The following is a 57,671-nucleotide window of genomic DNA, read 5'->3' on the forward strand; positions in this document are numbered from 1 at the left end:
CTTGCGTTAATACAGTGGGATCAAGCAGGCGCTCTAGGGTGGCGCGATCCAGGTCAGTCTCCTCTTCCGCGACATCGATAATCGGCCGTCCTCCTTGATATGCCTTTTTAGCAATCGCGGCGGCCGCGTTGTAGCCAATCACACTGTTCAGCGCGGTCACCAAAATCGGGTTACGCGCCAGCGGCACCTGCAGGTTATCTTCACGCACTTTGAAAGTTGCGATAGCACGCTCAGCCAACAGCTTGGCGGTATTACTCATCAGAGTAATTGACGTGAGCAGATTAGACGCCACCAGCGGCAGCATAACGTTAAGCTGGAAATTGCCGCTCTGCCCCGCCACTGTGATCGCCGTATCTAACCCCATCACCTGCGCCGCCGCCTGTGCTGCCGACTCGGGAATCACCGGGTTGACTTTGCCCGGCATAATAGAGCTACCCGGCTGCAGCGCTTCAAGCTCGATTTCGCCCAGCCCGGCCAGTGGCCCCGAGTTCATCCAGCGTAGGTCGTTGGCGATCTTCATCACCACGCAGGCAAAACCTTTCAACTGGCCGGATAACTCCACCGCAGCATCCTGCGACGCCAAGCTGGCAAAAAAACTGTCATTTGGCGCAAAGGAGAGCCCTGTTTGCTGGCTCAGGTCCTTCGCCATCAACTCAGCAAACCCCTTTGGCGCATTGATCCCCGTGCCCACCGCAGTTCCCCCTTGGGCGAGGCGACATAACCGCGTCATGGCACTATCGAATCGTTCAATCGCTTGCCCCACCTGGCTCGACCACGCTCCTAGCTCTTGGTCCATGCGCAGCGGCATGGCATCCATGAGGTGAGTACGTCCGGTTTTGACGACATGGCTGAGTTCATTGGCACGGCGGTCAATGGTTGCCTTGAGTTCGGTTAATGCCGGGCGTAGCAATTCATTCACAGCGATAGCGGCTGAGAGATGAATCGCGGTCGGGATCACATCGTTACTGGATTGCCCCATGTTGACGTGGTCATTGGGCGTGACCTCCACCCCTTCACGGCTAGCTAGCGTCGCCAGCACCTCATTCACGTTCATATTGGTGGAGGTGCCCGAGCCAGTCTGGAAAACGTCAATGGGGAAATGGTCGTCATGCTGGCCATCAATCACCGCTTGTGCGGCTTTTTCGATAGCCTGCGCGCGCTCGGCATCCAATAGACCTAGCTGGTGATTGCTACGAGCAGCCGCTAGCTTAATGCGTGCCACGGCATGCACAAATGCCACCGGCATGGGCGTGCCTGAGACGGGAAAATTATTAATGGCACGCTGGGTTTGGGCACCGTAAAGCGCCTTTGCCGGTACCTCAAGCTCTCCCATGCTATCTCGTTCAATACGCGTATCCATTCCACACTCCTGTTAAGTCATCAGCGGCATTTGAACTAACACCGCTCCATTGATAACGATTCTCTCTACGCTTCAGCCTAGCCACCCCGCCCGGTTTGGTAAACCACCAAGCTGGCTGGGCGCGTTTTCAAGGTTTATTTTGCCCAAATTGTTGCGCTGCACAAAACCGCTTGCTATGCTGCAATGCAAGATAACCCAGATCAGTAACGGTGCATTCCTTAGCTCGCCGTCGCTGATAAACGAATCGTCTTGGGTTTAGCTTAGCAGCCCACAGACCTTAGCAATGGCACAGGAGTGTTGATTATGCGTACCTTTAACACCAATGAAATGACTCAGCAGTTCGATAACCTGTTTATGGCTCCGGCACGTGCCTACATGAGCCTCAGCATCGACTATTCTGAAAAACTGCTAAACGCTCAGCTAGACGCTAACAAAGCCTATGTTGATACTGGCATTGCACAAATGCGCCAGCTGATGAGCGTTAAAGACGCTGAGGGCCTGCGCAGCTACATGGAAGGCCAGCAGAAAGTAGCCAAAGAGTTGGCTGAGCGCGTCAAAGGTGATGCAGACAAAGTGGTATCACTGCAGCAGGACTTCTTGCAGAAGAGCCAAAAGCTGACGGAAGATAACGTTAAGCAGGCACAAGCTACTGCCAGCAAAATGAGCAAAACTGCCTAATGTTGAACTGATCGCGAAAGCGATTCAGCAACTTAAAAGCGGCTAGATGACGCCCTTGCCAGTTCTCTGGCAGGGGCGTTTTACCAATTAAGCGCGGATTTCACGAAAGGAATGGTGAGTTTACGTTTCGCAGAGAGTGACGCTTGATCCAACGTTTCCAGCGCTCGACACAGCTCCCCTAACTCCCTTGGGCCACGATGCATAATGTAGCGCCCAACGTCATCCGGTAGTTGCATCCCGCGGACATTCGCACGCAGCTTTAAGGCGGCCAAGCGATCACTATCATCCATAGGATGTAGGTGAAACGTTACCCCCCAGGCAAGACGCGATGCCAAATCCGGTAGGGCTACTTCCAAGTGGCGTGGAGGCTTATTGGCGGCAATCAGTAATGCTTTGCCCGCATCCCGTAAGCGATTGAAGGCGTGAAATAGCGCTTCCTCCCAGCGCTTACGGCCTATCACATACTCAAGGTCATCAATCGCGACTAAATCAAGACGCTCAATATCCTCTAGCATCAGCGGGGGGAAATGACCTAAATCAGCCAGAGGTAAATAGAGCGCTCGTTTGTCTTGATCAGAGGCCGCATGGCAGGCCGCTTGCAAAAGATGGCTACGGCCACTGCCCGGCGCGCCCCATAGATAAAGAAACGGCTCTGAGCCAGGCATTAGCTGATGGCTTAAGTGGTCTACCAACGAAGCATTGGCACTGGATGCGTAGTAATTATTAAACGTAGCATCGTCGCGCAACCCTACCCCAAGCGGTAGCTGTGCCGGTACTCGGCTCATGATGACTCCCTTTTGTCGTCGCGACCCAGCTCATCATGCTGTGTTTGCTGTTCTAATGGTTCTGACCGTGCATCATACAGCGCACTATTTTTATAACGATCTTTTACTTCTCGCAGCAGCACCATAATCACCGCCGCCGCCGGAAGCGCTAACAACACCCCAGTTAAACCAAAGAGATGCCCACCCGCCAGTACGGCAAAAATAACTGCTACCGGATGCAGACCAATCTTATCGCCTAATAGCTTCGGCTGCAGCACCACGCTTTCAGCCACTTGCCCCAGACCAAACACGGCAATGACGCCTAATAGCGCCCACCACGTATCAAACTGAAACAGTGCCACCACCAGAGCAATTACTAGCCCGACGATAAAACCTAAAAATGGCACGATGCTCACTAGCCCAGAGAGCACACCAATCAGCAGGCCAAAGTTAAGCCCCAACAGGGTTAAACCCACTGCGTAGATAATACCCAAGCAAAGCATGACCAGCAGTTGACCGCGTAAAAACGAGGCTAATACCTCATCACAGCGACGTGCCAAGCGAAACGTATCGTCCACCCACTGGCGGGGTACTAGATTCGCCATATTGTTAAGCATGCGCTCCCAATCCAGCAGCAAATAAAACGTCACCACAGGAATCAGCGCTACATAGGTGACCCAAGAGACAAACGCCATGCCCGAGCGGCCAATCTGGCCTAACGCCTGGGCAACGTAACTACCCGCATCACGCCAGTTTTCAACCAGCGTTTCACGTACATTGCTCAGCTCGGAGGCGAGGTCATAGCCCGTCCACTCTTGCACCTGTGGAGCCAATACGCCTTCAATCCAGTTAAGCACGCCCGGGAGCGCTTCGCCCAGTTGCTTAATCTGTTGTACCACCAGCGGAATAAGAATAAGTAAGCTCAGTGCCAGAACAATCATCAAGACTAAAAACACGCTGCTGACTGCCCAAGTACGCTTCATTCCCAGGCGTTGGAAATAATTGGTCAATGGGTCGGCCAAGTACGCCAATATCAACCCAGCAATAAAGGGCATCAGTACTGCATCGAGAAAGTAAACCGTGCCAACCAGCGCGACAAGTAGCGCAATTCCCCACCTTGAGTTTCTCATTCCACGCTCCTTCCTGGATATACGGTCAGCGGTAATGCTTGAATAGTAACAAAAGTTGCCCGCAGCGCACCTGATAACGCGTCACATCGATGCGACTTACGTCGCTGAGTGATACAATCGCACCCCGTTACTGCTCCGGCACTGGCTACTTGCCAGCACAATCGCATTGCAGCTTTGCATAGGCTTCACAGGACCTGTCATGACCGAGACCTCTCCCTCCCAGGCTACTCCCTCTCTCAGCTACAAAGACGCAGGCGTCGATATTGATGCCGGCAACGCCCTTGTTGATCGTATCAAGCACGTTGCCAAGCGCACATCACGCCCGGAAGTGATGGGTGGCCTTGGCGGTTTTGGCGCGCTGTGCGAGCTGCCCGCGGGTTATAAACAGCCGGTACTCGTCTCCGGCACCGACGGTGTTGGCACCAAGCTGCGTCTGGCTATGGATCTTGGCAAGCATGACACTATCGGCATCGACCTGGTAGCCATGTGTGTGAATGACTTGATCGTGGCGGGTGCCGAGCCGCTACTTTTCCTGGACTACTATGCCACGGGCAAACTAGATGTGGATATTGCTGCCGACGTAGTGACCGGTATTGGCGCTGGCTGCGAGCTAGCAGGCTGTGCACTGGTAGGTGGTGAAACCGCAGAAATGCCCGGCATGTACGAAGGCAGCGACTACGACCTGGCCGGCTTCTGCGTTGGCGTCGTAGAAAAGTCAGAGATTCTCGACGGCAGCAAGGTGGCCGAAGGCGATGTGCTGCTCGGTCTGGCCTCCTCTGGCCCCCACTCCAATGGCTACTCGCTGATTCGTAAAATTCTTGAAGTCAGCAATGCTTCCCTGGAAGAAACCGTTGACGGCAAGCCACTAGGCGATGCCTTGATGGCCCCTACGCGCATCTATGTAAAATCACTGCTCTCCATGATGCGCGGCACCGACATCCCCGTACATGCCCTTTCGCACATTACTGGCGGCGGCCTGCTGGAAAATATCCCCCGCGTTCTACCAGATACCCTGGCAGCGCACATTGATCTCACCAGCTGGCAGCGCCCTGAAGTGTTCAACTGGCTGCAGGCCAAAGGCAACGTCAACGAAACCGAAATGCACCGCGTACTGAACTGCGGTATTGGTATGGTCATCGTGGTGCCCGCAGATCAGGCAGCGAACGCTAAAGCGCACCTTGAGGCCCAGGGCGAGACCGTTTATCAAATCGGTCAGATTATTCATCGCCAGGACGAGGCGGTCGTACTCGACCACGCCCAAGCGAGCCACAACGCATGAGCAGCACCGACTACAGCAGCGACACCCTAAACGGCATGACGCCTGATCCTGTGGGCGCACGCCGCGTGGTGGTACTGATCTCTGGCAGCGGCAGTAATCTACAGGCGCTCATTGATGCTCAGCAGCATGACCGCTTGGGCGGTGAGATCGTTGCAGTGATCTCCAACGAGCCCGATGCCTATGGCTTGAAACGTGCCCATGAAGCTGGCATCGAAGCGGTAGTACTTCCCCATCGTGAATATGATAGCCGCGATGCTTACGATGGCGCGCTGATCAAGGTAATAGAACGCCACGAGCCAGACGTTATCGTTCTAGCGGGCTTTATGCGCATTCTAACACCGCGTTTTGTACAGCGTTTCTTGGGGCGGATGCTTAATATTCACCCCTCACTGCTGCCGGCTTACCAGGGCTTGAACACCCATGCACGCGCATTAGCTGATGGCGCCTCGCACCACGGCTGCAGCGTACACTTTGTCACTGAAGAGCTCGATGGCGGTCCCGTTGTGCTGCAAGCGGAGCTGCAGGTTAACCCAGATGACACGGTGGAGACGCTAAAGGAGAAAGTCCACGCGCGCGAGCACCTGATCTTCCCGATTGCGGTGCAGTGGTTCCTGGAAGGACGCCTGCAGTACAACGCAGAGGGTGCCACCATGGACGGCCACCCGCTTCCGCCGTACGGCATGCGCCTCTCCCATGCGGATGCCGCTGAAGAGCTGGATGAAGAGATCGACGACGCCTAATTTCTCAGAAGAGCCGCCGTTAAAAAAAGCCTTGCCGCAGTGATGCGGCAAGGCTTTTTTAGTAGCACAGAAGGCGTATTAGGTACGCGGCAACGTCACGCCACGTTGGCCCATGTACTTACCACCCCTATCTTTATAAGAGGTTTCACACACCTCATCCGACTCCAGGAAGAGCATCTGGGCGACGCCTTCATGGGCATAGATCTTCGCGGGCAGGTTGGTGGTGTTGGAGAATTCCAGCGTCACGTGTCCTTCCCACTCAGGCTCCAGCGGCGTCACGTTGACGATGATGCCACAGCGCGCGTAGGTGGATTTGCCCAGACAAATGGTCAGCACATTACGCGGGATGCGGAAATACTCCACCGTCCGCGCCAGCGCAAAAGAGTTTGGCGGAATGATGCAAACATCGCCCTTCACATCGACAAAGCTTTTGTCGTCGAAGGCTTTAGGGTCAACAATCGCCGAGTGAATGTTGGTAAATACCTTAAACTCATCGGCGCAGCGTACATCGTAGCCGTAGCTGGAAGTGCCATAGGAGATCACCCGCTGGTCGTTCACATAGCGTACCTGCTCTGCCTCGAAAGGCTCGATCATGGCATCGCTTTGCGCCATCCGGCGAATCCACTTGTCTGATTTAATGCTCATCGGTTACTTCATCACTCGCTAAAAGAAATCGTAGGGCCGCCGCTTTGGCTAGCACTGACGGACTGCGCTACTTGGCTGGCAATCTCGGCAAAGGTACGGCTAACGGCACTGTCTGGCTCGGAAACCACGCTTGGGCGTCCAGAATCTGCCAGCTCGCGAATCGACAGGGTCAGCGGCAAACGTCCCAACACGGTAGTGTCGTACTCCTCTGCAATACGATCGCCACCGCCAGTGCCAAAAATAGCGGCTTCATGGCCGCACTTCTCGCAGTGGTACAGGCTCATGTTCTCCACCACGCCCAGCACTGGCACGTTCACTTTGCGGAACATTTCGATGCCTTTACGGGCATCCAATAGCGCGATGTCCTGTGGTGTCGTGACGATCACAGCACCAGATACCGGCACTTTCTGCGCCAGCGTTAGCTGGATGTCACCCGTGCCCGGCGGCATATCGATCAGCAGAAAATCCAGGTTATCCCACTGAGTTTGGGTCAGCATTTGTTGAAACGCACCCACCACCATCGGGCCACGCCACACCATGGCATCCCGCGTGTTAACCATAAACGCCATCGACATGGCCTGAATACCGTGGGCTTCCAACGGCAGAAACTTATTATCTGCCGCCGCCTGAGGACGCACACCCTCTTCTACACCCAGCATTTGTGCCTGGCTGGGGCCGTAAATATCTGCATCCAAAACGCCTACACGATAGCCCTGTGCAGACAACGCCAGCGCTAAATTGACGGTCACGGTGGATTTACCAACGCCACCTTTGCCGGATGCCACTGCCACAATATGTTTTACACCATCCATCAATGGCACTCCCGTTGTTTGTTTATCGTGAACATGGCGTGAATGATACTCCTCAGCGGTCTATTTCTAAACCAACAAACAAAAGCGGATGTGGGAAACCACCCCACATCCGCTAAAGGAGTTATCAACCCCCGGAAGCCACGGCGCCGTGCTTAGTTGCTGCTTGGCTGGCTCTCTTCAGCCGCTTGGGCATCTTCGCTCTCTGCATTGTTGTCATCACCAGCGCTATCTTCTTGGTCCTGGCCTTCCTGATTTTGCTGATCTTGTTGGTTTTGCTGTTCACCCGTTAGGCTGGGCACCTCACCAGAGGCAGCATCTTCTACGTTTAAACGCTCATCCAGCGCAGAGAGTTCATCGCGCCACTCGCTCAACTGCGCTTCTAAACGTGCTAGCTGCTCTTCACGGGTTTCGATATCGCTCTCGACCTTAGCCACTTCATCGCGACCGATATCCAGTGCCACCATCAGGTCGTCCATTTCAGTGCGAACCTGCTCTAGGCTTTGCTGCTCTTCTTCGCGCAGCTGAGTTAAAGAGTCCACTTCTGATTGCAGCGAGTCACGCTCTTCAACCACGTTATCGCGCTCATCCTGCAAGGTTTGCAGCTCGCTCTCCTGGGCAGCAATTTCCTCTTCAAGCGTCGCTAAGCGCTCATTGGCATCCGTCACTTGGGCTTCAAGATCGCTTAGCTTGGTTTCAGCGGCGCCTAGCTCTTCAACAGCTTGCTGACGCTGCTCTTCAGCTTCCTGACGAGCAGACTCTGCCTGCTGACGAGCGTCCTCGGCACTTTGACGAGCTTCTTCAACCTGCTGAAGCGACGCCTCCGCCTCATCGCGCTCACTTACCACTTGCTCACGCTCTTCACGAAGCGACTGCAACTCGCTTTCGGTGCTAGCAAGCTGCTCTTCCAAAGCAGTGACTTCCTGCTGCAGCGTTTCACGCTGGCTTTCTAACTCTTCAAGACGAGACTGTACGCTGCTGACATCTCCCTGAGCAGACTCAAGGCTGGCGGTTGCCTCTGCTTGCTGCTGCTCTAAAGACGCCATTTCATCGCGCATCGCGGTCAAATCAGTTTCGGCCTGCTCTACTTCCGACAGGCGCTGGCTGAGCTCAGTATTCTCTTGCTCAACGCTGGCGAGCTGCCCTTCAAGCGCCTCTACACGCTCCTGGTGGGTGCCTGAATTGGATTGCGCCATAATGGCCCAGATCACCGCAATGGCTGCAATACCGGCAATACCTTTGACCCGGTTATCCTTAAACAGCGTTTTCATATCCGGCTTGTGGCCTGGCGTGTACTGATCTGAACGGTTTTCTTCTGACATGCTGCGCCCCTCTTTTTGCTTGGCTACTGGCGTTAGCAGCGTTAGTGGCAAGTAGCACGATAAGTGAATGATCGTTTTTTAAAAGTGTTCTTTACTAGCATACACAGACAATTACATAACGCCACCCGGCTTGGCTCTCAAAACGCTCAACCATCTGTTAAACGCGCATGCTTACCCTCTGAAAAACCAACTGCTGTTCCGCTATCAGTCTCAAACCATGAAAGCGTCCGGTGCAGCGATACCACGCTACCAATTATTAACAGCGTGGGTGGCTTAATGTCACCTGCTAAAAAGCCATCCGGCAAATGCTGTAGTGTGCCTATGTGGGTTCGTTGCTGTTGTGTAGTGCCTTGCTCAATCAGTGCAAGAGGTGTTGCTGGGTTTAAACCATGAGCAATCAGCTCCTGACAGATCAACGTGAGATTGCTCAACCCCATATAAAACACCAGCGTTTGGCCAGGCTGAGCTAAGGTGGGCCAATCTAGGGTAAATTCGCCATGCTGAAGATGTCCGGTCACAAACCGCACCGACTGCGCATGGTCGCGATGCGTCAACGGAATGCCCGCATAAGCTGCACATCCGGAAGCGGCGGTAATGCCAGGCACTACCTCAACGGGCACATTAGCGGCGACCAGCGTTTCAAGCTCTTCACCACCGCGCCCAAAAATAAATGGATCACCGCCTTTCAGGCGTACCACCTGCTTTCCTTGCCTAGCCCACTCTACCAGCGATTGATTGATATCCTCCTGCGGGACGCTATGGGAGGAGCGCGCTTTGCCCACGTAGTAGCGCGCGGTCTCTGCGGGTATCAGTGCCAAAATTTCATCGCTAACCAAGCGGTCATACAGCACGACTTCCGCACTCAAAAGTCGTTTGTAAGCCTTTAACGTTAATAAATCAGGGTCTCCTGGGCCAGCCCCTACCAAGCTAACGCGCCCCTGGGAACGCGGCGCCGCTTCAGATGCTGTTGCCGTAACGGCGCCCGTGTGTAATTTCTGCGTAACCAAAGCGACCACCAAATAGAATTAAATTATTTTTTAATATTTCAAAAAAGAATAAAAAGCATAATCCGCCCCAACCTTTGTCATTTTTACGGCAAAACAACAAAAATGGAATAGATGAGAGATTTTTAATTACCAAAAAATATTAAAAAAGGTGAATTGTCAGCAAAAGCTTACATATTGTTTGCGATTTTAACGCTAATCTTCACGGTTAAAATTACAACAGGCATAAAATTGGAGATTCACGCATGCCCGTGAATGATGCACCTGTACCTCCTGCAGCCATTCCTCAAAGTGCTGATACCTTAGTTCCACATATCCCTGGGGTGCTTTTTCAATTCTATCGCTCCCATAGCGGCCATATGCACTTCCCTTACCTAGAGGGCGGCGGCATGGCGCTTGCTTATGTTGACAGACAGCAGCTAGCGACCGATGCAAGCCAACTAATCGAGCAGTTAACAGGTAATAATCACCCTAAGGTGATGTCAGCCATTGAGCGCTCCGCGCGCTGGATGCTGCCGCTAAATACGCGTTTCAGGCTGCCCTTTCCTAAAGCAAAACCGCACTGGATCGCCGTTAGCGCTAACCCCGAGCCAATGGAGACGGGGGTACGCTGGAACGGCATTATGCTGGATATTACTGACCAAGTGCTGGAAGAGCTTCGCTTGCGCAAACTAAGCGATACCGACCCGCTGACCGGCCTACCTAATCGGCGCAAACTGATGGGGCAATTAACCCACCTCACATCACTGAGCACACGCCACGGTACGCCGCTTTCGATCATGATGATCGATATCGACCACTTCAAACGGCTCAACGACCGCTGGGGTCATCTACAAGGTGATAGCGTTCTGGCACAGCTAGCCGATGTGACGCAGTCACTGCTTCGCTGTGAAGATATGGTGGCAAGGCTAGGAGGTGAAGAGTTTATGGTAGTGCTGCCGCTTACCTCGCTGCAGCAATGCCATAAGCTTGCCGACCGTTTACGCCACACCATTGCAGACTACGATTTTGGCATTGGCCAGGGTAACGTCACACTCAGCATTGGCGTGGCTGAATATCGTTGCGGAGAGCCACTGGTGAGCCTGATCGAACGGGCCGATCGAGCGTTATATAGTGCAAAGGATGTTGGTCGTGACTGTGTCTGCCTTCTACCCTGATAGATAAGTCAACCCTGGAGACTAACACTATGACATCTCTTGCTCAGTCGCAGTGCGAACCCTGCAGCGGTAGCGCTATACCGCTCTCTTATGACGCATGCCAAGCGCATCTTAAGGCGCTTCCAGAGTGGCAGATTATCGAGCACGATGGCATCATGAAGCTGACGAGACAATTTACGTTTCGTAATTTTGCTGATGCGCTAGCGTTTAGCCAGCGTGTTGGTGATGTCGCAGAGCAGGCTGGCCATCACCCAGTATTGGTGACCGAGTGGGGCAAAACCACGGTGACGTGGTGGTCTCATAAAATAAACGGCCTGCATCTTAATGACTTCATTCTTGCCGCCAGAACCGACGAGGTAGCCGAATAAATGTTTGAGCAAATTGAGCGAGTCCCTGGAGATGCCATTCTCGGGCTGATCGAAGCTTTCAAAAAAGATACCAACCCGCAGAAAGTGGACCTTGGTGTTGGTGTATACCGCGACGCCGCTGGCAACACGCCGGTCATGCGCGCCGTCAAGGAAGCAGAAGCTCGCCTGCTCAAGAATGAAACCACCAAAACCTACATTGGCTCCCACGGTGCACCCGCTTATGGCGATGTCGTTCTGCCGATGGTATTGGGCGCTGACTCTGCGGTGCTAAAAGCCAACCGCGCCAGCGCTACCCAGTCCCCTGGCGGCACCGGTGCCTTACGTCTGGCAGCCGACTTTATTGCCAGCCAACTGCCAGGTAAAGGCATTTGGGTCAGCGACCCCACTTGGCCGAACCACCACGGTATTTTCACCGCTGCAGGCATTGAACTGCATAAGTACCCCTATGTAGATGCCGACAACCGTTTAGATTTTGATGGTATGTTGGCCGCGCTGAAAAAGATCCCCGAAGGCGATGTAGTGGTATTGCATGCCTGCTGCCACAACCCGACCGGTTTTGATCTTTCTCAACAGCAGTGGCAAGAAGTGCTGGCGGTACTGAAAGAGCGCCATTTGTTGCCACTCGTCGACTTCGCTTACCAAGGTTTCGGTGAAGGCCTTGATGAAGACGCCTATGGCGTTCGCCTGCTAGCTGAAAACCTGGATGAAGTGATCATCACCAGTTCCTGCTCCAAGAACTTTGGCATTTACTGTGAGCGCACAGGCTGCTTAATTCTGGTCGCTAAAGACGCAGAGCAGATGGAGAACGTTCGCTCCCAGGTGGCTATTGTGGCCCGTGAAAACTACTCTAACCCGCCAGCCCACGGCGGTGCGATTGTCAGCGAGATTTTGCATGATGCAGAGCTTTCTGCCATGTGGCGCGAAGAGCTGACCGAAATGCGTGACCGGATCAACACGCTGCGTCGTGACTTCGTTGATGCGCTGAAGCCTTACGGTCTCGATGAGAAGTACGCCTGCGTTGCCGAGCAGCGCGGTATGTTCTCTTACACCGGCCTCACGCCCGAACAGGTAGATCGTCTGCGCGACGAGTTCGGCATATATATGGTGCGCTCTGGCCGCGCGAACGTGGCAGGCTTCTCCCATGAAAATCTGCCCTACCTCGCCAAAGCCATTGCTTCGGTTAACGACTAACCAACGGCATACCCTATCCACGCCCAGGCCAAGCGCCTGGGCGTTTTTGTTGGTAACAACTGGCTATTTCGAAAAGCCATAAGATTATCAACCCCTTGGCAAATGTTGTGTACAATTGCGCGTTCGCCGCCAATTCCGACGAGCAGCCGCGTTTGCTGTGATAGCCGCAGGCTTCTCGTTTGTCGGCTTAATGCATGCGCCCAAACTCGCTTTTAACGCCGCGCCGGAATTTGTGATGGGCTACTTAGCCATGGCCCTGCTGTTTACGTACTTCTCGTTCCAAGAAGCCCCCTATAAACGCTAAGCTAGCCTGACGCTCCCGCCTGCCGATGCGGGCGGGAGAGGATACGCTTCAGCAAGACCCAGGCCGTTAGCCCGGCCAGTAAATTGCCGATAGCTGCACCAGCAGCGAGGCCCGTCCAGCCAAATAGCGCTGCCCCTAGCCATAAACAGGGCAGGTAGCAGATAAACAGCCGCGCACTAGAAAGCAGCATTGCCCTAAGCGGCCACCCCAGCGCATTACCCGCCGATACGACCAGCATGCACACTCCAAGTGCTGCGTAGCTTGGCAGCATAAAGCGAATCAGCAGAGCAAGTTCACTCTGCACCCCTGGATTGCCCGCCAAGGCCATGGCCACCCACGGCGACGCTAACGCCAGCAGCACGCCAAGGCTTAGCTGCCAGATCACGGCCACTTTTAATGCTAGGCGCATAAGCTGCTGAATTTGCCCCCAATCCCCCGCGCCATAACAGCGCCCCAGCCAAGGGGGCAACGACATGGTCATGGCAAGAATCACCATCAGCGATAGCGTCTCAAGGCGACTCGCTAACCCCCACGCCGCTACTTGGGTGTCGCCTAAGCCCGCCACTGCGGCAATGGCAAGCATTGCCGCCAGCGGCGGCATTAACTGGCTGACCATCGCGGGAGCGGCAATGCCTGTAAAAGGCCGCCATGAGCGCACAGCTTCTTGCCCAATATCATCCATTGTCGCCCACTGACAGCGCCGCAATTTAGCCCCTGTTAGCAACAGCCCAACGGAAAACGCCACGGCAGTCGCCCACGCTGCCCCCGGAAGCCCCCAACCTTCCCAGCCACCTACACCAAAAATAAACAGCGGATCGAGCGCTAGGTTGATCAGGCTACTGAGCACCATCATCTTGCCGGGCATGCGTGTATCACCGTGAGCACGAAAAACGCTATACATAAAGTAAAGCAGCGCCCCTAACCAGGCAGAAAATAGCTGAGGCCCCCAGTAGGTACGAATATACGTCAGCGCCGTTTCGTCCGCCCCCAACAGCTGAAAGAGCGGCACCTGAAGCAGCCATAACGCCACTGCCAGTACGGCAATCACCGCCCCACCAGCAATCAGCACTAGACTTGAGAGCCGCTTGGCCCTCGCCTGCTCTCCTGCTCCTAATGCTCTGGAAATCAGCGCGGCGATGGCAATGCCCATTCCCACTTGTATACCAATGATCAAAAACGACAGAGGAAAGGTAAACGACTGAGCCGCCAGCGGCGCAGTGCCTAAACGTGCGATAAACGCACTATCCACAAGCTGAAAACCCAATAGCGCCAGCACACCAATGGCCATCGGCCACGTTTGCCGCCATAGGGTTATCGCCAACTCGCGTTGTTGCATGACAGCTGCCAAAAACTGACTCCTTAACATCATAAATGTAGGAATACTAAACGCAAAAAAACGCCACCACCCGTTAGGGTGGCGGCGTTTTTAAACCGTATCGCTTACTGGCGAATACCTTCAAACGTCACGTACAGCTCAACTTCGTGCATAACTTCCGGGAAATCGCTCATGTTAATACCGAAATCGCCGAGGGTAAGCATCGTGCTGCCTTCAAAACCTGCACGGTAATTGCCCCAGGGGTCTTCACCTTCGCCCATCAGGGTTACCGGCATTTCGATCACTTGAGTCTGACCATGCAGCGTTAGCTCACCGGTCACAACGCCTTCATTGTCGCCGGTAGATTCAAAACCGGTAGAAGTAAACGTCGCCGTGGGGAATTCGCTGGCATTCAGGAAGTCACCACTCAAGATGTGACGGTCACGCTCAGCATGATTACTGGTCAGACTATCAATTTGAACTTCCATTTCGACAGAAGAAGCGTCCAGATCGTCAGCATCGTAAGAGAACTGGCCGTCAAACTCTTCAAAGCTGCCCAGGATGTAGGAGAAGCCCAGGTGGTTAATTTTGAATTGAACGAAGGCGTGCTGGCCTTCCGTATCAATCTGGTAGTCCGCTGCCTGTGCTTGGCTCAAAGGAACCATCGCCGCTGCCGCTACGGCTACTGCCATTACGCTTTTCTTCATCATTATTTCCATCTCCTTTCTTTCCTTTATGGGCACTGTCGGCATTGCCTCTACCTTACCCGACAGCGTTCAAAAATTGTCACCCAGCAATCAGAGGCTGGTTCGGCTATAGCGGGGGTTTACCATCCGACTCAGCGTTGTATGACGATACCGGTAGTGATGTACTAACGCTGCCAGGGCATGACCACCCGCCAACAGCATTAGCGCAATCGCGCTATACCAATGAACCTCCCCCGCAAGGCTTGCCTGATTCGGCAGATCGTACAGCACCGCAGGAATCTCAAACCATCCAAACACGCTAATACCGCGGCCATTCGCTGTGGAAATCAAATAGCCACTGGTCAGCACAAGCAGTAATAGTACATAAAGCGCTATATGGCCCAGGTGAGCAGCAGCTTGCTCTAAGCGGCTGCCTTCTCCCGCAGGCGTGGGCTGAGCAAAACGCCATATTAAGCGGCCTACGGTCGCCAGTAGTAACAAAATACCTATCGAGCGATGAACCCAGGGGCCTTGGTTATACCAAGGATCGTAATAACCCAATCCGGTCATCCACCAGCCCAAAATAAACAACCCAATGATCGCCAGGGCACTGAGCCAGTGAAAAAGAATACTAATGACACCCCAACCGCTGCGTGTGTTCCGCAACATCCTTGATTCCCCATATAAAACTGCCCGCAAGGGTCTGCCCGCTCGTTTCGTAATGAGCATACCGTTTCACCGGCAAAAACTCTGCTGAAAAAAGCAGAATACATCGTTCGTAAAAACCATTGGTTATGTCGCTAATGACTCTGATGCTTCTTCACAAATTCTCCACGACATGTTCCAAGCCTAGCATCTTAGACGAAAGTTTAAAAAATCGAACAAACCCAGCAATTTTAATCAATTTTACTATTTGTTTAGCGCACTTATTATTAGCGCACTTTCTGACACGACACATCACAACGCTTTTAAACGAATCCACTATCTATAGAGAGTATGACCCATGAAAAAATTGACCCTTATTTCCGCTATCGCCCTAACATTGACCTCTACAGCGGCTCTAGCCGAACAAGGCTCTGCTGAGCTCAATGAAATCGTTCAGGCCAGCTCTTCTGTGAACCACAGCACAGAAAGCTTAAACCTGACGCCCGCTGATCTGACGCGTGTAAACGGTGATGCTGCTAAAAACACCGTTATCGAGCCTAGCTCTGAAGCGCGTCACTCAAACAGCAACAATGACCAGATTGCGCAGTCTGACCTGCCGCATCGCAACGCCTCCTAAGACAGGTAAGCGCTGCTGTCCAACGCAGAAACGCTTAGCTCCTTAGATGACAAAAACCCACCTCACGGTGGGTTTTTTATTTAGCTTGAACCAATGTTCCTTACTGGGCGGCTAGTACATCTAGGCCTCGTGCCAAGTCACGCTGAATATCTTCCTGACTTTCAAGCCCAACGGCCACACGAACCAAGCCCGGCGAAATGCCTGCCGCCGCTTTCTGTGCGTCCGAGAGACGGCCATGCGTGGTGGTTGCCGGATGAGTAATAGTGGTTTTTACATCACCTAAGTTCCCGGTAATGGAAAGCATCCGCGTGGCATCAATGACCTGCCAAGCGCCCTCTTGCCCACCTTTCACCTCAAAACCGAGCACCGCACCAAAGCCCTGCTGCTGCTGTTTCGCTAACACATGTTGAGGATGTGCTTCCAGCCCGCTGTAGTAGACGCGATTGACGGCCGGATGCTGATCTAGCCAGAGCGCCAGTGCCAGTGCGTTTTCACAGTGCGCTTTCATACGCAGTGAGAGGGTTTCCAAGCCTTTGGTGAAAATCCACGCATTAAACGGGCTCATGCAAGGTCCACAGGTGCGCACGACACCAAAAACTTCTTCCATCACGTCATGCTTGCCTACCACGGCTCCGCCTACTGCGCGTCCCTGACCATCCAGATATTTCGTGGCAGAGTGAATGACCAAGTCCGCACCTAGCGCGATAGGCTTTTGCAGTGCGGGGGTCAAAAAGCAGTTATCAATGGCGAGCAGTGCACCGCTACGCTTGGCGAGCGCCGCCAGCGCAGGGATATCCGCCACTTCGGAAAGCGGGTTTGAAGGCGTTTCAGCAAACAGCAGCTTAGTCTTAGGGCTGATCGCCTCTTCCCACGCGGCCAAGTTGGAAAGCTCCACATAGCGCGTTGTGATACCGAACTTGCCCAGATACTTATCAAACAGGCTGACCGTGGAGCCAAATAGCGAACGAGACGCCACAATCTCATCGCCTGCTGAAAGCAGTGCCAGCGCCGTTGAGAGAATGGCTGACATGCCAGAGCTAGTCGCCACGCAGCGTTCACCACCTTCAAGCGCCGCTAGACGGCGCTCGAAAGTATGTACGGTAGGGTTCGTAAAGCGCGAGTAAACATTGCCTGGCTCTTTACCACCAAACTTGCGTGCCGCCTCGGCAGCACTCTCGTACACAAAGCTTGATGTGGGAAAAATGGGTTCCGAGTGCTCCTGCTCAAACGTGCGGTGGTGGCCCGCGCGAATAGCAAGCGTCTCAAGCGACCACTCATCCTGATGGCTATCTTCGTGCATGGCAGAGCCCCTTATTCCAAACGCGATTTCAAAATGCTAATTATTGCACCACATACACATTTCTCCTGCGGGCCACTTGGGCACCGCAGGTAGCGTGACACTTAATCGTCCAGATCGTCGTCTTGATTATGCATATCGACCAGCGCGTGGTCACCCGCGCTCTGATCTTTTACTGCATCGTTACGGCTGGCTTCCAAGACGGCCAAATACGCATCGTCAATGTCGCCAGTGACGTAGTTACCGTCAAATACTGAACAGTCGAAGGCTTCCATGTCAGGATTTACTTCGCGGCAGGCGTCTTTTAGATCTTCCAGATCCTGATAGAAGATGCGGTCGGCACCGATCAGCTGCCCAACTTCCTCTTCAGTACGACCATGGGCGATCAGCTCAGACGCCGCAGGCATATCAATCCCATAAACGTTGGGGTAGCGAACGGGCGGCGCGGCAGAGGCAAAGTAAACCTTACGCGCACCAGCATCTCGCGCCATCTGAATAATCTGTTTGCAGGTGGTACCTCGTACGATGGAGTCATCCACTAGCAGTACATTCTTGCCTTTGAACTCCACATCAATGGCGTTCAGCTTTTGGCGTACCGATTTTTTACGCTGGGTTTGACCCGGCATAATAAAGGTACGGCCAATGTAGCGGTTCTTCATAAAGCCTTCGCGGTAGGTCACGCCGAGATGCTGAGCCATCTCTAGAGCGGAAGTACGCGAGGTATCGGGAATTGGAATAACCACATCGATATCGTGATCCGGCCACTCGCTCAAGATGCGATCACCCAGCTTACGACCCATCTGCATCCGCGTGCCGTAAACGTAAGCACCGTCCAGGATAGAGTCAGGACGCGCCAGATAAACATGCTCAAAAATGCACGAGCGTAGCTGTGGGCGATCTGCACATACCTGGGTGTGTACTTGCCCCTGCATATCAACAAAAATCGCTTCGCCGGGGCCAAGGTCGCGTTCCAGCTCGAAGCCACCCACGTCCAGGGCCACCGACTCAGAGGCAATCATCACCTCTTGGCCATCAGCATCCTGACGGGTACCAAACACCACCGGACGAATGCCGTGGGGGTCACGGAACGCCACCATACCAAACCCATTAATAATCGCGACCGCCGCGTAGCCGCCTTTGCAGCGCCGGTGCACTCTACGAACCGCATCGAAAATATCCTCAGCTTCTAGATGCAGCCCCTGCTTGCCCAATTCATGGGCGAACACATTCAGCAGCACTTCCGAGTCAGAGCTGGTATTGATATGGCGAAGATCAGTGGAGAACAGCTCCTGCTTCAACTGCTCTGAGTTGGTCAGGTTACCGTTGTGGGCCAGCGCAATGCCGTAAGGAGAGTTAACGTAGAAAGGCTGTGATTCTGCCTCACTGGAGGAGCCAGCTGTCGGATAGCGAACATGACCAATGCCCAGGTTGCCTTTCAGGCGTGCCATGTGGCGAGTATGGAAGACGTCACGAACTAAGCCGTTACTCTTGCGCAGTAGGAAGCGCCCCTCGTTCCAAGTCATCATTCCGGCAGCGTCTTGGCCCCGATGCTGAAGTACGGTCAGGGCATCGTAGATTCCCTGATTTACTGCCTGCTTGGCCAGAAGGCCCACTATACCGCACATTCCAGTTACCTCGCTTTAATACCATGGCTTACTGACGCAAGCCCGTACGTTCATCAAACTGACAAGCACTGGCGCTGGAAGCAGCACCAGCGGAGAATTTTCTGGCAGTTCCCGTTACTCAACCTCAGGGGCGCTGCTGGAGGGTAGCGTCGGCTGTGGGCGACGCAGTTCAGGTAGCGAAATATCGCGCAGCGACTCAGGCGGTGTCGGCAGCTCCCGCTCCCATTGGTCTAGCTGGCTGACCGCCCAATCGCGAAGCTCAATAAAGGTTGACCGTAACGATGCTTGCTGCCAAGCCTGGAGCTCAGCCAGCGGCGTTAGGGTAATCAACACCGTAGCCACTAGCAGAATCACCGCCCCGCGGGCTATCCCAAAGGCAGCACCTGCAAATCGATTCAACAACCCCATGCCAACCCATTCAACGGCCGCATGCACCACGCGAATAACAATGCCACATAACAGAATGACGGCAAAAATCACCAGAGCAAATGCCAGCACTAAGCGTGCATCAAAGCTCTCAATAAAGCCGCTCATTAACTCTGCAACGGGCTCCGCCAAAACACGTGCGACCATTAACGCAACGACCCAAGCAGCTAAGCCAAGCGACTCGCGCACGAAACCGCGCACAAAGCCCGCCAGCATCGAAAGCCCAAGAACGGCTAAAAACAGCGCATCAATCCAGGTCAATGCCATCGTTAATCTCTTACTCGAACAAGCAGACCCTGCACATTAATACGCTGTTTGATAAGCGCCATCGCTGCCTCACCATCCTCAGACGTGGCGTAAGGGCCTACTAATACAGTAGTCAGATTGTTATCACGGGCGCGCTGAAACACGCTAAAACCTTCACCGCTTAGCTGGTCGCTAATACGCTGGGCGTTGGCGGTATCACCAAAGCTGCCCACCTGGACTGCCCACTCACCCTGCTGCTGAGCAGAGGGTGCTACGGAGGCACTGCTATTACGGCTCTCATTCGCTGCGACCAGCGCGGCAATGGGGTCTTCTTGCGGCGGAGAATCCGGTTCACGGCTGGGCTGCGAAGGCGCTTGTTGGCTAGGCTCGGCAGCAGCGGTTTGCGACGATGAACCTTCATCAGAACTAGAGCTCGCTACTTGATCTGTTTGTGGCGCTCGAGGTATTTCCTCTATCGGCTCATCCAGCGCTTCATCGGTAAGGACAGGTGACGACGGTGCAGGTGTATCAATGGTGTCAGGCATGTCAGGCACGGGCACATCTTGACGCTCCACATCCACAGGCTGTTCGATTACAAAGGTGGGCTGAGGGCGCTCTTCCCGAGGTGCGGGGTCGCTCATCAACCAAGGGACAACGATGGCCAGTAGCGCCAGCAGTATCACGATGCCACTAATGCGTTCCGTTTTACCGTATTTCATATCCCTCTCCATCAAGCTTAGCGTGCCCGCGGCGCTGCTTGCGGCAGTGGCATGGCCAGTAACTCAGCTACCGTGAAGAATGAGCCGGTGGCCAGCACGCGGTCCTCTGGGGCTAGCTGCTTGGCAAGCTTGGCAGCCCCCGCTGCGGGGGAGTCGGCGCAATAATACACGTGTCCGCCCAGCGACGTAATACGTTTGGCTAACTCGTCTGCAGAACGGCCACGCTCACCTTCAAGGGTAACGCACACCCAGTCCGTGATACTTGGCAAAAGCGCCTGAATCACACCGTCGGCATCTTTGTCGTTAAGCATACCAATCAACGCCCACTGACGACCCCCTTTGGGTGGTGCTGGCAAACGGCGGGCCACGTAGTGTGCCGCATGAGGGTTATGCCCTACGTCCAAACACCACGGCCCTACCCACTGCATTCGTCCGGAGAGCGTTACCGTACGCAGCGCTTTGCGCACCGTGTTTAACTGCAAAGTGACACCCGCTAAGGCCAGCGCTTGAAGCGCCGTGGCGGCATTATCAATTGGCAATCCAGGGTCTGGTAAACCATCCAGCGAAAGTGTACTGCCATCGGCAGTAAGGCCATGCCAGCACCAGGGGTTGCCTACCGTCTCACCAGCGCTATGACTGAAGGCGGTGCCTAGTGCGTAGCTATGGGCCGCTATCGCTATTGCTGATTCCAACACGCTTGGCGGAAGCGACTGGCTACCTAGCACAGCGGGTTTTAGCGGGCGAAAAATACCCGCCTTTTCTCGCCCGATCTGTTCAAGATCGTTGCCTAGAAAATTCGCGTGATCAAGCGCAATCGTGGTCACGATAGCCACATCCGCGTCAATAATATTCACCGCGTCTAAACGGCCGCCCAGCCCCACTTCCAGAATCGCAATATCCAATGTGGCATTAGCCAAGCACCACAGCGCACACAGCGTGCCAGCTTCGAAATACGTGAGGCTAATTGAAGGCTCTTGTAAGCGGGCGTTTTCTACTTGCTGAAAGCCTTCCACCAAACGCTGGTCGCTGGCTTCCCGGCCATCCACCGTCACGCGTTCGTTGTAACGCAGCAGGTGCGGAGAGGTATAAGTACCCGCCCGCAACCCATGAGCGCGGGCGACAGCATCTATCATGGCAAGGGTAGACCCCTTGCCATTGGTACCTGCTACCGTGATGACCTGTTTCGCGATGGGGCGCTCTAGCAACCCCATACGCTTGGCCACCAGAGAAACACGCTCCAGCCCCATATCGATCCCTACGGGATGCAGGGTTTCAAGGTGGTGAAGCCACTCGGCTAAGGTGTTAGGCATTGCGTGAAGCGTCATCGCTCGTCGCGTGACGAGAATCGGCTTGAGCAGATGTCTCTGCCGCTTCCGCTAGCTGCTCTTCATTGGCCACCGGCTCAACCACCTCAGCTTCGGGCAGATCACCTTCAGCAGGGTTAGCACTTTGATGTGTCAGCTTACGCAGCACGCCACCCACGCGGGCACGCATATCGTGGCGGTGAACAATCATGTCCACCGTGCCGTGCTCTAGCAGGAACTCACTGCGCTGGAAACCTTCCGGCAGCGTTTCACGCACGGTTTGCTCAATAACACGGGGGCCAGCAAAACCAATTAGCGCGTTGGGCTCGGCAATATTTAGGTCGCCCAACATCGCCAAGGAAGCCGAAACACCACCAAACACGGGGTCAGTCAGCACCGAAATATAGGGCACGCCCGCCTGCTTGAGTTTCTCAAGGGCCGCTGAGGTTTTCGCCATCTGCATCAGCGAGAACAGCGCTTCCTGCATACGCGCACCACCCGAGGCAGCAAAGCAGACCAACGGAATGCCCTCTTCCAGAGCGATGGTGGCGGCACGTACAAATTTCTCACCCACCACAGCGCCCATAGAACCACCCATAAAGGTGAACTCAAACGCCACAGCAACGATCGGCAGGCCATCCAGCTCGCCGCGCATCGCCACCAGCGCGTCTTTCTCGCCAGTCTCTTTTTGCGCTGCGGTCAGGCGGTCTTTGTACTTCTTGGAGTCGCGGAATTTGAGGCGATCATTCGGCTCAATCTCTGCCGCGATCTCTTCGCGCCCCTGTTTATCCAGGAACCAGTCCAAGCGTTTGCGCGCCGTTAAGCGTAAATGATGCTCACACTTGGGGCATACGCTGTGATGTTTCTCTAATTCAGGCAGGTAGAGAACGGCTTCACACTTGGGACATTTACGCCAGAGACCATCGGGCACGCTGGCACGACGGTCTTTACGCTGGATACGCCCCATGGAGGGCACGATCTTGTCTAACCAGCTCATATCAAAAAGGCTTCCGTGTACGTCAAGGCTTGGCAGCGCCAAGCCTGATGAGTGTCGTCAATCAATTCAGTGTAGACGATGAGGGAACGCGCTTAGGCGTCCATCGCGGTGCGCATTTCTGCCAGCACGCTTTTTAACTGCCCGGCGATCGTTTCAGGCGCATCGACGCTATCGGCAATACGGTTAACCAGTGCACTGCCCACAATCACGCCGTCGGCAACTTTTGCCACTTCGGCAGCCGTCACACCATCGCGAATACCAAAACCAACGCAAAGCGGTAAATCGGTCATATCACGCAGTGGCGCAAGGTGCTCGGCAACGTCTTCAGCGTTCAGCGTTGCCGCACCGGTGACACCTTTTAGCGAAACATAGTAAAGGTAGCCCTCACCGTGGGCGCATATTGTAGCGGCACGGGCATGGGAAGTGGTAGGCGCAACGAGGAAAATCGCTGCCAAGCCACGTGCCTTCAGCAGCGGGCCGAACTCATCGGCTTCTTCTGGTGGCATATCAACTACCAGCACACCATCCACCCCAACACTCGCGGCTTTATCGGCAAACACCTCGTAGCCGATGCGCTCGATAGGGTTGAGATAGCCCATCAAGACGATGGGCGTCGTGGTGTCGGTTTGGCGAAACTCGGCCACCATTTCCAGCAGGTCCACCAAGCGAGTGCCCTGCTTCAGCGCCCGCTCACAGGCTTTCTGGATCACCGGGCCATCGGCCATGGGATCTGAAAACGGCACGCCAAGCTCAATCACATCAGCGCCCGCGTCTACCAAGGCATGCATAAAGCCAACGGTATACTGCGGTGCCGGGTCGCCTGCGGTGATGTAAGGGATCAGGGCTTTACGCCCCTGCTGCTTTAACTCTGAAAAACGCTGGTCAATACGATTCATGCTAGCCCTTAAAACTCGATGCCGTCGATTTTCGCAACGGTCATGATGTCTTTATCACCACGACCCGAGAGGTTCACCACAATATGCTGATCCGGGCGCATGGTAGGAGCCAGCACCTTGGCATGGGCCAACGCATGGGCAGACTCCAAGGCGGGCATAATGCCCTCCATGTGGGTCAGCTCACGGAAGGCTTCCAGCACCTCTTTATCGTTCGCGGCTACATAGTTAACCCGGCCCACGTCTTTCCACAGCGCGTGTTCGGGGCCAACGCCGGGGTAATCCAGGCCTGCAGAAATCGAGTGCGTATCCGACACCTGCCCCGCCTCATCCGACATCAGGTAAGTTCGGTTGCCGTGCAGCACGCCACGCGGCGCGTTAGATGAGAGCGGTGCGGCGTGACGGCCTGTCTCTACCCCGTCGCCACCGGCTTCTACGCCGTACATGGCCACTGCATCATCCTCTACAAACGGATAGAAGAGACCCAGCGCGTTGGAGCCACCGCCCACGCAGGCGACCAGCGCATCGGGTAAACGGCCGATTTGCTCTAGTGACTGGCGACGGGCTTCGCGGCCCACCACGGCATTGAAATCACGCACCAGCTGCGGATATGGGTGCGGGCCCGCCACGGTACCGATGATATAGAAGGTATTATCCACGTTCGTTACCCAATCGCGCAGGGCTTCGTTCATGGCGTCTTTAAGTGTACGGGTGCCAGACTCCACCGGGATGACACGGGCACCCAACAGACGCATGCGGTAAACGTTGAGCTTCTGGCGCTGCACATCGGCAGCCCCCATATAGACATCGCACTCAAGGCCCAAGCGGGCGGCTACGGTGGCCGTGGCAACGCCGTGCTGGCCAGCACCGGTTTCAGCAATCACGCGCGGCTTGCCGGTCTTTTTCGCCAACAGCGCCTGACCAATGGTGTTATTAACCTTATGAGCGCCCGTGTGGTTGAGGTCTTCCCGCTTCAGCCAGATTTGCGCGCCGCCTAACGACTCCGACCAGCGCTTTGCATGATAAAGCGGAGATGGACGGCCCACGTAGTGAGCCAAGTCACGATCAAACTCGGCCTGAAAATCCGGATCATCACGCAAACTCAGATAAATCTGCTCCAACTCTTCCAGGGCAAAGCTTAAGGTTTCTGACACAAACCGGCCGCCGTAGGGGCCAAAATGACCACGGGCATCCGGCATTCGGGTCAGGTCGCTGAACTTGGTTTCAGTTGCTGAGACAGTCACAGGCATACCTCACAAGATCGCCAGAAAAGGCAAAAATGAATGAACAAACGTCTAGCGCGCCCACGTTCGCGGTGAGCCACGCATCGTAATTCTGAGTGCACGCAGGTGGTAACGCTTAATGCGTATTGGCCTGCGCCACATGACGAACAAAAGCGGCCATTAACTCGGCCTCTTTAACACCGGGGGATGCCTCAATACCGCCTGAAACATCAACCGCATACGGCGCTACCTGAGTCACCGCGGCGGCAATATTATTGGCTGTTAGCCCACCCGCGAGGATAACAGGTTTTTCCAAGGTTGAGGGGATTCTAGACCAATCAAAAGTCTCGCCAGTTCCACCCGGCACGCCCGGGCGGTAGGCATCTAACAGCAGCGCTTGCGCCGCCGCGTACTCTTTTGCCGCCTCGTGCAGGTCGATGTCATCGCGCATGCGCAGCGCTTTAATCCAGGGTCGCCCAAACTGTTGGCAAAACGCCGCCGACTCATCGCCGTGGAACTGAATAAGATCTAAATGCGGCAGACACTGCTCAATCAGCTCGGCAGGCTGGTTCACAAATAGCCCCACGCGGGTCACAAACGCAGGCACCTGTGCGGCAAGTACCCGCAGGGCCTCAGGGGTAATGCTGCGGCTACTTTTCGGCCACATCACAAAACCTAGCGCATCGACACCCAATGCCACCGCTTTGGCGATATCTTCCGGGCGAGTGAGCCCACAAAACTTGATACGCGTGCGTGTCATCAGCTGGCTCATGAGGAAGTCTCCTGCTGCTCGGGTTTCGCTTGCTTGGAGAACGTCAGCCGCCGCCTTGCGGCCACCCGAGGGCTTTCCGGCAATACGCGCTCTCCGGTCCACTCCCCAGTAAAGGCGAGTAGATTCGGGCCTAGCGGCTCTTTGGGTAACTCGAAACGCTCATCGTAGATGGAGTCGACAAAATGCAAGCCGCAGGCAGGCGCCGTCACATCCCCTTTACGGCGGTTTTTCAGCGCCAGCAGGCGCTCAATATGCCCTTCGTCCTGCACGCCGCGCCCAACGCTTGCCAAGGCTCCTGCAATATTGCGAATCATGTGGTGCAAAAAGGCGTTGCCTTGAATATCGATGACCACCAGCGGGCCGTGACGCTTCACTTCCACAAAGTGCATTTGCCGCCAGGGGGTTTTCGACTGACAACCGGCGGCGCGAAAACTACTGAAGTCATGCTCGCCAACCAACGCCTGGGCAGCACGGTGCATGGCATCGGCATCCAGTGGGTCACGGCACCAGGTCACGTTAGCGCGCTCTAACACCGGGCGGCTAATTTGGTTCAAGAAAATATAGCGATAGCGGCGCCCCAGCGCCCCCAGGCGGGAGTGAAAATCGTCGGACACCGGCTTCACCCAACGCACCGCCACGTCTCTGGGTAGATTGGTATTCGCGCCAAAGATCCAGGCCTTTTCGGTGCGCTGTACCGGCGGGTCGAAGTGAATCACTTGGCGCGTGGCGTGTACACCTGAATCTGTGCGCCCACTGGCATGGATACGTACCGGCGCGCCAGCCACCTTGGCTAACGCATCCTCGATGGCCTGCTGGACAGAGGCCGCATGCTTTAAACGCTGGAAGCCGCAAAAGCGTGAGCCATCGTACTCAACGCCCATCGCCAAACGGCCAGCCAGCGGTTGTGTCTCATCAAAGTGGTAGAACAGCGTCATCGAGCCACGTCATTTAGAGGATTTTGAAGGTTAGCTATTATCCCGACGTCGCAGCTCGAATGCCACCTCTTCGATTTCCCACTCCTCTTCAGGCACTCGCCGCGTGTGATTCGCGCTCTTAGACGGGGTCGTCGTGCCACTGTTCAGCCCATCGTTATACGCACCCTCCTCACCCGTTTCCTCTTGTTTTAGCGATGGGGGGTTATAGTCAATGTAGTAATCCAGGGGCTGAGAGCGCTGATCCTCATCAGGCGGCGACACCTCGTCCTCCACGCCCTCCTTCGGGCTTTCCTGCTCATCGGCATGGGATAAATCATCGAGCGCACTGGCTTCCTGTTTCGCCGTCGAAGGCGCTAGCGATACCTGATCTTGGCTATCCGGTTTATGCTGCTGACGCTGTGCCGCTAATCCCGATGCTTGGCTGCGTGTAAACACGTCATCGTCGTCCGCTTCCCACTCTTTTGGTGCTTCGCTGTCACTAACCGTTGGCGGCTCCTCATTTGGCGCAGCCATGCCGGGCTTCATTACCGGCGCTTCATCAAACGCTGCGGTCTCCAGCTCTGGCTCAGCAGCCTGTGATTCAAAAGGGGCAGCATGGGCAGGCTCCGCGACATGCGGCTCCGTGCGCCCTGAGGCTGTCGCAGCAGACGCCGGCGGAGGCGTTACGGAACGTTCGGTTACCGGTGCATCTTCCCACTGACGCTCTCGGCGCTTACGCGACCAGACTAACCCTGCCAACAACAGCACGAGGGCAGCACTGGCTAGCGGCCACCGATACTCAGCTAGCGGCGCTAACACACTGCCCTGATTGGCAGTAGGTTCAGGTGAAGCGCCCTGGCCTTGCTCACGCCCTGCGCCTACCGAAAGCCCCGTTGCGACGGCATTAGCCGCGCGGCTCTCCTGCTGAGAGGCATTCAGCGCCTCGGTTAACGCAGCAACCTCCCGGCGTAGCTCAGCCAGCTCTATACGCAGCTGGGCTCGCTCTTCAAGCACTTGTTGGAGCATGGCTTGGCTTTCGGCCAGCTGCTCTATGACGTCATCTAAAGTAAGGCCAGCCAGCGCACTTTCAGGATTTTGCGCCTGCTCAGCGTCAAGTGGCTCTGCCGCTGACTCCGCGACAGAAGCGCTATCACCGGCGGCCTGATCCAGCTCTTCCTGCGGGATTTCTGCCGCCGCTTCGGCAGGCGGCGATTGACTTGTCCGCCGCATTGCTTGTACCGCACGCGCCGCCTCACCGGGTGAGCGCGCCATCACCTGTTCCCGGCTCGGCACCGTCAACGTTTGGCCAGCGCGCAGGCTATTGATATTGCCAGAGGGAAAAACGCTCGGATTTGCATCCACCAGCGCCACTATCATCTGCTGTACGCTAGCATTATCGGACTTAATCCGGTCGGCCACACTCCACAGCGTATCGCCACTTGCCACATAAGCGGTGTTATTTGCTGTGGAAGTGCTACCGCCGCTTGGCACGCCTGGGGCTGCAGAAGCGGCAGACTGGCGATTGGGTAGAGCAATTTTCTGCTGCTCATGCGATGGACTGCGTGCATTCACCATATTGGGCGGGTCAAACAGCAGCATAATCGCTTCCGTACGCCGCCCTTCAGGCGTAGTGATGGTGACCAAGAGATCCAACCATGGCTCGTTCACCGCTTGCTCAGAACGCAGCACCAACTGTGGGCCTCCGGGCATACGCTGTAATTCAGCGCGCACGCTGGCGACCAGCGGCGTCCACTCTAAGCCCAGCGCGTTAAAGGCAGCTTCATTTGCAATTTCCACGCGTACATCGTCTAGCGCCACACCGGCGGCATCGACCAGCGGCACGGTGGCATCTAGCGGCGATTGCAGCGGAGAATTCACGGTGGCTTGCCCAAGCCCAACCGCTAAAGCCAACGGGCTAACAGCGCTCAGTGGCAACCACAACCACCATGCCAGCTTCTTTTTCATGTAGGGCCCCTACTGCCTGCGATTCACTGCCACGATGCAACACCTTCATTCTGTTGCGACGAGATAAGTTAGTTCGTTCTCATCATAGCGTATTTATCATGGCGTTATGTTCAACGCATACATTTGCATGAAGTCACGGATTAGAAACATAAGTCACGGCAAAAAAATGGGAAGCTGCGAACAGCTTCCCATTTTTAGCTAGCGATTAAACGCCGGTGTTTCGCGACCGCTTACTGCTCACGCAGAATTTTCAGCATGCGCTTGAGCGGCTCAGCAGCACCCCATAGCAGCTGGTCACCCACGCTGAACGCTGAAAGGTATTCACCGCCCATTTTCAGCTTACGCAGGCGGCCTACCGGCACTTGCAGCGTGCCAGTGGCAGCTGCAGGCGTTAGGCCCGCAATGGTGGCGTCTTTGTCGTTGGGGATCAGCTTGACCCACTCGTTATGCTTGGCAATACGTTCTTCAATCTCATCCAGCGGCACATCTTGCTTCAGCTTGATGGTGAACGCCTGGCTGTGAGAGCGCATAGCACCAATACGTACGCAGAGGCCATCAATGGGAATCGGGTTGTTCTCAAGCCCCAGAATCTTATTGGTCTCGACGCTACCCTTCCACTCTTCACGGCTCTGGCCGTTATCGAGCTTGGTGTCGATCCACGGCAACAAGCTGCCTGCCAACGGCGCAGCGAAGTTGTCAGTGGGGAAATCACCGCTGCGCATGGCTGCCGTCACTTTGCGGTCGATATCCAGAATGGCGCTTGCCGGGTCGGCCAATTCGCTGGCCACGCTATCACGCAGGTGGCCCATCTGGTTGAGCAGCTCGCGCATGTGCTTGGCACCGGAGCCAGACGCCGCCTGATAGGTCATGGAGGTCATCCACTCGACCATATCGGCCTCGAACAGGCCGCCAAGGCCCATCAGCATCAGGCTGACGGTGCAGTTGCCACCCACGAAGGTTTTGGCACCTTTCGCCAGCTGCGCATCGATGACCTTGCGGTTCACCGGGTCGAGGATAATGGTGGCTTCGTCTTCCATCCGCAGGGTGCTGGCGGCATCGATCCAGTAGCCTTGCCAACCGCCGCTGCGCAGGTCGCCGTAGACCTTCTTGGTGTAGTCACCGCCCTGACAGGTGATGATCACGTCCAGCGCTTTCAGGTCATCCAGTGCAAACGCATCTTTCAGCGGAGGCACGTCCACGCCGATGTCGGGACCAGGCTGGCCGACTTGAGAAGTGGTAAAAAAGATCGGCTCAATGCCGTTAAAATCACCATCTTCCTGCATGCGCTGCATCAGCACCGAGCCAACCATGCCACGCCATCCCACGAAACCGACTTTCAACATGTGAAGTCCTCCAACTAAGAATGAGACCTATATTATACACACATATCAGACACGACGTCGGCCACCCCTGAGGGCGGCCGACGCGGTCTGTTTACAAAGCAACAAGGCGAATCAGTTAGTTAGCAAGCTCGCTTTATGCTTGATAATGCTCGAACGCCGCGAGTACGGCGTCCCCCATCTCAACCGTCGAGACGCGCTTCATGCCTTCAGAGGCGATATCGGCGGTGCGCAAGCCATCGTCCAACACGCTACCCACGGCGGCTTCGATACGCTCAGCCATCGCCGTTTCATTGAGCGAGTAACGCAGCATCATCGCCACGGAGAGCATCATGGCCAGCGGGTTGGCGATGTTTTGGCCCGCGATATCCGGCGCGCTGCCGTGGCAAGGCTCGTACATGCCCTGCCCGCTCTCGTTGAGCGAGGCAGACGGCAACATGCCGATGGAGCCGGTCAGCATGGCGGCGGCATCGGAGAGAATGTCGCCAAACATGTTGCCGGTGACCACCACATCGAACTGCTTCGGCGCACGCACCAGCTGCATGGCGGCGTTGTCCACGTACATGTGGGACAGCTCGACATCCGGGTATTCCGGCGCCAGCCGCTCCATGACCTCACGCCACAGAATCGTCACTTCCAACACGTTGGCCTTGTCCACCGAGCAGAGCTTCTTGCCGCGCTTCTGGGCCATCTCGAAGGCGACACGACCAATACGCTCGATTTCGCTTTCAGAGTAGATATAGGTGTTGAAACCAACGCGCTCACCGTTACGCTCTTCGATACCGCGCGGCTGGCCGAAGTAGATGCCGCCGGTGAGTTCACGCACGATCATGATATCCAGCCCGGCCACCAGCTCGGGCTTTAGACTGGAAGCGCTGGCTAGCTGCGGGTAGAGCATGGCCGGGCGAAGGTTGCCGAACAGACCGAGATTCTTACGCAGCCCCAGCAGGCCTTTTTCAGGGCGCTTGGAGAGGTCTTCGAGTTTATCCCACTTGGGGCCACCCACCGCACCCAGCAGAATGGCGCTGGCGGCTTTGGCTTTTTCCAGTGTTTCAGCGGGCAGCGGCTCGCCGTGGACCTCGTAAGCGGAACCGCCCACCAAGCCCTCTTCTACCTCGATATCCAAGCCCGCCTCTTGGCAGGCTTTCAATAACCGCGCCGCCTGAGCCGCGATTTCCGGGCCGATACCATCACCGGGCAGCAGTAACACTTTATGAGTCATGCTCAATCCTTAGCACTGATAATTTAGATATTCATAGCCCATGGCAACTCTCTGCGAGGGCGCTGTGAACCCCTCCCTGGGCGCTACTTTTGCCATCCATGGAAAAAGACCCTCGCATAGACTTGCCCTTGCCATTACTCGGTGAGTGGACGCTAAGCTGGCTGGCGGAACAGCCACGGGCGCTGCTGGCGATGCTTCTCCTCAAAGCTACGAATAGCGTCTTCGTCTTGCAGGGTGATGCCAATATCGTCCAAGCCATTCAGCAGGCAGTGCTTGCGGAATGCGTCCACCTCAAACTCCAGAATTTCGCCGCTGGGCGTGATCACCCGCTGGTGCTCAAGGTCGATATCTAACTGATAACCCTCGTTGGCCTCTACTTCAGCAAACAGGCGATCCACTTCCTCTTCCGCCAGGGTGATCAGCAGAATGCCGTTCTTGAAGGCGTTGTTGTAGAAAATATCGGCAAAGCTCGGGGCAATCACGACTTTAAAACCGAAATCTTCCAGCGCCCAAGGGGCGTGTTCGCGGGAGCTACCGCAGCCGAAGTTACGCCGCGCCAGCAGTACCTCGGCGCCCTGGTAGCGCGGCTGGTTCAAGACGAAATCCGGATTCAGCGGGCGCTGGGAGCAGTCCTGACCCGGCTGGCCTTCATCCAAATAGCGCAGCTCGTCGAACAAATTGACGCCAAAGCCGGTCCGCTTGATGGACTTCAAAAACTGCTTGGGAATGATCAGGTCGGTGTCGACATTAGCGCGATCCAGCGGCGCGACGATGCCTTCAAAACGTTCAAACTTTTTCATGACTTAGGCCTCCTGCGCGTGTGTGGCGTCGTTAGCGGGTAAGGTGCGTACATCGACAAAGTGACCGGCAATCGCCGCTGCCGCTGCCATGGCAGGGCTGACCAAGTGAGTACGACCACCGTAGCCCTGGCGACCCTCGAAGTTACGGTTAGAGGTAGACGCACAATGCTCGCCTGCGCCCAGCTTGTCGGCATTCATGGCCAGACACATGGAGCAGCCCGGCTCGCGCCATTCAAAGCCCGCCTCAATGAAGATTTTGTCCAGGCCTTCCGCTTCCGCTTGGCGCTTCACCAAGCCAGAACCCGGCACCACCATGGCCAGTTTGATGGAATCGGCCACCTTGTTGCCCTTGGCCACTTTTGCCGCTTCACGCAGGTCTTCAATACGCGAGTTAGTACAGGAACCGATAAAGACTTTATCCAACTTGATATCGGTGATCTTCTGATTCGCCTGCAAGCCCATGTACTCCAACGCGCGGGCGTGGCTGCGCTGAACGGTTTCGTCATCGGCGGCTTGCGGGTCGGGTACTTGGCCTGAAATACCGGTGACCATTTCCGGGCTGGTGCCCCAGCTCACCTGCGGTTCAATCTCTTCGGCCTTCAGGGTGACCACTTTATCGAAGTGGGCATCGGCATCGGAGACCAGCAGACGCCAGTCGGCCACGGCGGCTTCCCACTGCTCGGCGGTGGGCGCAAAGGGGCGCTCGGCGAGGTAGTCGATAGTGGTATCGTCCACGGCGATCAGGCCCACGCGAGCACCCGCTTCAATCGCCATGTTGCACACCGTCATGCGGCCTTCCATGGAGAGCGACTCGATGGCGCTGCCAGCGAACTCGATGGCGTAGCCTGTGCCGCCTGCGGTGCCAATCTTGCCGATAATCGCCAGCACTACGTCTTTTGCGGTCACGCCCAGGCCCAGCTTTCCTTCGACGCGCACCTGCATGTTTTTCATCTTTTGCGCCAGCAGGCACTGAGTGGCTAATACATGCTCCACTTCTGACGTACCAATACCGTGAGCCAAGGCACCAAATGCGCCGTGGGTGGCGGTGTGGGAGTCGCCGCATACCACGGTCATACCGGGCAATGTAGCGCCCTGCTCGGGGCCTACCACGTGCACGATACCCTGGCGTGGGTCGTTGATTTTGAACTCTTCGATGCCGTACTCGACGCAGTTATCGTCCAGGGTTTGCACCTGAATAAGCGAGACCGGATCTTTGATACCGCTGTTACCTTCGGCGCGCTCTTTCACCGTGGTGGGCACGTTGTGGTCCGGCGTTGCCAGGTTGGCATCCAAGCGCCAGGGCTTACGGTTGGCCAAACGCAGGCCTTCGAACGCTTGCGGCGAAGTCACTTCGTGGAGCAGTTGGCGGTCGATGTAGATCAGCGCCGTACCATCATCGCGCTGTTTCACCAAGTGCTGGTTCCAGAGTTTGTCGTAAAGGGTTTGACCTGACATGTGGCTCTCCTGGGCAGTGCCCTGCTAGTTCGGTATGGCAGCCTCTGCGTGCTGCTTAAATTGCGATGAACAGGAGTGTTACGCGACTCGCGCATAAAAGCAATTCATGTTACTCATACTTTAGATTCCAAATAGGAATAGATGATTAGGAGCCGCTGTGGATACCCAAAGCCTGCAAGCCTTTCTCGCCGTGGCGGAAACCCAGAGCTTCTCCCGCGCTGCCGAGCAGCTCCATCTCACGCAGCCCGCCGTCAGCAAGCGCATCGCCACACTGGAAGACCTGCTGGGCACTCGGCTTTTCGACCGCATTGGACGGCGCATCGCACTCACCGAGGCGGGTAACGTGCTGCTACCCAAAGCGCAGCGCATTCTGTTTACCGTGGAAGACAGCCGCCGCGCGCTGGCGAATCTCTCTGGCCAAGTGGGCGGCAAACTGACGCTCGCCACCAGCCACCATATTGGTTTGCACCGGCTGCCGCCGCTATTAAAGCAGTACACCCAGCGCCACCCAGAAGTCGCGCTAGACCTGCACTTTTTAGATTCCGAACTGGCCTACCAGGGCGTAATGGATGGCACGCTAGAAATGGCCATTGTGACGCTCGCCCCTCACCCCGTTGAACAACTGAAGGTAGTCGAGCTTTGGCGAGACCGGCTGTGTTTTGTCTGCGCCAAAGACCACCCGCTGGCCCAACGCAGCCGTGCTGATGACAAGCTCCTGAGCTTGGCGGAACTGTGTGAAGTGAACTGCATATTGCCGGGAGCCAAAACCTTTACCCGCACGCTGATTGGCCAGCGCTTTGAAGAAGCAGGTCTTAACCTGCCCGTGAGCATGTCCACCAACTACCTTGAAACGCTCAAAATGATGTGTGGCGTTGGTTTAGGATGGAGCCTGTTACCCGAAAAAATGCTCGACAGCGAGCTAGTAGCGCTACCCGTAGACACCGCGCCCATCCATCGTCCGTTGGGCTATCTAGTACATAACAACCGCACGCTCTCTAATGCTGCCCGCAAAATGATTGAGCAATTGGAAGCAAATCGCGAAACATAAAGCTACAAAAAAGCTTACCTTCAGGAACCGCTGATCAATTCGTCTCTAAGCGGCTGAAACGCTCATAATGGCACTTTCACTGCATCAGCGGTCGCTTTCTGACCAGCGAAGGTGGTCTGTTTCCCCTGCCAGCCGGATTAGCCGGCTGGCAGGGCAGATGACAGCTGTGGCGGGATGCGTGCAGCGCTTCCCTTAGCTTAGCCTCCCCACACCGAACACGGTAAGCTTGGCGGCACTCCCGCTGCTGAAGATACTTTACCCATGACAACCCACTGGATGCTTGGCCCTGGGGCCATTGGCCGTTTATTGGCGCACTCGCTGGCCCCGTTTGTGGAGGTGGCGGTGATTGGCCGCCGTGAATTGCCTACGCGGCAGGTGCTCACCACGCCAGAAGGCGAAGCGCGTGATCAGTACTTAACCTCACTCGCCGCTAAACAGTTGGTGGCTAATGCCCCTAAGCCGCCTGCGTTTGTGCATATCACTACCAAAGCGATGGCTGCCGAGGCGGCGCTTTCGAGTATTGCCAGCCTGCTGCCCCCCTCTACCCCGCTGGTGCTGTGGCAGAACGGTTTTTATGCCCAGCCGCGCATTACCCAAACGTGGCCTGGGCCGGTGCTGTGCGCTACCACGACTCAGGGGGCGTACTTAACCGGGGATGATGGCGTGGTACACGCAGGCCGTGGGCCAACGTTTATCGGGGATTTGGATAACCAGCACCCAGGGTTAGCGGAATTCTTAGCGGCGCTTTTGAGTGAGGCTGGGTTTCCCGCTACGGCAGTGGGCGATATTCGTAGCCGCCTGTGGCAGAAGCTAGCGGTCAACGCGGTGATTAACCCCCTGGTGGCGTTGCATGGCGTGCGCAATGGGGAACTTCGTGGTGATGCCTACTCGGGCCGTGTGGTTGCCGTGGTGAAGGAAGTGGCTGCGATTTTAGCGAAGGAAGGCGTTGTGCCGCCGAGTGGTAGCGAGGGTGAAGCCGGGTGGTTGGCGTTGGTATGGCAAGTGGTGGAGAACACCGCGAACAATAAAGCCTCGATGCTGCAGGACATGGAGGCGAAGCGGCCTACCGAGCGCGGGGCGATTTTGGGGCCGTTGATTGAACGTGCTGAGCGGCATGGGTTGGAGTGTGAAGTATTGAAGGGGCTAAATGCAGAGATAGAGGCGTTGGAAAATAGCTACTTAAGCTAACTTTAGCTCTTACATTTCACCACTCAGCAGAGCGCCAACCCTGGAATCTCCAGGGTTGGCGCATACTCTGTCTTGGCTATTCGTCCGTAGTGCTCTTCTCCAACTGCTGGGTTAGCGCTGCATCTAATATGTCTAACGCTTTCGTACGATGGGTCCACCAGTCGGTTGACCATACTCTGAATAGCGTCCAGCCCAAGCCTTCCAACACACTCTGGCGTACTTTATCGCGCTCACGGGCATAAACGGAGCTGTGATACATGGCTCCATCACACTCAATACCGGCCAGATAAACACCGGGTTTATCCGGGTGCACAATCCCTATATCTATACGGTAAGCCGATACACCGATTTGTGGATGCACTATCCAGCCTTTTTCGCGCAGACCTCTCGCTACAGCGACTTCAAAGGGTGATTCAAAATCACCCATGGAACCATGCACGGCTGCGCCCAACGCTGAAGCACCGCGCTCGGCATACTCCAGGAAGTGTTTTAAGTCAGCAACCGCCCTAGCGGACGTTCTTGATAAATCAATGCGCTCCGGTGCTAGCGTGGAAAACACCACCATTTCAGAGCGAGCGCGGGTCATGGCGACATTCAATCGACGCTCGCCACCACTACGGTTCAATGGGCCAAAGTTCATCGTCACGTGCCCAGATTCGTCGGGCCCGTAGGTGATGCTAAACAAGATGACGTCTCGCTCATCGCCCTGCACGGTTTCTAGGTTTTTCACAAATACCGGTTCTAGCTCGTCATCAGAGAACGCCCATTCAATGCTGGGATCTTCCCCACGTGCTTTATCAAGCAGGTCTTCAATTAAGCTCTGCTGTTCAGTATTGAAGGTCACCACGCCAATTGACTGCCGACGTATGGCGGCATCTTCAGAGGTAAGACGTCGTATAATTTCCGCGACGATTGCCTTGGCTTCTCCTTGGTTATGCCGCGCCTTGCCACGCGCATAAAAACCTTCTGGACGCACCAGCGACACACCTTTATCAGGATGAACAGGTGCAGGAAAGGTGACGAGTGAGTTGTCGTAGTAACGACTATTGGAGAACGCAATCAGACTCTCTCGGCGAGAGCGGTAATGTAAATTGAGTACCCGCTGGGGAATGCTAGCGCCCATTAGTTCGTCAAGAATACTTTCAAGATCTCCCTCACCATCGACATCGCCATCAGGATCATCATCAGAGCGACCAAAGAAGTTGCTTGGGGGCATTTGCTTCGGGTCGCCTGCCACTATGACTTGTTTACCTCGGGCGAGAGAACCAACCGCATCCCACACCGTGATTTGTGAGGCTTCATCAAAAATCACCACATCGAACAATGCCTGACCGGGTGAAAGGAACTGCGCGATAGAAAGCGGAGACATCATCAAGCACGGAGCTAGCGTAGTAATCGCATCAGGAATGGTTTCCATCATTTCCCGAACGGGCTTATGACGCATTTTTTTCTGCAATTCGTGACGTAGCACACCCCAAGAAGAGCTTTTCTGAATCGCTTCCTGGTCAGGAATTTCACCAGACAAACGCGCGGCAATATATTTGGCTGTCAGAGCACTGAAACGAGTATCAAGCTCGCGGAAATTTTGTATTGCAGCCTGATGCTCAGGGGATGAGAAAGTTCGCAGTACGTCATCTTCGCCAATGACTGCCGACGACCACCATTCACAGTAGGCAGCTTCAAACACATCTTTTATTTGATCTGTATCAATGCTCCCCTGCTCAATGGCATCGACCAGCGGGCCAAGCTGATAATCCAAAGCCTCAGTACGCCGACGCATCCAAGCGCACCACTCTTTAAGTGAAATATGGTGTTCTACAATCTGCTGGCAGTGCGCGCTCACGGCGCTTAACGCTGGCTCTTCAGCAGGTAAATGTCTTTCCAGAGCTGCACCAATCAAGTCTTCGAACTGGCTTTTCAGTGCCGTAAACTCGTTAAAGGTTGCTTGGAAATCAATAATGACTCGACCTATTGGAGCCTCTGGCGCTAGCAAATCATTGGCGTCGTATAACAACGAGCGAATCTTAGCGCGCAGCGCCGCCAAGGACTCAGCATCATCGGCCAGTTTCCCCACCGCAACACGAGCCCGTGTCCCTAAGAGCTTTAACGCAGCCATAGCTTCTGGGTCAGAATTGTAAGCGTCCCATCCCTTAAGCCCTTTTAACACGGCATCTAAACGATCAATATTGCTGCCCGTTTCGCGTAACTGCGCTAAAACGGGAATATCGTTATCGGGATTTGGTGTGCCTTGCGCTCCTCCCTCACGCAATTGCTTCACTACACCACGCTTGGCAAACCAGCTTTTTGGCCACCACGTTTCATTGGCTGCCGCCCAAGCCGAGCCTAGCACCGTAGTATCTAATTGCTGCCAAGCCAAAGGCGCATAGCTGCAGCTTAGTTTAGCCTGGGTGGCGATATAGGTTTTAAGCTGAGTTACTGCCTCCTCTAGCGCGTCAAGGCGGTCAGGAGCGTCAGGCTCAAGAGCAAACGAAGCTGATTGACGATAGGCATCCAACAGCACTTGGCAGCACTCCGCCACGGCAGAGAGCTTGGCAAAATTGAGAGTGCCTAAGCGAATACCCAAAGCTTTCTCAACGGCTGACAGCTCATGCGACATTTGATCGGCACTTTTCTTTAGCTGCCGAGCAACACTAACGACCTCCTCCTGCCACTGAGGGCGCCAATCGTGTTGTTGAATGACGCTTAGAGGGTGGTCCACCACGTTGCCCACTGCCTTCGCCTGTACGCTTAATAGTGACGCTATTTCGCGAAGTTGCTCCAACTGTTGTTCATCGTGAATCTCGGCTTTCGCCCAGCTAAGCTTCACCTTGGAAGCCAAGTCGGCATCGCGAATTTTAACGCCCATCGCATAATGTGCCGTCAAACCGTTACGGTGGCGTCGATGCAAGGCATTCACGACGTGATTCAAGCGATCACGCAGTGTTTTAAGTCGTTCACTCTCTGCCTTCCAATCGCTCACTGACGATGCAGAAGCGTTAGTCCAGGAAGTCCGCAACTGATCCAACACATCCGCTTTTTTCGCTTTATTGGAATGCAGCTCCAGGCAAAACTGGCCAAGGCCAATTTCACGTAAGCGGCGATGTACCACGTCAAGCGCTGCTGTCTTCTCAGATACGAAAAGTACTTTTTTGCCTTTGCCTAGCATATGGGCAATAAGGTTGCCGATCGTTTGGCTCTTACCCGTACCGGGCGGGCCGATGATGACAAAATCTTTCCCTCTATCTGCTGTGGCAATGGCCGACATCTGGGAAGAATCAGCAGGCAGTGGGGTTAACAAATCCGCAGGTGTGTACTCACGATCAATATCTTTAGCTTCTACAAAACGAATATCGCTGTCATAGGGCTCGCGAGGAGTATCCAGAAGATGCTTCACCACTGGACTCTCCTTTAGCGCTTCGGAGCGATCCATCAGGTCTTTCCACATCAAATACTTAGCGAAAGAAAAGTGCCCAAGCACTACATCTTCCACTACCTCAAAACCAGGCACCGCCTTAATGGCATGGCGCACCCGGTTCCAAATACCGCTCACATCGACACCACTCTCGTCTTCAGGCAGAGCGCCAGTAAGGCCTTTGATATCGATAGCAAAGTCTGTCTTCAATAACTCTAGCAACGTTGTGTTGAATCGCGGTTCATCATCGCTTGCGACCATCTTCACACCACTGCGCACCGACTTTCGTTCTAGCGAAACAGGCAGCAAAATCAGCGGAGCACGATAACGGCGGCTACCTTTATCGTTCGGTTTCCACAATAAAAAACCCACCGCTAAAAACAGAGTATTAGAGCCACCCTCCTTCAATGAGGTTTGGGCCTTACGGTAAATGTCTACCGAGCGTTTCTCCAGTTCCTCTTGGGTCAGCTCGACCAATACTTGCTTCTTCGTCAGCGCGTCGCGGGAGTAAACGTCTTTAAGATCCTCACCTGTTCGCTGCTGATGAATATCTTGGTCTTGCTCTTGAGTCTGTAATCTAGGAAAAGGAGCGATTGAAATGCGCGCACCTGTCGCCAATAAATCTTCAAGCTCGCTGGGATCACCGCATACCAATTGCAGACTACTTTTGCTGGGCTTTTGGTTTAGCAATGGATTTCTAGCCGATAGATCTAGCAACTTACGCTGCCAGCGCTCTAAACGCCCACTTGGCGAATCCTCAAATACCTCTTGCTCTATATGAACAGTATTTGCCGGTAGGTCTGGGGCTTCTTCTAATGCCGGTTCAAAAATATCGGCTGTGTCGCTGGTCTCGCTGCTGGCTTCAGACTGGGACTTTAAGCTAATAGGGTTGATACGGTGCGCCCGCGCCCGGCGAATATCGACCGCTGCAATAAACTCATGGTCTTTGTCCAGCGAGACTTGCTTGTTACCCGCCTCAACCGCTTTAGAAAAAGGCGGCAAAGGATGTTGAGTCGTATAAGTAGTCTCAATGAGAATAAGCTCTTGCAAGGGGATACGTTGACGTAACGTTTCCGCTTCATCAATCACTACACTGGCAAGATCTTCTTTTTCGAGCCAAAGACCCACCAGCGCGTGACCTTCAGTAAGAATGACCAGTGGATTCAGCTGAGCCTGCTCTAGTGCAGCCGCAAATAACAAGGTGGTATCTAAGCAGGTGGCTACCTTGGCACTTTCAACATGGTGAGGAAGGCGAACTTTCTGGCCATTTTTCTCAAAGCTGGCTGGCGGTAGTGCATACCCTAGTTGCAGTTTGACAATTGCAGTGTAAATGGCCGAAGCCATTAGCCATACCTGCTCACGGCTATTAGCATCATAACCGTTGATTTGATCGGGCTTGCCTGCCTTGCGCAAAATTTGGCTCGCTTGCCCCAACAGTTTGTCTACCGCTGGGTCGTTGGGTGTACAGAAGGCTGCCAATAGCTCAGGCATATAGGAAGCCCCGCCCCACTCATTGCAGGCTAACAGCTCCACCGGCATCTTCTGCTCAGCCAAAACATCGCCACTCTGTCGGACTGTTAGCGTTACCGTCCCACGCATCGATTCTGTGAGGCCGAGAAGAAAACCGCCATCTAGCTCAAGATCTCGGTCTTTTAACGCCAATAGCCCACCCGCTGCCAAGCGATCAACTCTCCAGGTTTTCTGTTTAACAAAGGCAGGAGAGGCATCTAACGTAACGGTTAGGTCAGAGAGGTCTTGCTCTTCATTTGTGTTTTCAATCCGCAAATCACGCAGAACTGCAAAGGCGCTTTGGTGACAGGCAAAGTTAATCTTTTCTACCAGTGTCGCGTGCAGCTTGAGGGCCGATAGATCATTTTGAGACATGAGCTGTCCTTAACAAAATTTCTAATAAATCGTTCACAAGATGCGCGTTTCGGCCTAGCCCACCATGCCCAACTCCTACCAGCATATGTAATGGCCAAGCTGATTAGAATTACCAAACATCTTACGAATCATAATGTAAGCAGATGGTATTATCTTGGCCCTCCACTGCCCAGCACCCACGTTTAAACTCTTGTAGGAAAAGCGAACAAAAATTAAATTAATCAATATTTTTCAAACATTTATAGCGAATTAAATTTCACCTTTATTTTTATTATCCTGACCATCTCTACCAGCGCCTCTTAATCAGCTTCACACCTTGTTGGGGACAAGATGGGGGAAGGTCACGGGCAGCATGGCTTGGAGTGTGAAGTATTAGATCGAAAGTTGGCGTTGTTGGAGGCAGAATTTTAGTGGGCTTGGGTGGCTTGATCGTCGCGCGCTAAAGCGCCCTCTCACGGGTAATAAATTTGAGAGTTGTAATAGCAGTCTACGGGTTAATTGAGCATGTCGATAACAGCCCAGGGCAGCGTTGCTGCCCCTCGCGGTTGCCTCACGTTGCTCGTTATCACGCACTACAAGATGTGTTTAGCTCGTGGGCGTGGTTGCTCGTTGGGTTAGCAATAGCCTTTTAAGTGACGGGAATCATCACTACTTTGCGGTAGGCGGGGCGTTCGGCGAGCTGCTCTACCCAGCGCTGTAGAAGCGGGCGGGGCTGCCAAGTAAGGCCGCTGTTTAAGAGATTGTAGGTGAACGGGGCGATGGCGATATCGGCAAGGCCGAATTCATCACCAGAGAACCAGGACTGCTGGCTTAACGCGGCGTCTAGCTGGGCAAAGAGTTTTTCGCAGGTGGCGATGGCGGGGTCTAGCAGTGTGCTATCGCGCTGTTCCGGTGGGGTGCGTACATAGCCCATCAAAATGGTGCGGTGGGCGGGGGTTAGCAGGCTGGTGGACCAGTCCATCCACTTTTCCATTTGCGCCCGTTTGGCAGGGCTTTCAATCCATAAATGGTTGGGGCCGTACTGCGCCGCTAGGTAGCGGATGATGGTGTTGGACTCCCACAGCACGCTTTGGGTGGCGTCATCTTTAAGCAGCGGCACCAAGCCGTTGGGGTTCATGGCGAGGTATTCTGGCGTGTCGTTTACGCCGTGTTGCAGGCCTGCCATGACCTGCTCGAACGGTAGTTCCAGTTCTTCCAGTACCCAGAGCACTTTTTTGACGTTAGTTGAGTTGTTGCGGCCCCAAAGCGTAATCATGGCAATCCTTGTTGTTGGTTAGTTTTGTGGCGCGACCAGGGCGGCGTTGCCGCCCTTCGCGGGTGCCTCGCGCTGCTCGTTACCACGCGCTACGCCACCCCCTCACGATTTACCACTTACCACTCACTACTCACTCTTATCCTGATACAACTTGAGCAGGCTGGAGAAGTCGAGCTTGCCGTTGCCGCCTGCTTTGTGCAGGGTGAACAGCGAGCGGGCGGCGGAGCCCATGGGCACGGGGGATGCGCTTTGCTGGCTAACATCCATCGCAAGGCCTAGGTCTTTAATCATCAGATCTACCTGGAAGCCGCCCTGGTAGCCTTTCGAGGCGGGGGCGTTTTCCATCACCCCTGGGTAGGGGTTGTAGACGTTCAGCGCCCAGTTGCCGCCGGAGCTTTGCTTCATGATTTCCGAAAGCACGGCGGGGTCTAGGCCGTTTTTGACGCCCATGTTGATCGCTTCGCAGGTGCCCGCCATCAGAATCGAGAGCAGCATGTTATTGCACACTTTGGCGACCTGCCCCGCGCCGTGGTCGCCTGCGTGGAAGATGTTTTTACCCATGGCTTGCAGCACTGGCTGCGCCTGGGCGAACTGAGCCTCCGAGCCGCCGACGATAAAGGTCAGCGCGCCCGCCTGGGCACCGCCCACCCCACCGGAAACCGGTGCATCTACAAAGCCAATGCCCTTTTCAACGCCAGCAGCGGCTACTTGACGGGCGGTATCGGCATCAATGGTCGAGCAATCAATCACCAGCGTGCTGGGTTTAATTACTTCAAACAGCGGCGCGTCACCATCCACGTAAAGCCCGCGCACGTGCTTGCCTGCGGGCAGCATGGAAATAATGAAATCGGCGTCGGTAGCGGCCTCTGTGGCGGTGGCGGCAACGTCGCAGCCTTGGGATTTCGCGGTTTCCAGCGCTTGGGCGGAAAGGTCGAAAGCGCGCACGATAAAACCTGCTTTCGCCAGGTTGGCAGCCATCGGGCCGCCCATATTGCCTAAACCAATAAACGCAACGGTAGTCATCTTTTTGTCCTTATTAGCGTGTTGTAGAGAGTGCGGTGTGCGTTATTTAAGATCTGCCAGCGGGCTGGTGTCCCATGCGGGTGCCAGCAGCTCGTCTATAAAGGAAGGCTCGACCGAGGCCACGTCTGGGTAGGTCCAGCTTGGCTGGCCGTCTTTATCCACCAGCAGCGCGCGCACGCCTTCGGGGAACTCCCGGTGGCGGCAGCACTGCACAGAGAGCGAAAGCTCAAACTGAAACACTTCCGCCAGCGACATATGCTTGGCGCGGGCAAGCTGCTCGTGAATCAATTTGACCGAAACGGGGCTGCCGTGGGCTAAGGTTTTTTGCGCTTTGCTGAACCACTTGTCGTCGGTCTCGACTGCCAACACAGCCTCGACCATCTGCTCGACGGTGTCGTGGTCCATCAGCTCACGAATTAAAGATGACGACTTATAAACTGGCGCTTCCATCTCCGCGAACACTTCTTGGGAGGCCTGTTCCAGCTCGCGCAGCACGCGATTGACCACACCGTGGGCGTCGGTGTGTTCGCCTTCGCCCCAGCTGGCTGCTAGCAGCTTTTCGGCCAGCTCGTCGCGGTAGTGGCTGGCAATGGCGCGGTCGGCAAGGCCCAGGTGAACCGCGTCCGGGGCATTAATTTGCCCGCCGGTCATGGCCAGAAACCGCCCAGCGCCGCCCGGTAGGCGGTTAAGGAACCAGCTGGCGCCTACATCCGGGTACAACCCAATGGTGACTTCTGGCATAGCCAACCGGGAGGTTTCCGTGACGATGCGGTGGCTACTGCCGCTTAACAGGCCCATGCCGCCGCCCATCACGATGCCGTTGCCCCAGCAGATCACCGGCTTGGGGAAAGTATGCAGTTGGTAATCCAGGCGGTACTCATTCTCGAAGAAGCGCTCGGGGAAATCGGCTGCGCCGTCGCCTTGAATGGCTTTGTAGAGGTTGACCACATCGCCACCGGCGCAGAAGGATTTTTCGCCTGCGCTATCCAGCAGCACGGCTACGACCCGCTCGTCGCTTTGCCACTGGTTTAGGCGCGGCAGGATCTCTTCGATCATCTCCAGCGTGAGCGCGTTGAGCGAGCGCTCGGCGTTCAAGGTAATCTCGCCAATCACGTGGCCATCTTGGGTAGTGTGCTCTTCAAATAGTACGCAACTCATGGTTTGTCCTTATATGCTCGGGGCTTGGTGATATGTGCCCTGGCGGCTATAGCTCAGCGGCACCGTCGGCCAGTACGCGGCGGGAAATAATCAGCCGCATAATCTCGTTAGTGCCTTCCAGAATACGGTGTACGCGGGTGTCGCGCACGTAGCGCTCCATCGGGTACTCCTTAATGTAGCCATTGCCGCCGTAGAGCTGCAGCGCTTCGTCGCACACCTTGAAGCCCACATCGGTAGCGAACCGTTTGGCCATGGCGCAGTAGGTGGTGGCATCCGGGTGGCCTGCATCCAGCTTGGTGGCGGCCATGCGCACCAGTTGGCGGGCGGCCACCAGCTCGGTCACCATATCGGCTAGGCGAAACTGCAGCGCTTGGAACTCGGCCAGGCGCTTACCGAACTGTTTGCGCTCTAGCATGTACTCACGGGCTTTATTGAGCGCCTGCTGAGCGGTGCCGATCGAACACGTCGCAATATTGATGCGCCCGCCGTCCAGGCCCTTCATGGCGATTTTGAAACCGTCGCCCTCGTTGCCCAGCAGGTGGTTAGCGGGTACGCGCACGTCTTCAAAGGTAATCATGCGGGTGGGCTGGCTGTTCCAACCCATTTTTTCCTCTTTGCGGCCGTAACTGATGCCCTCGCTCTTGGCATCCACCGCGAAGGCGGAAACGCCGCTGGGGCCTTCGCCGCCGGTGCGCGCCATCACCACCAGGAAATCGGTGCTACCCGCGCCGGAAATAAACATCTTGCTGCCGTTCAGCACGTAGTGCTCACCATCGCGCTTGGCGGTGGTTTTCAGCGAGGCCGCATCGGAGCCTGCGTTGGGTTCGGTTAAGCAGTAAGAGCCTAACAGCTCGCCGGTCGCCAGCTTTTCGCCCCACTGCTCAACGGCTTCTGGGGTGCCGAAATCAGCCAGCATCCAGGTCACCATGTTGTGGATGGTCAGGTACGCGGTGGTGGAGGTGCAGCCCATCGAGAGCTGTTCAAAAATAATGCTGGCATCTAACCGAGAAAGCCCTAAACCGCCGACGCTTTCCGGGGCGTAGAGCGAGCAAAAGCCCAACTCCCCTGCTTTACGAATCACATCGACGGGGAAAAAAGATTCTGCGTCCCATTCGGCGGCATGGGGCTCCAGCTCGTTCTTGGCGAACGCCCGGGCCATATCAGAAAAAGCGACTTGGTCTTCACTTAGCTCAAAATTCATAGCGTATCTCCACAGTGCGTGGATGCACCGCGCCTAGGCAGGCGGCAGGCAAGTCACGCATTAGCTGTTGTCATTATTAGCAATGTTGACGTTTACGTTAACTTATATTCTTACCCTACCTTGCGCAACCAAATCCCCCACGACCTTTGGCGTAGAAATGGGCTTACGGCCTTATTTCACAAGCAGAAAAAAGGGTGCCCGAAGGCACCCAATCCACGGACAGACGCGGTTAACGGGAATCCATCACTTAAAGTTTTTACGGTACATTTTGGCCAGCTCGCCGATGATGCCGCTACGGAAGCTCAGCACGCACACCACAAAGATGATGCCCAGAATCACGCTCACCCAGTTCCCCAACGGCGACTGCGCCAGCAGATGCTGCAGGCTAACCACTAGCCCCGCCCCCATCAGCGGGCCAAGCAGCGTGCCTACACCGCCCAGCAGTGTCATCAAAATCACCTCACCCGACATATGCCAGTGGGCATCGGTGAGCGAGGCCAGCTGGAACACCACGGTTTTAGTGGAACCTGCCAAACCTGCTAGCGCCGCAGAGAGAACGAAAGCCAACAGCTTGTAGGCATCGACGTTGTAGCCCAGCGACACAGCGCGGGGCTCGTTCTCGCGAATGGCTTTCAGCACTTGCCCAAAGGGTGAATGAACCGTGCGCTGAATCACCGCGAAGCCAAACACGAACACGGCGAAGACGAAGTAGTACATCGCCAAGTTGCTGCTCAAATCGATCACGCCAAACAGGTGCCCTCTCGGCACACCGTGCAGGCCATCCTCCCCACCGGTGAACGACGACTGCACGAACACGAAGAACATCAGCTGTGCCAGCGCCAGTGTGACCATGGCGAAGTAAATGCCCTGGCGGCGAATAGAGAGCACGCCAAACAATACGCCTAGCAGCGTTGCCATTAACGTACCCGCAAGAATGCCTAGCTCTGGCGTTAAGCCTGGGTAGCTGGCCAGCAAGTAGCCGGTCACATAGCCGCCGGTGGCTAGGAAGGCCGCATGGCCAAATGAGAGCAGCCCGGCGTAGCCCAACAGTAGGTTGAAAGCGCAGGCAAACAGCGCAAAACAGAGAATCTTCATCAAGAAGACGGGGTACGCCACAAAGGGAGCAACTAACCCCATCGCCAGCAGCACAAGGTAGAACATATTGCGGCGTAGCTTGGCGCGCCGTTGACGCTCCTGCACCACGGAGGGCAACTGGGTTGCCGAGGTGGTATGCGTTGTTGTCATGGTTATGCCTCCTTACCGAACAGCCCAGCGGGGCGTAGCATGAGTACCAGGATCATCACTAGAAAGATCACGGTATTAGAGGCTTCCGGGTAGTACACCTTGGTTAACCCTTCAATAATGCCCATGCCTAAGCCGGTTAAAATGGCGCCTAAAATGGAGCCCATACCGCCGATAACGACCACCGCAAACACCACAATCAATAGGCTTGAGCCCATAGTGGGCGATACCGGGTACAGCGGTGCCGCCAGCACGCCTGCAAAGGCGGCAAGCCCAACCCCAAACCCGTAGGTTAGGGTAATCAGCAGCGGTACGTTCACACCGAACGCCTGCATCAGTTGGGAGTTTTCTGTACCGGCGCGCAGGTAGGCACCCAAGCGGGTACGCTCAATCATGAACCAGGTGAATAGACACATGGCCAGCGCCGCTACCAGCACCCAAGCACGGTAGGTGGGCAGGAACATAAAGCCCAGGTTCAGCCCGCCCTGTAGAATGGCAGGCGTTTCGTAACGCGCCCCAGAAACGCCGAACAAGTTAATCAAAGTGCCTTCGAAAATCAGCGCCAACCCGAAGGTCAGCAGTAGCCCGTAAAGGTGGTCCAGGTGGGCAATGCGACGCAGCAGAAAGCGCTCCATCAGCATGCCGCAACCACCCACTACCAGCGGGACCAAAATCAGTGCTAGCCAATAGTTAATGCCCAGGTAGCGAAAGCCTAGCAGCGCGGCGAAGGCTCCCAGCATGTACTGCGCCCCATGGGCAAAGTTGACGATCTTCAGTAGGCCGAAGATGACCGCCAGGCCCAAACTAAGCAGTGCGTAAAAGGCACCGTTCACAAGCCCAAGCGTTAGCTGGCCCATGAACACGGCCATTGGCACGCCGAATATCATCGTCATGGTATGACTCTCCTCGCCGCTAAGCGGGCAGCCCTATAGGGCTGCCCCAGCGCGTTGCTTATTGTTAGAAACGCCTTTCATCACGCCTTTACGGCTTGCTTGGCCCCAGGCCAAGGCAGCAGATGCCTGGGCCTGGAGCGCGTCAGCAGATCAGTTCTGTACCAGCGAGCACTGGCTTTCAGACAGCGGACGGTAGGCTTCTGCGGCGGGAATGGTGCTAAGGATCTCGTAGAGGTCCCACTCACCGGTAGACTCTTCCGGCGTTTTTACCTGGGCTAGGTACATGTCGTAAATCATACGGCCATCTTCACGAATGCTGCCGTTACGGGCGAAGAAGTCGTTGATCGGCTCTTCGGCCATTTTCGCGCGCACGGTTTCGGGGTCATCGGTGCCAGCGGCTTCCACGGCTTTCAGGTAGTGCATAGTGCTGGAGTAGATACCGGCTTGCACCATGGTGGGCATACGGCCTGTTTCTTCAAAGTAACGCTCGGACCAAGCGCGGGACTCTTCATCCATGTCCCAGTACCAGCCGGTGGTCAGCAGCAGCCCTTGGGTGGCTTCTAGCCCCAGCGCGTGTACGTCGTTGAGAAAGATCAGCAGACCTGCTAATTGCTGGCCGCTTTGGGTCAGACCAAACTGGCTGGCAGTGGTAATGGCGTTGACCGTGTCGGCACCGGCATTGGCGAGGCCGACAATTTTCGCTCCAGAACCCTGCGCCTGAAGAATGTAGGAGGAGAAGTCACTGGTGGGGAACGGGTGACGCACGCCGCCGACAATTTCACCGCCATTGGCTTCTACCACACTGGTCACGTCGGCTTCCAGTGCATGGCCGAAGGCGTAATCCGCAGTGAGTAGGAACCAGCTATCGCCGCCCTGCTCAACGACGGCCTTCGCGGTGCCGTTGGCCAGCGGATAGGTGTCATATACCCAGTGAATATGGTTCGGAGTACAGTGTTCGTTGGTAATACTAGACGCCGCCGAGCCCGAGACGATGCCCAGGCCGTTGTTCTCTTGCAACACTTTGGTCACGGCGATAGACACAGACGACGCCACTAAGCCGCCAACCATATCGACGTTACGCTGGTCGATCCACTCGCGCACGGTGTTGGCACCCACGTCAGCACTGTTGCGGTCATCGGCGCTGAAAATCACAATGGGCGAGCCGTTCACGCTGCCGCCAAAATCGGCCACCGCCATTTCCATCGCAGTTTGGCCACCTGGGCCAGCCAAATCACGGTAGGTGCCGGACATATCGGCTAAGTAGCCAATACGCACTTCACCATCGCTGATCTCGGCGTGGGCGGTCGAGATCGCCATGCTGGAGGCAGCGGCAACGGCGATGCTGGCGGCCAGCGTTTTCTTCATATAGGTCATGTTCGTCTCCTGGCCCTCAGGGCCTTTGTTTTTATGATGCGGACGTTCAGTTATAGCGTTTGTGTGTGGAGCGCTTGTGTATGGAACGTAAGTGTTGCGTTTGTTGTTCTTTAAGGCCGTGCTTACAGTTTAGATGGTGTGCGATTTATACCCCCAGCATGCTGTTTAAATGTTCCCGCCGGGAAGGCAACTGCTCAGCGGTGATCTCCTCAACAATTTGGCCGTGATCCATCACAAAGTGGCGATCGGCCAGCGGGGCAGCAAAGCGGAAGTTCTGCTCAACCAGCACGATGGTCATGCCGCGCTCTTTTAGCTGCACCAATACCTCGCCCAGCTTTTGCACGATGACCGGCGCCAAGCCTTCGGTGATTTCATCCAGCAGCAGCAAGCGCGCACCGGTACGCAGAATGCGCGCCATGGCCAGCATCTGCTGTTCGCCGCCGGAGAGCCGCGTGCCCTGGCTTTTGCGACGCTCGTAGAGGTTCGGGAACATGCCGTAGATTTCATCCAAGCTCATTCCGCCTGAACGCACAGTGGGTGGCAGCAGCAGGTTTTCGTGAACATCTAAGCTCGCAAAAATACCGCGCTCTTCCGGGCAGTAGCCAATGCCTAACCGGGGAATATGGTGCGGCTTCATGCGCAGGGTTTCATTGCCATTAATGACAATCGAACCGGTGCGCCGCCCCACCATATTCATAATCGCTTTTAGCGTGGTGCTGCGGCCTGCGCCGTTGCGGCCCAGCAGAGTCACCAGCTCGCCACGTTTCACGTCGAAATTCACCCCATGCAGAATGTGCGATTCGCCATAGAAGGCATGCAGGTCTTGCACTCGCAGCATCTCTAGGGTCTGGCTTTCTGGGGCTCCTTGGCTCTCGAATGCTTCTGCGGTATTCATACGACAGCCTCCTCAGCCGCTTCGCTGCCCATATAAGCTTCACGCACTAAGGGGTTGCGGGAAACCGTGTCGTAATCCCCTTCTGCCAGCACCGCGCCCCGCGCCAATACGGTAATACGGTCACACAAGCGGCTGACCACGCTCAGGTTGTGCTCCACCATCAACACCGTGCGGCCTTGGGAAACCCGTTTGATCAGCGCCACGATGCGGTCAACGTCTTCCGCGCCCATGCCCTGGGTCGGCTCGTCTAGCAGCATCATGCTGGGGTCCAGCGCCAGCGTGGTGGCCACTTCTAAGGCGCGCTTGCGGCCATAGGGCATTTCCACAGTGAGCGTATCGGCGTATTCGCGCAGACCCACTTCATCGAGCAGCGCTAGAGCGCGGTCGTTGAGGTGGTCCAGCGTTTTTTCCGATTTCCAGAAGTGGAACGACGTGCCCAGCTGGCGCTGAAGCGCTACGCGCACGTTTTCCAGTGCAGTCATGTGGGCAAACACCGCTGAAATCTGAAACGAACGCACTAAGCCAAGCTGGGCGATCTCGTTGGATTTTTTGCTGGTGATGGGTTGGCCGCGATAGAGAATCTCGCCCCGCGTAGGGGGCAAAAACTTGGTTAACAGGTTAAAGACCGTCGTTTTCCCTGCACCGTTTGGGCCAATCAGGGCATGAATATGCCCCTCCTGCACCTGGAGGTTTACGTTATCCACGGCGGTAAAGCCGCAAAACTCTTTGGTCAGCCCTCGAGTTTCGAGCACTGGCCCCTTGGTCACTTCGTCTGCACGCATGAGGTAGGACGCCTCTTGTTGTTCTTGTACGGTGGGAAGCGAAACTCGTTAGCCAGCAACGCATCCTTACCTGAACGTAAGGTGTAAGTGCAAACTAGCAACCCCACACAGGGTATTACAATTACAACTTTGGTCTACGCACCACTCTGATGCACCAAATTAAAGCTTAAAAGCCTTTATTTATCAGTTATTTTTTAAAATTCAACGGTAACTCACTCATTGCAATCTCATCTTTACGTTAACGTAAACTTGTTTTAGCCTCATGGTCAGTGTTCCATAGGGACATCCCCCTATCGACGAGAATAACGATCATGAGCAAAACCTACTCGATCAGCGAACTGGCCAGCGAGTTTGATGTGACCACGCGTAGCATCCGCTTTTATGAAGATCAGGAGCTACTGCATCCCACCCGCCGGGGCCAGACACGTATTTACAGCAGTAAAGATCGCGTACGGCTAAAGCTGACACTGCGCGGCAAACGCCTGGGGTTTTCGCTGGCGGAAATCCGCGAGCTGTTTGAGCTGTGGGATGAGACCCGCAGCGGCAGCGAAAAGCAGCTACACCTGATGCTGAGCAAAATCAGCGAGCGTAAAGCCGCGCTGGAACAGCAGATGAAAGACATCACGATGGTGCAGTTGGAGCTTGAAAGCGCTGAGATTCGCTGCCGCCAAGCCCTCGAAGAGCTTAACGAGAAACATCCGGCCACCGCGAAATAAACAACCTCAACGAATAACGACCCGATTAACAACGACAAGGTGATTGACCATGTTTTCCCACTATTCAGAACTAAATTTCGGTCTTGACGATGAACTGAACATGCTGCGTGAGCAGGTCAACGCCTTTGCCGCCAGTGAGATTGCCCCACGCGCCGCCGAGATCGACCACAACAATGAGTTTCCCAACGACCTGTGGAAGAAATTCGGCGATATGGGCCTGCTGGGCATTACCGTACCGGAAGAAGATGGCGGCAGCGGTATGGGCTACTTGGCCCACTGTATCGCCATGGAGGAGATCTCCCGGGCCAGTGCTTCCGTCGGGCTCTCCTACGGCGCGCACTCCAACCTGTGCGTTAACCAGCTGAAGATCAACGCCTCCGCCGAGCAAAAAGCCAAATACCTGCCCAAACTGATCAGCGGTGAGCACGTGGGCGCGCTGGCCATGTCGGAGCCGGGTGCCGGTTCTGATGTAGTGTCGATGCAGCTGCGCGCCAAAGAGGATGGCGACCATTACATTCTCAACGGCAACAAGATGTGGATCACCAACGGCCCCGATGCCGATGTGCTGGTGGTGTACGCCAAAACCGACCCGGATGCCGGTTCCAAAGGCATCACCGCGTTTATTATCGAAAAAGGCATGCCGGGCTTTTCCACCGCCCAGAAGCTCGACAAGCTGGGCATGCGTGGCTCCAACACCTGCGAGCTGGTCTTCCAGGATTGCCGCGTACCCGCCGAGAACGTGCTGGGCGAAGTAGGCAAAGGCGTTCGCGTATTGATGAGCGGCCTGGATTACGAGCGCACCGTTCTGGCCGCTGGCCCCATTGGCATCATGCAAGCCGCCATGGACATCGTCATTCCTTACATCCATGAGCGTAAGCAGTTCAATCAATCCATCGGTGAGTTCCAACTGGTGCAGGGCAAGGTGGCGGATATGTACACCACCCTAAACGCCTGCCGCGCTTATTTATACGCCGTCGCGGCCGCCTGCGACCGTGGCCAAACTTCTCGTAAAGATGCCGCTGGTGTCATCCTCTACTGCGCTGAAAAAGCCACCCAGGTCGCGCTGGATGCCATCCAGCTACTGGGCGGCAACGGTTATATCAACGAGTACCCCACCGGCCGCTTGCTGCGCGACGCGAAGCTTTACGAAATTGGCGCGGGCACCAGCGAGATTCGCCGGATGCTGATTGGCCGCGAACTTTTCACCGAAAGCCTTTAACAAAAATTAGCAGGGGCGCGCCATGAGCACACTCTCCACACAGATCAACCCGCGCAGCGATGTGTTTCAGGCCAACGAGGCCGCCATGCAGAAGGAAGTCAGCAAGCTGCGCGAACTCACCGCCGCCGCTGCCCAAGGCGGCGGTGAGAAAGCCCGCGCCCGCCATGAGAGCCGTGGCAAGCTATTCGTGCGCGACCGCATCGACCACCTGATCGACGAAGGCTCGCCGTTTCTGGAGTTTTCCGCGCTGGCGGCGCATCACGTTTACGACAGTGAGGTACCTGCCGCAGGCGTGATCACCGGGATTGGTCGGGTATCTGGCGTTGAGTGCGTGATTGTGGCCAACGATGCCACGGTAAAAGGCGGCACCTATTTCCCACTTACGGTGAAAAAGCACCTGCGTGCCCAGGAAATTGCCCGCAAGCACCGCCTGCCGTGCATCTACTTGGTGGATTCTGGCGGTGCCTTCCTGCCCCGCCAGGACGAAGTCTTCCCCGACCGCGACCACTTCGGGCGTATTTTCTACAACCAGGCCACGATGTCCGCTGAAGGCATTCCACAGATCGCCGTGGTGATGGGCTCCTGTACCGCAGGGGGTGCATATGTGCCTGCCATGGCGGATGAGTCCATCATTGTTAAAGAGCAAGGCACGATCTTCCTGGGTGGCCCACCGCTGGTAAAAGCCGCCACGGGGGAGAGCATCAGCGCCGAGGACTTGGGCGGTGCGGACGTTCACGCCAAAGTGAGCGGTGTAGCCGACCACTACGCTGAAAATGACGCCCATGCGCTGCAGCTTGCCCGCGCCTGCGTATCGCGTCTGAACTGGCAAAAGCGCGGCCAGCTGGCCATGCAGCCGCCTAGGCCGCCCAAGCTCGACCCTTCAGAGCTTTACGGCATCGTCGGCACCGACCTGAAAAAGCCCTACGACGTACGCGAAGTGATCGGCCGCATCGTCGATGGCTCCGACTTTGACGAGTTCAAACGCTACTACGGCGACACGCTGGTGACCGGTTTTGCCCATATTCACGGCTACCCGGTGGGGATCGTGGCGAATAACGGCGTGCTGTTTTCAGAGAGCGCGGTAAAAGGTGCGCACTTTATTGAGCTGTGCGCCCAGCGAAAAATCCCACTGGTGTTCCTGCAGAACATCACCGGCTTTATGGTTGGCTCCAAGTACGAGCATGAAGGCATTGCCAAGCACGGCGCCAAACTCGTCACCGCCGTGGCCTGCGCCAACGTGCCGAAATACACCGTGCTGATTGGCGGCAGCTTCGGCGCGGGTAACTACGGTATGTGTGGTCGTGCTTACGACCCCAACCTGCTGTTTATGTGGCCCAACGCGCGTATTTCGGTGATGGGCGGCGAACAGGCGGCAGGCGTACTTTCCCAGGTAAAACGCGAGCAGTACGAGCGCGAAGGCCGAGAATGGAGCAAAGAGGACGAAGAAGCGTTCAAAAAGCCCACCCGCGACCAGTACGAGCATCAGGGCCACCCCTACTACGCCAGCGCCCGCCTGTGGGATGACGGCGTGATCGACCCGCTGCAAACCCGCGATGTGCTGGGGCTGTCACTGGCCGCCGCGATGAATGCCGAAGTCAAAGAGACGCGCTTCGGCGTGTTCCGGATGTAAGGGGCGAACATCATGGCTTACTCAACATTAGTCATCGAGGCGGGTATCGCTCGCCTAACCTTAAACCGCCCAGAGGTGCATAACGCCTTTGACGATAGCCTGATTGCCGAGCTAAACGCGCACCTGGAAAAGCTGCACGACTTGGCAAGCTCAGGGGGCGTACGGGTGGTGGTGCTCGGCTCTGAAGGCAAAAGCTTCTCGGCGGGCGCGGACCTGAACTGGATGAAGCGCATGGTCGATTACGACCTGGAAGATAATCTGGCTGATTCCCGTAAACTTGCGGCGCTGATGCACGGCCTGGATACCCTGCCCTGCCCGACCGTTTGCCGCGTTCAGGGCGCCGCGTTCGGTGGCGCGGTCGGGCTTGCCGCCTGCTGCGACATCGTCATCGCTTCCGAGAAGGCTCGGTTTTGCCTGTCGGAGGTCAATATTGGCCTGTCACCGGCCGTGATCAGCCCTTACGTGCAGCGCGCCCTTGGTCAACGGCAGATGCGCCGCTACGCGCTGAGCGCCGAAATCATGGATGCCCCTACCGCGCTGCAGCTGGGGCTCGCCCACCAGATAGTCGCACACGATGCGCTGGATCACGCCATCGATACCATGATCGGCACCCTGGCCAAGGGCTCTCCTCAGGCGCAGCGGGCAACCAAAGCCCTGCTGGCCAGCGTGGCCCAGGCCCCGGACTCGGATGCCACCCGCGAGCACACCTGCCAGGTTATCGCCCAGCTGCGGGTCAGTGAAGAAGGCCAGGAGGGCCTGGCCAGCTTTTTCGACAAGCGCCGCCCCGCCTGGACATCCCCCGAAGAACACCAACACGCCGCGGAGCCACGCTCATGACGCCTACCCCGACCCCCTTCGATACCCTACTGGTAGCCAACCGGGGTGAAATTGCCTGCCGCGTGATGCGCACCGCCCGCCGTCTGGGGCTGAAAACCGTGGCGGTCTACTCGGATGCCGATGCCACCGCCCGCCATGTGCGGGAAGCCGACGAGGCCGTGCGTCTTGGCCCGGCGGCCGCCCGGGAAAGCTACCTGAACATCGAGGCAGTGATCGACGCCGCCCAACGCACCGGCACCGGCGCCATTCACCCCGGTTACGGCTTTCTGTCCGAAAACGGCACCTTCGTCAAAGCGCTGGAACAGGCCGGTATTACCTTCGTTGGCCCGCCCGCTTCCGCCATTGCCGCCATGGGCGACAAATCGGCGGCCAAGGCACGCATGGCCAACGCGGGTGTGCCGCTGGTGCCCGGCTACCACGGCGACGACCAAGACGATGCCCTGCTGCGTTCCGAAGCCGATAAGATCGGCTACCCCGTCATGCTGAAAGCCAGCGCCGGTGGCGGTGGTAAAGGCATGCGCGTGGTGGAGAGCGGCGACGGTTTCAAAGCCGCGCTGGACGGCTGCCGCCGGGAGTCTAAAGCCGCGTTTGGCGATGACCGCATGCTGATCGAGAAGTATCTGGTACAGCCCCGCCATGTGGAAGTACAGGTGTTCTGCGACCGCTACGGCAACGGCGTGTACCTGTTCGAGCGGGACTGCAGCGTGCAGCGCCGCCATCAGAAAGTCATCGAAGAAGCCCCTGCCCCCGGCATGACGCCTGAACTGCGCGCCGCCATGGGTGATGCCGCCGTTCGCGCCGCCCAGGAGATTGGCTACGTGGGTGCGGGCACGGTGGAGTTTCTGCTGGACTCTTCACCAGGTCAGGACGGCGCTTTCTATTTCATGGAGATGAACACCCGCCTGCAGGTCGAGCATCCCGTTACCGAGATGATTACCGGCCAAGACCTGGTGGAGTGGCAACTAAGAGTCGCTATGGGCGAGCCGCTGCCCTGCCGCCAGGACGAGCTGACCATTACCGGCCACAGTTTCGAAGCACGCATTTACGCCGAAGACCCGGAGCAGGACTTCTTGCCCGCCACTGGCCTGCTCACCCGCTTCGCGCTGGACTTGGAAGGCGCAGGGCTAGGCGCTGATCAAGTGCGATTGGATAGCGGCGTGGAGAGCGGCGATACGGTGTCGATGCACTACGACCCGATGCTCGCCAAGCTGATTGTGCATGGCGTTGACCGCGACGCTGCGCTAGCCACCCTCAACCGGGCGCTGGCAGCGCTGGATGTGCAGGGCGTGGTCACCAACCGCGCCTTCTTGCAGCGCTTAGCCAATCACCCTGGCTTTAAGAACGTCGAGCTGGATACCCGCTTTATCGAGCGCAACGAAGCGACCCTGTTTGCTCCGCGTCAGTTTTCTACAGAAGACTATGCCAGCGCCGCGCTGATTGGTTTGCATCAATTAGCCCAGGAGTGCGAAAGCGACTCCCCTTGGGGCCGCCACGATGGTTTCCGACTGAACGCGCCGCACACCATTCGCATTGCGCTGTGTGACCCGGCAAGCGCTCAAGCCGCGGATAATGACAGCGCAGTGGTCGTGGTAGAGGGCAAGCGCGCCACCTTGGATACCCAGTGGCAGGTCACCATTGGCAACAGCACACTGACTGCCAGTCTACAGCCGCTGGAAGGCGATGCCGTGGCCGTCACGCTCAACGGTCACCGCCGCCGCTTACAGGCGTATAAAGCTGGTCATGTAGTGGTGATGGCCGAACCCAGCGGTGAAATCCGCCTGTTCTGGCGGCGCATCGACGCCATCGACCACGGCCACCACGAAGCGGAATCCACCCTCACCGCGCCCATGCACGGCACGGTGGTCGCGCTGCTGGTGGAACCCGGTGTATCGGTGGAGAAAGGCATGCCGCTGATGGTGATGGAAGCCATGAAGATGGAGCACACCATGACCGCCCCCGCCGATGGCAGCGTAGAGACCTTCCACTTCCAGGCAGGCGATACGGTAAGCCAGGGCGCTGTGCTGCTCGACTTTGCCCCCAGCGAATAGGAGCCACACATGGCACTGCCTACGTCTATCAAGCTATTTGAAATGGCCCCCCGCGACGGGCTGCAGAACGAGCCGGGCACCATGGTGCCCACCGCCACCAAAATCGAGCTGATTGAGCGGCTGGCAAATGCGGGCATTCGCCACATTGAAGCGGCCAGCTTTGTCTCGCCCAAGTGGGTGCCGCAAATGGGCGATGCCGCTGAGGTGATGCGCGGCATTCAGCGCCAGCACGGCGTGGTGTATTCCGCGCTAACGCCTAACCTCAAAGGGTTAGAAGGCGCCCTGGAGGCAGGCGTTGAGGAAGTCGCGGTATTCGGTGCGGCATCGGAAGCGTTCTCCCAGAAGAACATCAACTGCTCGATTGCCGAGTCGCTGGCGCGCTTTGAGCCGGTGCTTGCCCGCGCCAACGAGGTAGGCGTGAGGGTGCGGGGCTACGTCTCCTGCGTGCTGGGCTGCCCTTACGAGGGCGACATTGCCCCCCATAAAGTAGCGGATGTCGCCAAAGCGCTGTATGAGATGGGCTGCTATGAAGTTTCCCTGGGCGACACCATTGGCGTGGGGACCCCGCTGGCCGCTAAGCGGATGATCGAAGCCACTCGCCAGCAGGTGCCGATTGAGAAACTGGCCGCTCATT

General features: G+C 56.1%; 50 protein-coding genes and 1 pseudogene (2 of these 51 cut by a window edge). 16 read left to right on the forward strand and 35 right to left on the reverse strand.

The window, feature by feature from the left end:
* Positions 1-1,360: the 5' portion of a class II fumarate hydratase gene (locus AC13CN_RS14195; RefSeq protein ID WP_062360403.1), read on the reverse strand. The gene continues 17 nt to the left of window position 1, outside the view; only the first 1,360 of its 1,377 coding nucleotides appear in the window; it begins with the start codon at positions 1,358-1,360; its stop codon lies off the left edge, out of view.
* Between the two features lie 303 nt (positions 1,361-1,663).
* Between AC13CN_RS14195 and AC13CN_RS14200 the strand changes: the two genes are divergently transcribed.
* Positions 1,664-2,038, forward strand: coding sequence for a phasin family protein (locus tag AC13CN_RS14200; protein ID WP_044628312.1), 375 nt, complete (start codon positions 1,664-1,666; stop codon positions 2,036-2,038).
* An 80-nt stretch (positions 2,039-2,118) separates the two neighbouring features.
* Here AC13CN_RS14200 and hda read toward each other — a convergent pair whose 3' ends face one another.
* Both hda and AC13CN_RS14210 read right to left on the reverse strand, forming a co-directional pair.
* Complete coding sequence (hda, locus tag AC13CN_RS14205; protein WP_044628313.1) at positions 2,119-2,823, reverse strand: DnaA regulatory inactivator Hda; 705 nt, start codon at positions 2,821-2,823, stop codon at positions 2,119-2,121.
* On the reverse strand, positions 2,820-3,932 hold the full coding sequence (locus AC13CN_RS14210) for an AI-2E family transporter (protein WP_062360405.1): 1,113 nt from the start codon (positions 3,930-3,932) through the stop codon (positions 2,820-2,822). The genes hda and AC13CN_RS14210 overlap by 4 nt, the downstream gene beginning before the upstream one ends.
* Positions 3,933-4,131: 199 nt before the next feature.
* On the opposite strand from AC13CN_RS14210, the gene purM reads away from it, so the two are divergent.
* Complete coding sequence (gene purM / locus AC13CN_RS14215) at positions 4,132-5,211, forward strand: phosphoribosylformylglycinamidine cyclo-ligase (protein ID WP_044628315.1); 1,080 nt, start codon at positions 4,132-4,134, stop codon at positions 5,209-5,211.
* Complete coding sequence (purN, locus tag AC13CN_RS14220; protein ID WP_044628316.1) at positions 5,208-5,951, forward strand: phosphoribosylglycinamide formyltransferase; 744 nt, start codon at positions 5,208-5,210, stop codon at positions 5,949-5,951. Before purM ends, purN begins: the two co-directional genes overlap by 4 nt.
* A gap of 78 nt (positions 5,952-6,029) precedes the next feature.
* Here purN and dcd read toward each other — a convergent pair whose 3' ends face one another.
* The 4 genes from dcd to cobA all read right to left on the reverse strand — a co-directional run bounded on the left by dcd (position 6,030) and on the right by cobA (position 9,734).
* Positions 6,030-6,596, reverse strand: coding sequence for a dCTP deaminase (dcd, locus tag AC13CN_RS14225; protein ID WP_044628317.1), 567 nt, complete (start codon positions 6,594-6,596; stop codon positions 6,030-6,032).
* Between the two features lie 11 nt (positions 6,597-6,607).
* The gene (apbC, locus tag AC13CN_RS14230) at positions 6,608-7,408 is read right to left on the reverse strand and encodes an iron-sulfur cluster carrier protein ApbC (RefSeq protein WP_052509914.1); all 801 of its coding nucleotides are present in this window, start codon (positions 7,406-7,408) and stop codon (positions 6,608-6,610) included.
* A gap of 152 nt (positions 7,409-7,560) precedes the next feature.
* On the reverse strand, positions 7,561-8,727 hold the full coding sequence (locus AC13CN_RS14235; RefSeq protein ID WP_044628318.1) for a coiled-coil domain-containing protein: 1,167 nt from the start codon (positions 8,725-8,727) through the stop codon (positions 7,561-7,563).
* Positions 8,728-8,873: 146 nt separating this feature from the next.
* Positions 8,874-9,734: a uroporphyrinogen-III C-methyltransferase gene (gene cobA / locus AC13CN_RS14240; protein ID WP_083602205.1), complete on the reverse strand. Its 861-nt coding sequence runs from the start codon at positions 9,732-9,734 to the stop codon at positions 8,874-8,876.
* Positions 9,735-9,976: 242 nt separating this feature from the next.
* On the opposite strand from cobA, the gene AC13CN_RS14245 reads away from it, so the two are divergent.
* From AC13CN_RS14245 to AC13CN_RS14260, 4 genes and pseudogenes are all read left to right on the forward strand, one after another.
* Positions 9,977-10,888: a GGDEF domain-containing protein gene (locus AC13CN_RS14245; protein ID WP_054644960.1), complete on the forward strand. Its 912-nt coding sequence runs from the start codon at positions 9,977-9,979 to the stop codon at positions 10,886-10,888.
* 29 nt (positions 10,889-10,917) lie between these two features.
* Positions 10,918-11,256 (forward strand): 4a-hydroxytetrahydrobiopterin dehydratase, encoded by a 339-nt coding sequence (locus AC13CN_RS14250; RefSeq protein WP_044628320.1) that lies wholly within the window; start codon positions 10,918-10,920, stop codon positions 11,254-11,256.
* The gene (locus AC13CN_RS14255; protein WP_054644959.1) at positions 11,257-12,447 is read left to right on the forward strand and encodes an amino acid aminotransferase; all 1,191 of its coding nucleotides are present in this window, start codon (positions 11,257-11,259) and stop codon (positions 12,445-12,447) included.
* A 121-nt stretch (positions 12,448-12,568) separates the two neighbouring features.
* Positions 12,569-12,751: pseudogene (locus AC13CN_RS14260) on the forward strand (NCS2 family permease); the annotation flags it as partial.
* 1 nt (position 12,752) lies between these two features.
* On the opposite strand, the gene AC13CN_RS14265 reads toward AC13CN_RS14260, so the two are convergent.
* The 3 genes from AC13CN_RS14265 to AC13CN_RS14275 form a co-directional block, all read right to left on the reverse strand.
* Positions 12,753-14,087, reverse strand: a complete 1,335-nt coding sequence (locus tag AC13CN_RS14265) for an MATE family efflux transporter (RefSeq protein WP_044628322.1) — start codon at positions 14,085-14,087, stop codon at positions 12,753-12,755.
* Between the two features lie 104 nt (positions 14,088-14,191).
* Positions 14,192-14,776, reverse strand: a complete 585-nt coding sequence (locus AC13CN_RS14270) for a YceI family protein (protein WP_044628323.1) — start codon at positions 14,774-14,776, stop codon at positions 14,192-14,194.
* A gap of 87 nt (positions 14,777-14,863) precedes the next feature.
* Positions 14,864-15,421 carry a cytochrome b gene (locus AC13CN_RS14275; RefSeq protein ID WP_062360409.1) on the reverse strand — a complete coding sequence of 186 codons (558 nt, stop codon included), beginning with the start codon at positions 15,419-15,421 and terminating at the stop codon, positions 14,864-14,866.
* A 334-nt stretch (positions 15,422-15,755) separates the two neighbouring features.
* Between AC13CN_RS14275 and AC13CN_RS14280 the strand changes: the two genes are divergently transcribed.
* Complete coding sequence (locus AC13CN_RS14280) at positions 15,756-16,034, forward strand: LolA-like protein (protein WP_044628325.1); 279 nt, start codon at positions 15,756-15,758, stop codon at positions 16,032-16,034.
* A gap of 100 nt (positions 16,035-16,134) precedes the next feature.
* Here the strand turns inward: AC13CN_RS14280 and AC13CN_RS14285 are convergent, their stop codons facing one another.
* The 15 genes from AC13CN_RS14285 to leuC all read right to left on the reverse strand — a co-directional run bounded on the left by AC13CN_RS14285 (position 16,135) and on the right by leuC (position 33,232).
* Complete coding sequence (locus tag AC13CN_RS14285; protein ID WP_062360411.1) at positions 16,135-17,334, reverse strand: O-succinylhomoserine sulfhydrylase; 1,200 nt, start codon at positions 17,332-17,334, stop codon at positions 16,135-16,137.
* Between the two features lie 101 nt (positions 17,335-17,435).
* Complete coding sequence (gene purF / locus AC13CN_RS14290; RefSeq protein ID WP_044628327.1) at positions 17,436-18,956, reverse strand: amidophosphoribosyltransferase; 1,521 nt, start codon at positions 18,954-18,956, stop codon at positions 17,436-17,438.
* A 114-nt stretch (positions 18,957-19,070) separates the two neighbouring features.
* Positions 19,071-19,649 (reverse strand): CvpA family protein, encoded by a 579-nt coding sequence (locus AC13CN_RS14295; protein ID WP_253556846.1) that lies wholly within the window; start codon positions 19,647-19,649, stop codon positions 19,071-19,073.
* 2 nt (positions 19,650-19,651) lie between these two features.
* Positions 19,652-20,347: an SPOR domain-containing protein gene (locus tag AC13CN_RS14300; protein ID WP_054640834.1), complete on the reverse strand. Its 696-nt coding sequence runs from the start codon at positions 20,345-20,347 to the stop codon at positions 19,652-19,654.
* Between the two features lie 17 nt (positions 20,348-20,364).
* Entirely contained in the window at positions 20,365-21,672 is a 1,308-nt protein-coding gene (gene folC, locus AC13CN_RS14305) for a bifunctional tetrahydrofolate synthase/dihydrofolate synthase (protein WP_228219147.1), read from the reverse strand.
* Complete coding sequence (gene accD / locus AC13CN_RS14310) at positions 21,650-22,648, reverse strand: acetyl-CoA carboxylase, carboxyltransferase subunit beta (RefSeq protein ID WP_044628331.1); 999 nt, start codon at positions 22,646-22,648, stop codon at positions 21,650-21,652. The genes folC and accD overlap by 23 nt, the downstream gene beginning before the upstream one ends.
* A 92-nt stretch (positions 22,649-22,740) precedes the next feature.
* Positions 22,741-23,544, reverse strand: coding sequence for a tryptophan synthase subunit alpha (trpA, locus tag AC13CN_RS14315; protein WP_054640833.1), 804 nt, complete (start codon positions 23,542-23,544; stop codon positions 22,741-22,743).
* An 8-nt stretch (positions 23,545-23,552) separates the two neighbouring features.
* Positions 23,553-24,791, reverse strand: a complete 1,239-nt coding sequence (gene trpB / locus AC13CN_RS14320) for a tryptophan synthase subunit beta (protein ID WP_054644957.1) — start codon at positions 24,789-24,791, stop codon at positions 23,553-23,555.
* Between the two features lie 109 nt (positions 24,792-24,900).
* On the reverse strand, positions 24,901-25,536 hold the full coding sequence (locus tag AC13CN_RS14325; RefSeq protein WP_054644956.1) for a phosphoribosylanthranilate isomerase: 636 nt from the start codon (positions 25,534-25,536) through the stop codon (positions 24,901-24,903).
* Positions 25,533-26,471: a tRNA pseudouridine(38-40) synthase TruA gene (gene truA / locus AC13CN_RS14330; RefSeq protein WP_062360413.1), complete on the reverse strand. Its 939-nt coding sequence runs from the start codon at positions 26,469-26,471 to the stop codon at positions 25,533-25,535. Before truA ends, AC13CN_RS14325 begins: the two co-directional genes overlap by 4 nt.
* Positions 26,472-26,501: 30 nt before the next feature.
* Positions 26,502-28,415, reverse strand: a complete 1,914-nt coding sequence (locus AC13CN_RS14335) for a FimV/HubP family polar landmark protein (RefSeq protein WP_054640832.1) — start codon at positions 28,413-28,415, stop codon at positions 26,502-26,504.
* A gap of 230 nt (positions 28,416-28,645) precedes the next feature.
* Complete coding sequence (gene asd / locus AC13CN_RS14340) at positions 28,646-29,758, reverse strand: aspartate-semialdehyde dehydrogenase (protein ID WP_044628337.1); 1,113 nt, start codon at positions 29,756-29,758, stop codon at positions 28,646-28,648.
* A gap of 133 nt (positions 29,759-29,891) precedes the next feature.
* Entirely contained in the window at positions 29,892-30,977 is a 1,086-nt protein-coding gene (gene leuB / locus AC13CN_RS14345) for a 3-isopropylmalate dehydrogenase (protein ID WP_054644955.1), read from the reverse strand.
* 152 nt (positions 30,978-31,129) lie between these two features.
* Positions 31,130-31,777 carry a 3-isopropylmalate dehydratase small subunit gene (gene leuD / locus AC13CN_RS14350; protein ID WP_054640831.1) on the reverse strand — a complete coding sequence of 216 codons (648 nt, stop codon included), beginning with the start codon at positions 31,775-31,777 and terminating at the stop codon, positions 31,130-31,132.
* A 3-nt stretch (positions 31,778-31,780) separates the two neighbouring features.
* Positions 31,781-33,232, reverse strand: coding sequence for a 3-isopropylmalate dehydratase large subunit (gene leuC / locus AC13CN_RS14355; RefSeq protein WP_062360415.1), 1,452 nt, complete (start codon positions 33,230-33,232; stop codon positions 31,781-31,783).
* A 157-nt stretch (positions 33,233-33,389) separates the two neighbouring features.
* On the opposite strand from leuC, the gene AC13CN_RS14360 reads away from it, so the two are divergent.
* Positions 33,390-34,280 carry a LysR family transcriptional regulator gene (locus AC13CN_RS14360; protein WP_054640830.1) on the forward strand — a complete coding sequence of 297 codons (891 nt, stop codon included), beginning with the start codon at positions 33,390-33,392 and terminating at the stop codon, positions 34,278-34,280.
* 261 nt (positions 34,281-34,541) lie between these two features.
* Positions 34,542-35,468, forward strand: a complete 927-nt coding sequence (locus AC13CN_RS14365) for a ketopantoate reductase family protein (RefSeq protein WP_172514557.1) — start codon at positions 34,542-34,544, stop codon at positions 35,466-35,468.
* A 76-nt stretch (positions 35,469-35,544) separates the two neighbouring features.
* Here AC13CN_RS14365 and AC13CN_RS14370 read toward each other — a convergent pair whose 3' ends face one another.
* The 10 genes from AC13CN_RS14370 to AC13CN_RS14415 all read right to left on the reverse strand — a co-directional run bounded on the left by AC13CN_RS14370 (position 35,545) and on the right by AC13CN_RS14415 (position 50,587).
* Positions 35,545-40,764: a DUF4011 domain-containing protein gene (locus tag AC13CN_RS14370; protein ID WP_253556845.1), complete on the reverse strand. Its 5,220-nt coding sequence runs from the start codon at positions 40,762-40,764 to the stop codon at positions 35,545-35,547.
* Positions 40,765-41,392: 628 nt separating this feature from the next.
* Positions 41,393-42,019: a glutathione S-transferase family protein gene (locus AC13CN_RS14375; RefSeq protein WP_253556844.1), complete on the reverse strand. Its 627-nt coding sequence runs from the start codon at positions 42,017-42,019 to the stop codon at positions 41,393-41,395.
* Positions 42,020-42,145: 126 nt separating this feature from the next.
* Positions 42,146-43,042 carry a 3-hydroxyisobutyrate dehydrogenase gene (gene mmsB, locus AC13CN_RS14380; protein ID WP_253556843.1) on the reverse strand — a complete coding sequence of 299 codons (897 nt, stop codon included), beginning with the start codon at positions 43,040-43,042 and terminating at the stop codon, positions 42,146-42,148.
* A gap of 42 nt (positions 43,043-43,084) precedes the next feature.
* Positions 43,085-44,200 carry an enoyl-CoA hydratase/isomerase family protein gene (locus AC13CN_RS14385; protein WP_044628345.1) on the reverse strand — a complete coding sequence of 372 codons (1,116 nt, stop codon included), beginning with the start codon at positions 44,198-44,200 and terminating at the stop codon, positions 43,085-43,087.
* A 46-nt stretch (positions 44,201-44,246) separates the two neighbouring features.
* The gene (locus AC13CN_RS14390; protein ID WP_228219148.1) at positions 44,247-45,401 is read right to left on the reverse strand and encodes an acyl-CoA dehydrogenase family protein; all 1,155 of its coding nucleotides are present in this window, start codon (positions 45,399-45,401) and stop codon (positions 44,247-44,249) included.
* A gap of 243 nt (positions 45,402-45,644) precedes the next feature.
* On the reverse strand, positions 45,645-46,646 hold the full coding sequence (locus AC13CN_RS14395) for a branched-chain amino acid ABC transporter permease (protein WP_044628347.1): 1,002 nt from the start codon (positions 46,644-46,646) through the stop codon (positions 45,645-45,647).
* A gap of 2 nt (positions 46,647-46,648) precedes the next feature.
* Positions 46,649-47,536 (reverse strand): branched-chain amino acid ABC transporter permease, encoded by an 888-nt coding sequence (locus tag AC13CN_RS14400; RefSeq protein WP_044628348.1) that lies wholly within the window; start codon positions 47,534-47,536, stop codon positions 46,649-46,651.
* A gap of 150 nt (positions 47,537-47,686) precedes the next feature.
* Entirely contained in the window at positions 47,687-48,910 is a 1,224-nt protein-coding gene (locus tag AC13CN_RS14405; protein WP_044628349.1) for an ABC transporter substrate-binding protein, read from the reverse strand.
* A 145-nt stretch (positions 48,911-49,055) separates the two neighbouring features.
* Complete coding sequence (locus AC13CN_RS14410) at positions 49,056-49,805, reverse strand: ABC transporter ATP-binding protein (protein WP_253557101.1); 750 nt, start codon at positions 49,803-49,805, stop codon at positions 49,056-49,058.
* On the reverse strand, positions 49,802-50,587 hold the full coding sequence (locus AC13CN_RS14415; protein WP_253557102.1) for an ABC transporter ATP-binding protein: 786 nt from the start codon (positions 50,585-50,587) through the stop codon (positions 49,802-49,804). The genes AC13CN_RS14410 and AC13CN_RS14415 overlap by 4 nt, the downstream gene beginning before the upstream one ends.
* 311 nt (positions 50,588-50,898) lie before the next feature.
* Here AC13CN_RS14415 and AC13CN_RS14420 point away from each other — a divergent pair, with 311 nt between their 5' ends.
* The 6 genes in view from AC13CN_RS14420 to AC13CN_RS14445 are tightly spaced (at most 49 nt apart) and all read left to right on the forward strand, a layout consistent with a single transcriptional unit that may run on beyond the window.
* Positions 50,899-51,303, forward strand: a complete 405-nt coding sequence (locus tag AC13CN_RS14420; protein WP_054640827.1) for a MerR family transcriptional regulator — start codon at positions 50,899-50,901, stop codon at positions 51,301-51,303.
* Positions 51,304-51,352: 49 nt separating this feature from the next.
* On the forward strand, positions 51,353-52,522 hold the full coding sequence (locus AC13CN_RS14425) for an isovaleryl-CoA dehydrogenase (protein ID WP_058578069.1): 1,170 nt from the start codon (positions 51,353-51,355) through the stop codon (positions 52,520-52,522).
* A gap of 22 nt (positions 52,523-52,544) precedes the next feature.
* Positions 52,545-54,152 carry a carboxyl transferase domain-containing protein gene (locus AC13CN_RS14430; RefSeq protein WP_253557103.1) on the forward strand — a complete coding sequence of 536 codons (1,608 nt, stop codon included), beginning with the start codon at positions 52,545-52,547 and terminating at the stop codon, positions 54,150-54,152.
* Positions 54,153-54,164: 12 nt separating this feature from the next.
* Positions 54,165-54,989 carry an enoyl-CoA hydratase/isomerase family protein gene (locus AC13CN_RS14435; protein ID WP_253557104.1) on the forward strand — a complete coding sequence of 275 codons (825 nt, stop codon included), beginning with the start codon at positions 54,165-54,167 and terminating at the stop codon, positions 54,987-54,989.
* Positions 54,986-57,037 carry an acetyl/propionyl/methylcrotonyl-CoA carboxylase subunit alpha gene (locus AC13CN_RS14440; protein ID WP_253557105.1) on the forward strand — a complete coding sequence of 684 codons (2,052 nt, stop codon included), beginning with the start codon at positions 54,986-54,988 and terminating at the stop codon, positions 57,035-57,037. Before AC13CN_RS14435 ends, AC13CN_RS14440 begins: the two co-directional genes overlap by 4 nt.
* Before the next feature lie 9 nt (positions 57,038-57,046).
* Positions 57,047-57,671: the 5' portion of a hydroxymethylglutaryl-CoA lyase gene (locus tag AC13CN_RS14445; RefSeq protein WP_062375101.1), read on the forward strand. 293 nt of this gene lie beyond the right edge of the window; the window shows 625 of its 918 coding nt (coding positions 1-625); the start codon lies at positions 57,047-57,049; the stop codon falls past the right edge of the window.

The sequence above is a fragment of the Vreelandella sp. L-25 genome, from assembly GCF_056857535.1.

What these genes read in the sequence shown, in the direction of transcription:
- AC13CN_RS14210 (WP_062360405.1), bottom strand. Translation starts at nt 3,932, where the DNA reads ATGAGAAACTCAAGGTGGGGAATTGCGCTACTTGTCGCGCTGGTTGGC.
- AC13CN_RS14395 (WP_044628347.1), bottom strand. Translation starts at nt 46,646, where the DNA reads ATGACAACAACGCATACCACCTCGGCAACCCAGTTGCCCTCCGTGGTG.
- truA (WP_062360413.1), bottom strand. Translation starts at nt 26,471, where the DNA reads ATGACGCTGTTCTACCACTTTGATGAGACACAACCGCTGGCTGGCCGT.
- AC13CN_RS14200 (WP_044628312.1), top strand. Translation starts at nt 1,664, where the DNA reads ATGCGTACCTTTAACACCAATGAAATGACTCAGCAGTTCGATAACCTG.
- AC13CN_RS14295 (WP_253556846.1), bottom strand. Translation starts at nt 19,649, where the DNA reads ATGGCATTGACCTGGATTGATGCGCTGTTTTTAGCCGTTCTTGGGCTT.
- AC13CN_RS14280 (WP_044628325.1), top strand. Translation starts at nt 15,756, where the DNA reads ATGAAAAAATTGACCCTTATTTCCGCTATCGCCCTAACATTGACCTCT.
- accD (WP_044628331.1), bottom strand. Translation starts at nt 22,648, where the DNA reads ATGAGCTGGTTAGACAAGATCGTGCCCTCCATGGGGCGTATCCAGCGT.
- AC13CN_RS14375 (WP_253556844.1), bottom strand. Translation starts at nt 42,019, where the DNA reads ATGATTACGCTTTGGGGCCGCAACAACTCAACTAACGTCAAAAAAGTG.
- dcd (WP_044628317.1), bottom strand. Translation starts at nt 6,596, where the DNA reads ATGAGCATTAAATCAGACAAGTGGATTCGCCGGATGGCGCAAAGCGAT.
- AC13CN_RS14425 (WP_058578069.1), top strand. Translation starts at nt 51,353, where the DNA reads ATGTTTTCCCACTATTCAGAACTAAATTTCGGTCTTGACGATGAACTG.
- trpB (WP_054644957.1), bottom strand. Translation starts at nt 24,791, where the DNA reads ATGCCTGTGACTGTCTCAGCAACTGAAACCAAGTTCAGCGACCTGACC.
- AC13CN_RS14335 (WP_054640832.1), bottom strand. Translation starts at nt 28,415, where the DNA reads ATGAAAAAGAAGCTGGCATGGTGGTTGTGGTTGCCACTGAGCGCTGTT.
- purF (WP_044628327.1), bottom strand. Translation starts at nt 18,956, where the DNA reads ATGTGCGGTATAGTGGGCCTTCTGGCCAAGCAGGCAGTAAATCAGGGA.
- AC13CN_RS14435 (WP_253557104.1), top strand. Translation starts at nt 54,165, where the DNA reads ATGGCTTACTCAACATTAGTCATCGAGGCGGGTATCGCTCGCCTAACC.
- AC13CN_RS14390 (WP_228219148.1), bottom strand. Translation starts at nt 45,401, where the DNA reads ATGAATTTTGAGCTAAGTGAAGACCAAGTCGCTTTTTCTGATATGGCC.
- AC13CN_RS14325 (WP_054644956.1), bottom strand. Translation starts at nt 25,536, where the DNA reads ATGAGCCAGCTGATGACACGCACGCGTATCAAGTTTTGTGGGCTCACT.
- AC13CN_RS14255 (WP_054644959.1), top strand. Translation starts at nt 11,257, where the DNA reads ATGTTTGAGCAAATTGAGCGAGTCCCTGGAGATGCCATTCTCGGGCTG.
- leuB (WP_054644955.1), bottom strand. Translation starts at nt 30,977, where the DNA reads ATGACTCATAAAGTGTTACTGCTGCCCGGTGATGGTATCGGCCCGGAA.
- leuD (WP_054640831.1), bottom strand. Translation starts at nt 31,777, where the DNA reads ATGAAAAAGTTTGAACGTTTTGAAGGCATCGTCGCGCCGCTGGATCGC.
- hda (WP_044628313.1), bottom strand. Translation starts at nt 2,823, where the DNA reads ATGAGCCGAGTACCGGCACAGCTACCGCTTGGGGTAGGGTTGCGCGAC.
- AC13CN_RS14285 (WP_062360411.1), bottom strand. Translation starts at nt 17,334, where the DNA reads ATGCACGAAGATAGCCATCAGGATGAGTGGTCGCTTGAGACGCTTGCT.
- purM (WP_044628315.1), top strand. Translation starts at nt 4,132, where the DNA reads ATGACCGAGACCTCTCCCTCCCAGGCTACTCCCTCTCTCAGCTACAAA.
- AC13CN_RS14265 (WP_044628322.1), bottom strand. Translation starts at nt 14,087, where the DNA reads ATGCAACAACGCGAGTTGGCGATAACCCTATGGCGGCAAACGTGGCCG.
- AC13CN_RS14430 (WP_253557103.1), top strand. Translation starts at nt 52,545, where the DNA reads ATGAGCACACTCTCCACACAGATCAACCCGCGCAGCGATGTGTTTCAG.
- AC13CN_RS14385 (WP_044628345.1), bottom strand. Translation starts at nt 44,200, where the DNA reads ATGAGTTGCGTACTATTTGAAGAGCACACTACCCAAGATGGCCACGTG.
- AC13CN_RS14300 (WP_054640834.1), bottom strand. Translation starts at nt 20,347, where the DNA reads ATGAAATACGGTAAAACGGAACGCATTAGTGGCATCGTGATACTGCTG.
- mmsB (WP_253556843.1), bottom strand. Translation starts at nt 43,042, where the DNA reads ATGACTACCGTTGCGTTTATTGGTTTAGGCAATATGGGCGGCCCGATG.
- AC13CN_RS14440 (WP_253557105.1), top strand. Translation starts at nt 54,986, where the DNA reads ATGACGCCTACCCCGACCCCCTTCGATACCCTACTGGTAGCCAACCGG.
- AC13CN_RS14410 (WP_253557101.1), bottom strand. Translation starts at nt 49,805, where the DNA reads ATGAATACCGCAGAAGCATTCGAGAGCCAAGGAGCCCCAGAAAGCCAG.
- asd (WP_044628337.1), bottom strand. Translation starts at nt 29,758, where the DNA reads ATGTTGAAAGTCGGTTTCGTGGGATGGCGTGGCATGGTTGGCTCGGTG.
- AC13CN_RS14365 (WP_172514557.1), top strand. Translation starts at nt 34,542, where the DNA reads ATGACAACCCACTGGATGCTTGGCCCTGGGGCCATTGGCCGTTTATTG.
- AC13CN_RS14270 (WP_044628323.1), bottom strand. Translation starts at nt 14,776, where the DNA reads ATGATGAAGAAAAGCGTAATGGCAGTAGCCGTAGCGGCAGCGGCGATG.
- folC (WP_228219147.1), bottom strand. Translation starts at nt 21,672, where the DNA reads ATGACGCTTCACGCAATGCCTAACACCTTAGCCGAGTGGCTTCACCAC.
- AC13CN_RS14275 (WP_062360409.1), bottom strand. Translation starts at nt 15,421, where the DNA reads ATGTTGCGGAACACACGCAGCGGTTGGGGTGTCATTAGTATTCTTTTT.
- AC13CN_RS14250 (WP_044628320.1), top strand. Translation starts at nt 10,918, where the DNA reads ATGACATCTCTTGCTCAGTCGCAGTGCGAACCCTGCAGCGGTAGCGCT.
- AC13CN_RS14405 (WP_044628349.1), bottom strand. Translation starts at nt 48,910, where the DNA reads ATGACCTATATGAAGAAAACGCTGGCCGCCAGCATCGCCGTTGCCGCT.
- AC13CN_RS14400 (WP_044628348.1), bottom strand. Translation starts at nt 47,536, where the DNA reads ATGACGATGATATTCGGCGTGCCAATGGCCGTGTTCATGGGCCAGCTA.
- AC13CN_RS14370 (WP_253556845.1), bottom strand. Translation starts at nt 40,764, where the DNA reads ATGTCTCAAAATGATCTATCGGCCCTCAAGCTGCACGCGACACTGGTA.
- AC13CN_RS14245 (WP_054644960.1), top strand. Translation starts at nt 9,977, where the DNA reads ATGCCCGTGAATGATGCACCTGTACCTCCTGCAGCCATTCCTCAAAGT.
- leuC (WP_062360415.1), bottom strand. Translation starts at nt 33,232, where the DNA reads ATGTCAGGTCAAACCCTTTACGACAAACTCTGGAACCAGCACTTGGTG.
- AC13CN_RS14235 (WP_044628318.1), bottom strand. Translation starts at nt 8,727, where the DNA reads ATGTCAGAAGAAAACCGTTCAGATCAGTACACGCCAGGCCACAAGCCG.
- trpA (WP_054640833.1), bottom strand. Translation starts at nt 23,544, where the DNA reads ATGAATCGTATTGACCAGCGTTTTTCAGAGTTAAAGCAGCAGGGGCGT.
- AC13CN_RS14420 (WP_054640827.1), top strand. Translation starts at nt 50,899, where the DNA reads ATGAGCAAAACCTACTCGATCAGCGAACTGGCCAGCGAGTTTGATGTG.
- purN (WP_044628316.1), top strand. Translation starts at nt 5,208, where the DNA reads ATGAGCAGCACCGACTACAGCAGCGACACCCTAAACGGCATGACGCCT.
- AC13CN_RS14415 (WP_253557102.1), bottom strand. Translation starts at nt 50,587, where the DNA reads ATGCGTGCAGACGAAGTGACCAAGGGGCCAGTGCTCGAAACTCGAGGG.
- apbC (WP_052509914.1), bottom strand. Translation starts at nt 7,408, where the DNA reads ATGGATGGTGTAAAACATATTGTGGCAGTGGCATCCGGCAAAGGTGGC.